The organism is Streptomyces sp. NPDC002044 (genome assembly GCF_040296725.1).
Lineage (GTDB): Bacteria > Actinomycetota > Actinomycetes > Streptomycetales > Streptomycetaceae > Streptomyces > Streptomyces antarcticus.
In genome coordinates this window covers 56,179-113,849 of the sequence record NZ_JBEOXU010000002.1, presented here as the reverse complement: position 1 = coordinate 113,849, position 57,671 = coordinate 56,179, and the positions used below count along the sequence as shown (strand labels likewise).

The following is a 57,671-nucleotide window of genomic DNA, read 5'->3' as shown; positions in this document are numbered from 1 at the left end:
CGAAGGGCCCCTCCCCGGCAGCAGGATGCGGGAAGGGGCCGAACGGTGGCACGGATACGGGAGGGTATCGGTTCAGGCGTGCTGCCCGACCTGGCCGACCTGCCCGACGCTGTCGAAGACCCGGCAGTCGAAGAAGTCCTGGCCCTCGGACAGCAGATAGGCCTGGGCCTCACCCACGTGGAAGTACATCCCGTGCAGCTCCAGCGTGCCTTCGGCGAGCCTGCGGGCCACCGATTCGTGGGCCTTCAGGTGCTCCAGCTGCTGCACCACGTTGGTCAGGCACAGCTGCTCCACGGCATCCGCCGGGAGCCGGCCCGAGATCCGCGCCCAGGCGTGGTGGCGGCTGGCCATCCGCTCCAGACTGGGCAGGCCGTGCCGCAGCCAGCGGCGCAGCGGGGTCATCGGCGTCGAGGGCGAGGAGCTGAGCAGCGCTTGCATCGCCCCGCACCCCGAGTGCCCGCACACCGTGATGCTGTCCACCTGGAGCACGTCCACGGCGTACTCGATGGCCGCCGCGACCGAGTCGTCCCCGGATTCGGCGCCCGGCAGCGGGACGAGGTTGCCGACGTTGCGGACGGTGAACAGGTCGCCCGGACCGCTGGCCGTGATCATGCTCGTCACCAGGCGGGAGTCGGCGCAGGTGAGGAAGAGCTGGGAGGGGCTCTGTCCCTCGCGGGCCAGCCGGGCCAGCTCGTCCCGTACGTGCGGCGCCGTGTCGCGCTGGAAGGCGCCGATGCCGCTGGCCAGCTGGCCGGCCCCGCGGCGGCGGGGCGCGGCGGCGGGGGCGCCCGACGGCTCTGCCGCCTCCGCCGCCGCCGCTGCCGCCTCCGCGGCGGTCGCGGCCGTACGGCTTTCCGTGGCCCGGTGGTCGCAGTGGTTCTGCCAGGGGGTCCAGGGCCGGCAGCACTGGTGCCCCCCGCGCTGAGGCGAGCGCCGGGAGCGGTCGGCCCGGTGGACGCGGTCGGCGAGCCCCGCCCGGTCCGAGCGGTCGGTACGGCCGCCGGGTGCACCGGCGCGCTCGGGTCCACGGGTGCCTTCGGGTCCGCCGGCGCCGTCGGGGCCCTCGGTGTCGACGCCGGTGCCGGCGAGGAGGCCGGCCCGGTCGGCCCGGTCCTCCTCGGAGGCGTGCGCCGAGGCTCCGGAGCGTCCGCTGACCTCCAGCGTGCCCCCGTGGGCGAGGTGGGTGTCCTGCCAGTCCTGGAGGGTCTCGTAGGCCGCGTGGTCCATGAACGAGCCGTCCAGCTCGAGGACCGCGTGCCGGTCGTGCGGGATCTGGTTGAGCACCCGGCTCAGCCGGGGCACGGCGAGGAAGGTCAACTGGCCGCGCGCGCAGACCCGGTGGGTCCCGCCGTCCAGCTGTTCCACCGTGATCCGGGTCCGGGCCAGGCGGTGCAGGGCCAGGGCCACGGCCACCGCGATGCCGATGGCCACGCCTTCCAGCACCCCGCCGAGGACCACGGCCGCGATGGTCGTCCCGTAGACCAGGACCTCCCGGTGCCGGGTGACACTGCGCAGGTGCGTGATGCTGACCATCTGTACGCCGACGGCCATGACCAGGGCGGCCAGCGCGGCGAGCGGGATCAGGTCGAGGACGGGGACCAGCAGCCCGGCCGCCAGGAGCACCCAGAAGCCGTGCATCATGGAGGACTTCCGGCTGGCCGCGCCGGACTTGACGTTGGCCACGCTGCGGACGGCCACGCCCGTGATGGGCAGCCCTCCCAGGGCGCCGGAGACGATGTTCGCGGCGCCCTGGCCGCGTAGTTCCCGGTTGAGGTCGACGCGCGGCGGGCGGTTGGCGGTACCCCGCTCGGAGGCGATCAGCTTGTCGGTGGCGACCGCCGACAGGAGGGACTCCACACTGCCGACCAGGGTGATGGTCAGGACGGCGGCGATGAGGCCGAGGACCGGACCCTCGGGAAGTTCGGGCAGGGCGTGGCTGCGCCAGGACGGCAGGTCCACCCGGGGGAGGGTGAGCCCGGCCAGGGCGGCGAAGGCGGTGGCCGTGGCGACGGCGGCGAGTGCGGCCGGCACCTTGCGCAGGGCGCGGCCGGCCCGCCCGGGCAGCCGCGGCCAGCCGAGCAGGACCAGCAGGGTCAGCGCGCTGATGCCGAGCGCGGCCGGGTGCAGGTCGGCCAACTGGCCCGGCAGCCCCTGGACGTTGGCCACGGCGGAACTCTGCGGGGTGCCGCCGAGCACGATGTGCAGCTGGGCGAGCGCGATGGTCACGCCGATGCCCGCGAGCATGCCGTGCACGATGGCCGGGCTGACCATGAGGGCGGACCGGGCGGTGCGCAGCGCGGCGAGCCCGAGCTGGCAGCAGCCCGCGAGCACGGTGATCGCGCAGGTGGTGCGCCACCCGTAGTGCTGGATCAACTCGGCGGTGACGACGGTGAGTCCGGCCGCGGGCCCGCTCACCTGGAGCGGAGCGCCGCCGAGCCGGCCGGCGACGATGCCACCGACCGCCGCGGCGACCAGTCCGGCCTGGAGCGGTGCGCCGGTGGCCAGGGCGATGCCGAGGGAGAGCGGCAGGGCGATCAGGAAGACGGCGATGGAGGCGGAGAGGTCCGCGGAGAGTTCCTTTCGGCTCTCTTCGCGGGTCCTTTTACGCAGGGGGGCGGGGGAGATGGCTGTCATAAGGTCCCGTCTCCTCGGGGGAGGGGTGAAGCGGCGGGAGTCTCAACACTCAGTAAATGGATGGTAATGGAGAGTAAAGAGGCGTGGTGAATAATTGGGGCAAATAGTCTACGAATTAGCACTCAAGGGTGATTAAGCATTTTGTCCGGCTTGTCACACCTTCCTCGTGGTGGACCCCATGGGACGTTGCGGCGCGGAAGTCCTGCGATGGAACTGCGAGGGAGAGGTGGGGCGGATGATCGCCGCCACGAAGAAGATCGCCGGCGGCCTGGTCGCCACGGCGCTTGTGCTGGGGGTGGCCGGCTGCAGCTCCTCGGAGCCCGCCAAGCCCCCGGCCCCCGGGGCCCAGAACGCCAAGAAGGGCGTCGCCGCCCCCGAAGCCCCGGGCAGCGTCAACCGGCTGATCGGGGACGGCTCGACCGCGTACACCGGATCGCAGCCGAACGTACAGAAGCCGCAGAAGCTGAAGCCGGGCGAGAAGCCGCCGCAGTTCGTGGTGTTCTCGTGGGACGGGGCGGGCGAGGACAGCCAGAAGCTCTTCTCGCACTTCCGCGAGGTCGGTAAGCAGTACAACGCCCGGATGACGTACTTCCTCAGCGGCGTGTACATGCTCCTTGAGGAGAAACGATCCCTCTACACCGCCCCGCAGCACTCGGCGGGCCGCTCGGACATCGGCTTCGGTGACCTCCAGGGCATCAAGGACACCGCCACCCAGGTGCGCGGGGCCTGGCTGGAGGGCAACGAGATCGGCACCCACTTCAACGGGCACTTCTGCGGTCCCGAGGGCGGCGTGGGCACCTGGTCCGTGGAGGAGTGGAAGAGCGAGATCAACCAGGCCAAGTCCTTCGTCAAGAACTGGAAGACGAACGCCGGCCTGAAGGCGATGGAAGCGCTCCCCTTCGACTACGACAAGGAACTCATCGGGGCCCGTACTCCCTGCCTGGAAGGCCAGAAGAACTTCATGCTGGCGGCGAAGGACATGGGCTTCCGCTACGACTCCAGCGGTATCAGCAAGCAGATCTGGCCCAAGAAGACCGACGGCCTCTGGGACCTTCCGCTGCAGCTGGTCCCCATGCCGGGCCGGGCCTTCGACACCCTGAGCATGGACTACAACTACATGGTCAACCAGTCCGGGACGACCTCGCAGGGCGACCCCTCGCAGCACCGGTACTGGGGCGACCAGATGCGCGACGGCCTGCGGCAGGCCTTCGACCGGGTCTACCAGGGCAACCGCGCGCCGCTGATCATCGGCAACCACTTCGAGTCCTGGAACGGCGGCACCTACATGCGCGCCATCGAGGAGTCGATCAAGGGCATGTGCACCAAGCCCGAGGTCCGCTGCGTGCCGTTCCGCGAGCTGGCGGACTGGCTCGACGCGCAGGACCCCAAAGCGCTGGAGTGGATGCGCACCCTCGACGTCGGTGAGACGCCGAAGCAGGGCTGGGGCACGTTCCTGACCGCGGGGCCGCCGGCGAAGCCGGCCGCCCCCGCCGACGTCAAGCCGGCTGCGGAGCAGGCTGAAGCGGCTGCGGACGAGGGCTGACCAGGGCCTCCGCGTCCGCGCCGCGCTCCACCCCCTCGTGGAGCACGAAGTCGGGGTCGACCTGGTCCGCCAGGTCGACCCCGGTCTTGGCGTTGCCCCAGCTCTCGGCGTTCTTCAGGTGGAACCGGACCATCTGCTCGGTGTACCGGTCCCAGTCGCGCAGCGCGTACGAGTCGTCGGCCGCGTCCTGGAGCGCCTGGAGGGCGAGCCGGTTGGTCGCCTCCAGCAGTTCGAAGGCGGCCGGGCGGCCCTTCTCCATGGCCCGTACCCAGTCGGAGTGTCCGACGGTGACCAGCAGGTCCTCGCCCACCTCGTCCTGGAGGAACTCGATGTCCTCCGGGCCCTGCACCTTGTTCCCCACGACCGCGAGCGTCACCCCGAAGTCCCGCGCGTACTCCTTGTACTGGCGGTAGACCGAGACGCCCTTGCGCGTCGGCTCGGCCACGAGGAACGTCACGTCGAAGCGGGTGAACATGCCCGAAGCGAAGGAGTCGGACCCGGCCGTCATGTCGACGACCACGTACTCGTCGGGGCCGTCGACGAGGTGGTTGAGGCAGAGCTCGACCGCGCCGACCTTCGAGTGGTAGCAGGCCACCCCCAGGTCGGCCTCGGTGAACGGCCCGGTGGCCATGAGCCGTACGGGGTCGCCGTCGAGCAGCAGCGTGCGCGCGCACGCCTCGTACACCGGGTTCTCGCCCGTGACGCGCAGGAGGCGCGAGCCCCGGCCCGGCGGGGTTGTCTTGATCATGGATTCGGCGGACGCGATCCGCGGGTTCGACCCCCGCAGGTACTCCTTGATCAGGGGCAGGTGCGCCCCCAGCGCGGGCAGTTCGGCGGCCTCGGCGTCGCCGAGGCCGAGCGCGGCGCCCAGGTGTTGGTTGATGTCGGCGTCCACCGCGACGACGGGGGCTTCATTGGCGGCGAGGTGGCGGATGAAGAGGGAGGACAGCGTCGTCTTGCCGCTGCCGCCCTTTCCCACGAAAGCGATCTTCATGTTCACCAAGCGTAGTGGACTGGTAGCGGCGTGTGGTCGAGGTGAGTGAAGAAGACCACTCCAAGGAGGGGTCGGTGCTACGGGTGCGCAGTGCGTAGGCTCCCTACTTATGAGTAGCGCTGCTGACCCGCTGGCCCCGCTGGCCGGTCTTCCGGGTGTCGCCGGTTCCGTCGATTCCGTACGCAAGGCCGTGGACCGGGTCTACGGGCACCGGGTGATGCGCCGGCGCAGCGCGGAGATCACCTCGGAAGCCGCTCTGCGCGGTGCCCGCGGGAGCGCGGCGCTGTCCGGCGCGGACTGGGCGCTGGAGGAGGTGCGCCGCCGCACCGACTTCGGGACGGAGCCGGAGGCCCTGACGGTCGGCGCTGCGCTGCGGCTGACGGCGGAGGCAGGCCAGCTCCTGAGCATCTGGCGGCAGTCGCCGCTCCGGGTCCTGGCGCGCCTGCACCTGGTGGCGTCGGGGTCGACGGCCGACGGGGACGTGGTGGGGCGGCCCAGGCTCGCGGGCGAACCGGTCCGTGAACCCCTGGTGGACCTCCCGCTGCCGAGTGCGGAGGAGGTCGCGGGGCGCCTCGACGGGCTGTCCCGGCTGATCATCGCCGGCGGCCCCGCCCCCGCGCTGATCACGGCGGCCGTGGTGCACGGCGAACTGCTGGCGCTTCGGCCCTTCGCCTCGTACAACGGCCTGGTCGCGCGGGCGGCCGAGCGCATCGTCCTGATCAACAGCGGGCTGGATCCGAAGGCGATCTGCCCGGCGGAGGCCGGACACGCGGAGCAGGGGAGCGGGGCGTACCTGGCCGCCTTCGAGGGTTACGTCTCGGGGACCGGTGAGGGGATGGCGGCCTGGATCGCGCATTGCGGCCGTGCGGTCGAGCTCGGCGTGCGCGAGTCGACGGCGGTCTGTGAGGCCCTCCAGCGGGGCGCGGCCTGAGTTCCGCCCCCGGACACGGGTCGCGGCGACACCGTCGTGCTGTGGTGTCGCCGCTCGCATGCGCGTCCAGTTACCAAGCGTCCTCGAATGTATGCCCATCAGGTCGGGACTTTGCCCGTCACCTGGTGCGGCTGGCCCGTAATCGACGGGTCGACGTCGCGTGGGTACTCGGCGCTCATGCTTCGGTCCGTGGGCCTTACTGCGTTGTAAAGATGATCCTCTCGGATGTTCTTTGGTCTCGCGGGCCGTTGATTCCTTTGTACTCCGCTTCGGAGATAACCGGAACCCCTGGTCGCACTTCTTTACTTTCCGGGGCGATAGCGGACGAATGGGATGACTCGCGTTCGGGAGGGACGCGAGATTCCGGGCGGCGGGGTGCCGGGGAGCGGGCTGCCGAGGGGCGGGCTGCCGAGGGGCGGGCTGCCGAGGGGCGGGTGCCGGGCCGCCGGGGTCAGCCGGCGGCGGCCGCGGCCCGGCGACGGCTCGCGTACCAGACGAGCCCCGCCGCGGCCGCTGCTCCCACGGCCGCCGCGGCGACGAGTGCGGGCCGCGGGGGCATCGACAGCCCAGGCAGCCGCTGCTTCAGCCGTACGGGGCGGTTGAAGACCAGGACGGGCCATTCCCGGGCCACGGCCTCCCGGCGCAGTGCCCGGTCGGGGTTGACCGCGTGCGGGTGCCCGACCGCCTCCAGCATCGGGATGTCGGTGGCCGAGTCGCTGTAGGCGTAGCACCGGGAGAGGTCGTAGCCCTCGGACTCCGCGAGTTCGCGGACGGCCTCCGCCTTCGTGGGTCCGTAGGCGTAGTACTCGATCTCGCCGGTGAAGCAGCCGTCGTCGCCCACGACCATGCGGGTGGCGACGACCCGGTCGGCGCCGAGCATCTCCCCGATGGGCTCGACGACTTCCGCCCCGGAGGTCGAGACGATCACCACGTCGCGGCCGGCCGTGTGGTGGGCCTCGATGAGGGACGCGGCCTCGTCGTAGATGATCGGGTCGATGAGGTCGTGCAGGGCTTCCGCGACGATCTCCCGCACCTGCTGCACGTTCCACCCCTTGCAGAGGGCGGACAGGTACTCCCGCATCCGTTCCATCTGATCGTGGTCGGCGCCGCCGGCCAAGAAGATGAACTGCGTGTACGCGGTGCGCAGCACGGCTCGCCGGTTGATCAGGCCGCCCTGGTAGAAGGACTTGCTGAACGTCAGGGTGCTCGACTTCGCGATGACCGTCTTGTCCAGGTCGAAGAAGGCTGCGGTACGAGGCGAGGAGTGCGGCAAGGGCTGATTTTCCACGCCCCGAGCATATGCGCCCACCATTCGGCGTAAGGTGTGGCGCGTGGGTTTGCCTGAGAAGGCTCTCGGGTACACCATGGAAGTCACGGATCGTTCGCGACCGTGCTAACCCGGTCTGGCTCCTCCCCCCCCGAGTCGGACCGTGGGGACGACCCCCGCTCTCCCCCCCGGCGGGGGTCGTCGCATGTCCGGACGCGGTTCGCGTCCCTGCCTTCGGCCCCAAGTGACCATGTCCCAGACCTCTCCCTCGTGGATGGGCCTGCGTGGCGAAGGCTCTCACCCTCTCAGACTCGTGACGCTGCGTAGTGGCTCCGCGGCGCTCTGAACTCACCTGTGCGGGTGACCGGGATATTCACAATCGGACCGTTGTCCACAGTTTTCGAGCAAGATCCACTTCTTTTTCCCGATGGCTGCACCGTGATGAGGGCCGCGAAGTCCGCGGCGCTCGGATTTGCAGTGGGAAGGGGGCGGAGATCGTGGCTCGATCGAAGTCGTGTGAAGTTCCGGAAATCGCGGTTGCGGGGAAGCGGCCCGGTTCGGGAGCCGGCCCGAAAGCCCGTCCGGCGGGCCGTGTGGACCGCGGTCCGGTGGCGGGGCCCGCGGGCGGGCGGCCGCTGATCATCACTGAGGACCCCCTGCTGCTCGACGATCTGCTGCGGCTGTGCGCCGCGGCGGGAGCCGAGCCGCACGTGCACCACGCGGTGCCGGAGCGGACCGGTGCGCGGGAAGCCTGGGAGGCGGATGGGGCCGGGGTCGCCGAAGGCGGCGCGAGCGTCGGCTGGGAGTCCGCACCGCTGGTCCTGGTCGGGGACGACGCGGCCCGGCGGGTCAGCGGAGCCCCGCGCCGGGACGGGGTGTTCCTCGTCGGCCGGGACCTGGACGATCCCCTGGTGTGGCAGCGGGCGTTGGAGATCGGCGCCGAGGAGGTGCTCCGGCTCCCCGACGCCGAGAGCCGCCTCGTCGACCGCATCGCCGACGTGGTGGAGGGGGCGGGGCGGCCGGCCCTCGCCGTCGGGGTCATCGGCGGCAGCGGCGGCGCGGGGGCCTCCACCCTGGCCTGCGCGCTGGCCGTCCGGGCGGCCCGCGCCGGGGAGCGCACCATCCTCATCGACGGTGACCCGCTCGGTGGGGGCATCGACGTCCTGCTCGGCGGCGAATCCGTACAGGGGCTGCGCTGGCCGGACTTCGCGGGCTCGCGGGGACGCGTCGGCGCCGGAGCACTGGAGGAGTCCCTGCCCGAACTGCACGCCCTTCGGGTGCTCAGCTGGGATCGCGGGGACCGGGTGGCGGTGCCGCCCGCCGCGACGCGGTCGGTGGTCGCAGCCGCCCGCCGCCGGGGCGGGGTCGTCGTGGTCGACCTGCCCCGGCGCGTGGACGAGGCGGTGGCCGAGGTGCTGGCCCAGCTGGACCTGGTGCTGATGGTCGTACCGGGGGAACTGCGCGCGGTGGCCGCCGCGGGACGGGTGGCGGCCGGGGTGCGGATGGCGGCCCGGGACGTGCGCGTGGTCGTACGGGGCCGCTGTCCGGCGGGACTCGATCCGGAGGACGTGGCCGGGCTCTTGGGGGTGCCGCTGGCCGGCGAGGTACCGGTCGAGGTGGGGCTCCCCGGGCGGGTGGCGGAGGGCGAACCGCCGGGGGCCCAGGGGCGCGGTGCGCTGGCCCGCTTCTGCGACGGCTTCTGGCAGCGGGCACTGGCCCCCGCCCAGGGGGTGCCGGCATGAGCGCCGTACTGCTGGACGCGGTGCGCCGGCGGCTCGCCGAGAGCGGGGCGGAGCCGACCCCGGCCAGGGTCGCGGCGGCCCTGCGGGCCCAGGGCCGGCTGCTGGGCGACGCGGAAGTACTGGGCGTGGCCGCGGAGTTACGGTCCGAGCTGGTCGGCGCGGGCCCGCTGGAGGCGCTGCTCACCGACCCGGAGGTCACCGACGTGCTGGTGGCGGCTCCCGACCGGGTGTGGGTGGACCGGGGTGGTGGCCTGGAGCTGACCGGGGTGACCTTCACCGGCACCGATGCCGTGCGCCGGCTCGCCCAGCGGCTGGCCGCCGTGGCGGGGCGCCGGCTGGACGACGCGCGGCCCTGGGTGGACGCCCGGATGCCGGACGGCACCCGGCTGCACGCCGTGCTGCCTCCGGTGGCCGTCGGGTCCGCCTGCCTGTCCCTGCGGGTGGTCCGGCCGAGGGCCTTCACCCTGGAGGAACTCGTCGAGGCCGGGACACTGCCGCCCGGCGGACACCGACTGCTCCGGGAGATGGTCGAGGCCCGGCTGTCGTTCCTGGTCTCCGGAGGTACGGGCACCGGTAAGACCACCCTGCTCAGTGCCCTGTTGGGACTGGTCGGGCCCGGTGAGCGGATCGTCCTCGCCGAGGACTCGGCGGAGCTGCGGCCCGACCATCCGCACGTCGTGCGGCTGGAGACCCGGCCCGCCAACCAGGAGGGGGCGGGTCTGGTCACCCTGGCGGACCTCGTCCGGCAGGCACTGCGAATGAGGCCCGACCGGCTGGTGGTCGGCGAGGTCCGGGGCGCCGAGGTGGCGGACCTGCTCGCCGCCCTGAACACCGGACACGAAGGGGGCTGCGGAACGGTGCACGCGAATGCCGCCACCCACGTTCCGGCCCGCCTGGAGGCCCTCGGTACGGCCGCCGGGCTCGACCGGGCCGCCCTGCACAGCCAGTTGGCGGCCGCGCTGACGCTGGTGGTCCATCTGGTCCGGGACCGCGAAGGACGCCGCCGGGTGGCCGAGGTGCACGTGCTGGAGCGGGACGCCGCCGGACTGGTGGTCACCGTACCGGCGCTGCGCTGGGGTGCGCGCGGCTTCGTACGGGAGCGGGGCTGGGAGCGGCTGCGCCCACTGCTGCGGGGTGCCCGGTGAACGCGGGGGCGGCGCTGTCGGTGCCGGTGTTCTCGGGGGTGCTGTGCGCCGGGGCTGCCGCCTGGCTGCTCGCCGGGGAAGAGCGGGTGTCCCGGCGGACCCGGGTGGTGCTCGCCGGGACCGGCCCGGCGGAGGTGCGCGGACCCTCCCTCCGCGACCGGGTGGCAGCCGCCGTACGGGTGCGTGCCGCGGCCCGCTGGCCGGAGTGGGCCTGCTCCGGGGCCGGGCTGCTGGTCGCGGTGGTCGGCGGGTCGGTGATCCCGCTGGCCGTGGGGGCGGCCGCGGTGCCGCTGGTGCGCCGCTGGCTGCGGATCCGGGCGCGGGAGCGTGCCCGGGCGGCGCGGGCCGCCGAGGTGGTGGCGCTGTGCGGTGCGGCGGTGGGCGAGTTGCGGGCGGGGGCCCAGCCGGGGCAGGCGCTCACGGCGGCGATGCGGCGTTCGGTGGCCGGCCCGGGCCGGCCGGGCCCGGCGGAGGCTGGGGTGCTGGCCGCCGCGGCCTTCGGCGGGGACGTACCGGGCGCGCTGCGCCACGCGTCGCACGAGCCGGGGGCGGAGGGGCTGGCCGGGATGGCGGCCTGCTGGCGGGTGTCGGTCGACGGCGGAGCCGGGCTGGCGGCCGGGCTGGACCGGCTGGAAGGGGCGCTGAGGGCCGACCGGGACCGGCAGGAATCGCTGCGGGCCCAGTTGGCGGGAGCCAGGTCGACGACGGTGGTGCTCGCGCTGCTGCCCTTGGTGGGCCTGCTGATCGGCACGGGGCTGGGAGCGGATCCGCTGCGGGTCCTGCTGCACACCCCGATGGGCTGGGGCTGCCTGCTGGCGGGCGGCTTGCTGGAGGGGCTGGGGATCCTGTGGTGCCGGCGGATCGTGCGGACGGGGGAGCGGTGACGGCCGCCGCCGCGGTCCCCGGGCTGGGGACCGCGCTGTGCCTCGCGCCGGTGGCGGTGTGCCTGGTGTCGGCGCTGACGGCGCGGGTCCGCTCCCGGGCGGTGCGCCGCAGGATGACGGCCCTGCTGGGAGCGGAACCGGCCCGCAGGACGCCGGTGGCGCGCTCACGGCTGAGGGGCCTGTGGACGGCCTGGGCCGCTCCGGCCGGGGCGCTCCTGGCGGTCTGGGTGCTGATCGGCGGGATCTGGGGTCCGGCCGCGGGAGTTCTCGTGGCGGTCGCCGTACGGCGCCGGCGGGCCGGAGCGCGGGCGGTGGTGGGGCTCGACCCGCAGGAGGCGGAGCGTCAGTTGCCCATGGCCGCGGATCTGCTGGCCGCCTGCCTGGCGGCCGGGGCGGGACCGGTGGAGGCGGCCGAGGTGGTGGGGGAGTCGCTCGGCGGACCGGTGGGCGAGGCCCTGGCGCGGTCCGGGGCCGAGCTGCGCCTCGGCGGCGAACCCGGCGCGGCGTGGGGGAGGTTGGCGGGGATACCGGGTGCCCGGGCGCTCGCGGAATGCCTGGAGCGGGCGGCCCGGACGGGGGCTCCCGCGGCCGAACCGGTGTCCCGGATCGCCTCGGGACTCCGCGAGGACCGGGCGAGGTGTGCGGGCGCCCGGGCGCAGCGGGCGGCGGTTCTCGTCACCGCGCCGGTGGGGCTGTGCTTCCTCCCCGCATTTCTCGCGATCGGGGTGGCTCCGGTGGTGATCGGAATGGCTTCCGGACTTCTCTCCGACACCTGAGAAGAAATTGATCACGGACATCGACAACGAAAATCAAAGGGAGTTTCCATGAGGATCATCTGGTGTCGCGTGCGGACGGCGTGGAGTGGTCGCGGAGCCGACCGCGGGATGTCCACTTCGGAATACGCCATGGGCACGATCGCGGCCTGTGCGTTCGCCGCCGTGTTGTACAAGGTGGTGACGAGTGAAGTGGTCTCCACAGCACTTCAGTCGACCATCGGCAAGGCGCTCGATGCGCCGTTCTGAGGAGAACTCCGCAGCGCGCCGGAAAAGGGCGGACCGGGGATATGTGACGGCCGAGGCCGCGCTGGTCATCCCGGCGCTGGTGCTGTTCGCGGCGCTGCTGGTGTGGGCCCTGATGGCGGCGGCCGCGCAGATCCGGTGCGTGGACGCGGCCCGGGCCGGCGCCCGGGCGGCGGCGCGGTCGGAGCCGGTGGACGTGGCGGTGGCGGCGGCGCGCGCGGCCGCCCCACCGGGAGCGGAGGTGGAGGTGGAACGGACGGGTGACCTGTGGCGGGTCCGGGTGGCGGCGCCGGCGCCGGGCCCGGGCGGCCTGCCGGTCCGGCTCGGCGCCAGGGCGGTGGCCCTGGCGGAGGACAGCGTGGGGCCGCCGCTGTGAGCCGGGACCGGGGGTCGGCCACGGTGTGGGCGGTGGTGGTGACGACCGTGCTCTGCGCCGTGTTCGGGGGCGTGCTGCTGCTGGGGCAGGCCGTCGTGGCCCGCCACCGGGCTGCCGCGGCCGCCGACCTGGCGGCCCTCGCCGCGGCCGCGACCTGGGCCCACGGACCGGAGGCCGCCTGCGCCGCGGCCCTGCGGGTGGCCCGGGCGCAGGACGCGGCGCTCAGCTCCTGCCGGGTCCTGGGCGAGGTGGCCGAGGTGACGGCCCACCCGGCCACCGGCACCTTCAGCCCGAGGATCCGGTCCCGGGCGGGCCCGCCCGCCGAGCGAAGACCCCGACCCCCGGCTGCGACGGCCGAGTCCGCCGAGCGGGGTATCCCGCAGGCACCGGTCGGGTTCGTCGAGTGGCGACCCGCGGCCGTGCCCGTCGGGCCCGTCGGGTGGCGTGCCGGGGCCGGGTCGGGGGGCGGTGGTGCCGGGTGAGCTCACCCGGATGGCCCCCGGGTCCAGGTCCGGGTCCAGATCCGGGTCCGGGGCCGGGGCTACGGGCGTGAGGGTTCGGGGGCGGCTTCGGGCCGGGGGGCCGTCGGGGGGGCCGGGGACCCGGCGAGGAGGCGGGTGAGGAGCCGGACGGCGCCGCGCTTGTGGAGGGGGTCGTTGCCGTTGCCGCACTTGGGGGACTGGATGCAGGAAGGGCAGCCGGCCTCGCACTCGCAGGCGGCGATGGCGTCGCGGGTCGCGGTCAGCCAGGCGCGGGCCGTGTGGAAGGCCCGCTCGGCGAATCCGGCGCCGCCGGGGTGGCCGTCGTAGACGAAGACCGTGGGGAGGAGGGTGTCGGGGTGCAGCGGCACGGAGACGCCGCCGATGTCCCAGCGGTCGCAGGTGGCGAACAGCGGGAGCAGGCCGATGGAGGCGTGCTCGGCGGCGTGCAGGGCGCCGCCGAGGATCTCCGGGGTGATCCGGGCCTCGTCGAGCTGGTCCTCGGTGACCGTCCACCACACGGCCCGGGTGCGCAGGGTGCGGGGCGGCAGGTCGAGCTTGGCCTCGCCCAGGACCTCGCCGGTGATCAGCTTGCGGCGCAGGTAGGAGACGACCTGGTTGGTGACCTCGACGGAGCCGAAGCAGAGCCGGGCCGAGCCCCACGGGATCTCGGTCTCGGTCTCCAGGACGGAGATGGAGGTGGTGTCGCGGGCGGTGGTCGAGAAGGGCGGGTTCGCCTCCTCGACGAGGGCGGCCGAATCCTCCAGGTCCAGGTGCCTGACCAGGTAGGTGCGGCCCTGGTGGAGGTGGACGGCGCCCTCGTGGACGGCCGTGTGGGCGGCTTCCTCGTCGACCGTGCCCAGCAGCCGGCCGGTCGAGCCCTCGACGATCTGCACCGGGCGGCCGCCGCCGCCCCGGATGTCGGTCAGGTCGCAGGCCCGCTCCCGGCGGGTCCAGTGCCAGGCCGTCGCCCGGCGCCGCAGCAGCTTCGCCGCTTCGAGCTGGGGGAGGAGGTCGTGGGTGGCCGGCCCGAAGAGTTCCAGGTCGGCATCGGTCAGCGGTAGCTCGGCCGCCGCCGCGCACAGGTGGGGGGCCAGGACGTACGGGTTGTCGGGGTCCAGGACGGTGGCTTCCACCGGCTGCCGGAACAGCGCCTCCGGGTGGTGGACCAGGTAGGTGTCCAGCGGGTCGTCCCGGGCGATCAGGACGGCCAGGGCGCCCTGGCCCGAGCGGCCCGCCCGGCCGGCCTGCTGCCACAGGGAGGCCCGCGTACCGGGGTACCCGGTGATCAGGACGGCGTCCAGGCCGGAGACGTCCACACCGAGCTCCAGGGCGGTCGTGGCGGCCAGTCCCAGCAGCTCGCCGGAGTGCAGGGCCCGCTCCAGGGCACGGCGCTCCTCGGGCAGGTAGCCGCCGCGGTAGGCGGCCACCCGCCGGACCAGCGACCGGTCCACCCCCGCGAGGCGCTCCTGGGTGATCACGGCGATCAGCTCCGCGGCGCGCCGGGAGCGGACGAAGGCGACCGTACGGACGCCCTGGACGACCAGGTCGGTCAGCAGGTCGGCGGTCTCGGCCGTGGCCGTGCGGCGCACCGGCGCGCCCTTCTCGCCCCGCAGATCGGTCAGCGGGGGCTCCCACAGGGCGAAGACGAGCTCGCCGCGCGGGGAGGCGTCATCGGTGATCTCGATCACTCGGGTTCCGGTCAGCCGGGAGGCGGCCGTGGCCGGATCGCTGGAGGTGGCGGAGGCCAGCAGGAAGACGGGATCGGAGCCGTAGCGGGCGCACAGCCGCCGCAGCCGGCGCAGGACCTGGGCCACGTGGGAGCCGAACACCCCGCGGTAGGTGTGGCACTCGTCGATCACGACGTAGCGCAGAGCACGCAGGAAGGAGGACCACCGGGGGTGGGCGGGAAGGATCCCCCGGTGCAGCATGTCGGGGTTGGTGAGGACGTAGTTGGCGTACTGCCGCACCCACTCGCGCTCCTCGACGGGGGTGTCCCCGTCGTAGACGGCGGGGCGTACGGCGTTGCCCAGCGGGGCGGCCAGTTCGCGCACGGCGCGCCGCTGGTCGGCCGCCAGGGCCTTGGTGGGGGCCAGGTACAGGGCGGTGGCCCCCCTGCCGTTGGGGGCCTCGGCGCCGTCCGCGAGGGCGGAGAGGACGGGAGCGAGGTAGGCCAGCGACTTGCCCGAGGCGGTGCCCGTGGCGACGACGACGGACTCGCCGTCCAGGGCGTGCTCGGCGGCCGCGGCCTGATGCTCCCACGGGTGTTCGATTCCGGCGGCCTGGATGGCGGCTACGACATCCGTTCGGATGCGATCGGGCCAGACCGCATGACGACCCTCCCGAGGGGGCAAGTGCTCCGTATGGGTGATGCGCGCAGCTCGGGAAGGCCCCCTCGACAGGCGGTCCAGGACCGTGTCGGGAGTGGGTCGAGGGTCCGCGGGTGCCGTGGGCCGTCCGGGGCGGTGAGTATGGGCCATTGGAACCGAGTGTGTCACCGACGTGCGGGACAATGGTCCCAAGGCGTCGTGCGCGCCTGCCGGTAAGTGATTGAATGCCATCGCGGCAGCCAATCCCTCGCCCACCTTCGGGTGGGGAGGCCCCTGGGGGGCGCCGCTCGATAGCAAGGTGCTGGAGGATCCGTGGACCTGTCCCTGTCGACTCGCACTGTCGGCGACCGAACGGTCGTAGAGGTCGGTGGCGAGATTGATGTGTATACCGCGCCCAAGCTGCGCGAGCAGTTGGTGGAGTTGGTGAACGACGGCAGCTACCACCTGGTTGTCGACATGGAGCGAGTGGACTTCCTCGACTCCACCGGACTCGGTGTGCTCGTGGGAGGTCTCAAGCGCGTCCGTGCGCACGAGGGTTCGCTGCGCCTCGTGTGCAACCAGGAGCGCATCCTGAAGATCTTCCGTATTACCGGTCTGACCAAGGTGTTTCCCATCCACACCTCGGTGGAAGACGCCGTCAGCGCCACCGACTGACCGCTCCCGGCGGCGTGTGGCCGCCTGGGAGAACGGGGGTACCGGGCCATGGTCGGCCCGGGCCCCTGTCAAGGCACGCCCGTAGTCCGAGGGGGACGCGCATGGCCACCGTTGAACTGCGCTTCAGCGCCCAGCCCGAACACGTCCGGACGGCCCGCCTGGTCGCGGCCGCCGTGGCGCGCAGGGCCGGTGTGGAGGAAGCCGTCCTCGACGAGGTCCGCCTCGCCGTGGGCGAGGCCTGTTCGCGTGCCGTCGGACTGCACCGCGGGAACGGACTGACCGCGCCCGTACGGGTCATCCTGACCGAGGAGGAGAAGGTGTTCTCCATCGAGGTCGGCGACGAGGTTCCCGGGCCGCCCGGCGGGTCCGTCGACGGCGTGGCGGGCATCGACGTCGTCCTGGACCCGGACATCGAGGGCGAGGACGAGATGGGCCTCGCCGTCATCAGCGGGCTCGTCGACGACGTCGAGGTGACCAGTGGGGAATCGGGCGGGACCATTCGGATGAGCTGGCCCGTTTCGGGGACGTCCGAGCTGCCCTAGATCCACGGAAACGGCATTCCGTCGTATCGTCTGATCTTTAATCAAGGCCCTGCTGAGCAGGGCCTTTTTCCTTTCCCTTGATCGCTGATCAGTCGTCAATGCTTTTGCCCCATTACCACTTTCGAGGGTAATGGAGTGACGTGATCCATTGCTGAGGGGCAAGTGCAGGCCAATTGTGTTTCCTGCGCACTGTTTTGATCAGGGCGCGCTCCCTACAATCCGTCCACATCTTGAGCTCATCACGTCAAGGAGGACGAATGACGGGGCTCTTCACCCCTCTCGCGCCGGATCGCGCCACGGATCTGGCAGCCGCAGTACTCACCGATGACAACCGGCTCATCGTGATCGTCATCGCGGCCGTGGCCGTGGCCGCGCTCGTCGTCGCGCAGATCCTGGTCCGCCAGGTCCTCGCCGCCGACGAGGGAACCGACCGCATGAAGGAGATCGCCGCCGCCGTACAGGAAGGCGCCAACGCCTACCTCGGACGGCAGCTGCGCACCCTCGCCGTCTTCGCCGTCGTGGTCTTCTTCCTGCTCTTCCTGCTCCCCGCCGACGACTGGTCGCAGCGGGCGGGCCGGTCCGCGTTCTTCCTCGTCGGCGCCCTCTTCTCGGCGGGCACCGGCTACATCGGCATGCGCCTCGCGGTCCGCGCCAACGTGCGCGTCGCCGCGGCCGCGCGCGAGGCCACCCCGGCCGAGGGGGAGCCCGCCAAGGACCTCACCGAGGTCTCCCACAAGGCGATGAAGATCGCCTTCCGGACGGGCGGCGTCGTCGGCATGTTCACCGTCGGCCTCGGCCTCCTCGGTGCCTCGTCCGTCGTCCTGGTCTATGCCGCCGACGCCCCCAAGGTGCTGGAGGGCTTCGGCCTCGGAGCCGCCCTGATCGCGATGTTCATGCGCGTGGGCGGCGGAATCTTCACCAAGGCCGCCGACGTCGGCGCCGACCTGGTCGGCAAGGTCGAGAAGGGCATTCCGGAGGACGACCCGCGCAATGCCGCGACCATCGCCGACAACGTGGGCGACAACGTCGGAGACTGCGCGGGAATGGCCGCGGACCTCTTCGAGTCGTACGCCGTCACCCTCGTGGCCGCGCTCATCCTCGGCAAGGTCGCCTTCGGCGACCTGGGCCTCGCCTTCCCGCTGATCGTCCCCGCCATCGGCGTCGTCACCGCGATGATCGGGATCTTCGCCGTGTCCCCGCGCCGCTCCGACCGCAACGGCATGACCGCGATCAACCGGGGCTTCTTCATCTCCGCGGTGATCTCGCTCGTGCTGGTAGCGATCGCCGTCTACGCCTACCTGCCCGCCACCTACAAGGAGCTGGTCGGCGTCGAGGACGCCGCGATCGCCGCCCACGCGGGCGACCCGCGCGTGCTGGCCGTCGTCGCCGTCGCCATCGGCATCGTGCTCGCGGCCCTGATCCAGCAGCTCACGGGCTATTTCACCGAGACCAGCCGGCGGCCGGTCCGGGACATCGGCAAGTCCTCCCTCACCGGCGCGGCCACCGTCGTCCTCGCCGGAATCTCCGTCGGCCTGGAGTCCGCCGTCTACACGGCGCTGCTCATCGGCCTCGGCGTCTACGGCGCGTTCCTGCTCGGCGGCACGTCGATCATGCTCGCGCTGTTCGCGGTGGCCCTGGCCGGCACGGGCCTGCTCACCACCGTCGGCGTCATCGTCGCCATGGACACCTTCGGGCCGGTCTCCGACAACGCCCAGGGCATCGCCGAGATGTCCGGCGACGTCCAGGGTGCCGGCGCGCAGGTCCTCACCGACCTGGACGCCGTCGGCAACACCACCAAGGCCATCACCAAGGGGATCGCCATCGCCACGGCCGTGCTCGCCGCGGCCGCGCTCTTCGGCTCGTACAACGACGCGATCGCGACCGCGGTCAAGGAGGTGGGCGCCAAGGCCGGGGAGATGAACCTCAGCATGGACATCGGCCAGCCCAACAACCTGGTCGGGCTGATCCTGGGCGCCGCGGTCGTGTTCCTGTTCTCGGGCCTGGCCATCAACGCGGTCGCCCGCTCGGCGGGCGCCGTGGTCTACGAGGTGCGCCGGCAGTTCCGCGAGCACCCCGGGATCATGGACTACACCGAGAAGCCCGAGTACGGGCGCGTCGTCGACATCTGCACCAAGGACGCGCTGCGCGAGCTCGCCACGCCCGGCCTGCTCGCCGTGCTCACTCCGATCGCCGTGGGCTTCTCCCTCGGTGTCGGGGCCCTCGGCTCCTTCCTCGCCGGCGCCATCGGCACGGGCACGCTCATGGCGGTCTTCCTCGCCAACTCCGGCGGGGCCTGGGACAACGCGAAGAAGCTGGTCGAAGACGGCCACCACGGCGGCAAGGGCAGCGAGGCGCACGCCGCGGTCGTCATCGGCGACACGGTCGGCGACCCGTTCAAGGACACCGCCGGTCCCGCGATCAACCCGCTGCTCAAGGTCATGAACCTGGTGGCGCTGCTGATCGCGCCCGCCGTCGTGCAGTTCAGCTACGGCGACGACGCCAGCCCGGCCGTGCGGGCGGTCGTCGCGATCCTCGCGATCGGCGTCATCATCGGCGCGGTGTACGTCTCCAAGCGCCGCGGCATCGCCGTCGGGGACGAGACCGGGGACGAGACCGGGGACGGTGCCGCCGCGCGGGTGGCCCAGTCGCCCGGAACGGCATCGGTCTCCTGATCCGAACCGGGGCAGTGGAACGGGCGGGGCCGGGCGGGGCAGGCCGTACGCCCGAACGGCGGACGGGCGGCGCGTACCGACGCGTCGCCCGTCCGCCTTTGTGCATCCCCTGATGGCGGGCGTGTATCTTCCGGGCCGAGAGCCTTCGAAGGGACCAATCCGGTGAACAAGAAGCTTGCGGCCGCCTTGTCGGGCGGTGCGGTGCTGATGCTCGTCCTGTCCGGCTGCGGCGGGGACGACGACGGCGACAAGAAGGCCGACGCCTGGGCCAAGAAGGTCTGCGACCAGTGGCAGCCCCAACTCAAGAAGATCGAGACGGCCAACGCCGAGATCAAGCGCGTGGCGACGGAGAGCAGCAAGCCAGACGAAGTGCAGAAGACCGACTCGGCTGCCTTCGCGACCATGTCCGAGTCGTACAAGACGATGGGAACCGCCCTGCAGGAGGCGGGAATCCCGCCGGTCAAGGACGGCCAGTCGACCCAGACCGCGGCGGTCAAGGGCTTCGAGGAGACCTCGAAGGGCTACTCCGATCTGAAGACCCAGATGGACGCGCTGGACGTCAATGACCAGACGAAGTTCGCCGAGGGTCTCAAGACGCTCGCGGGCGGCCTGGAGAACGCGACCAAGGGGGGCAGGGACGCCGTCACCCAGCTCAACGCGGGCGGTCTGGACAAGGCCATGAACAGCCAGAAGGGCTGCCAGGTCACGGCGCCGTCGGCCTCGCCCAAGTAGCCGGACGGGCCGACGCCTTCCGCCGCGCCGCGGCGGGACGCCGTACGGCGCCTCCCGCGCGCCGCGCCGACAGGGCGGCCGGGCCCCCCGGGGGGGCCGGGGCCGCCCTGTCGCCCGCCCGGACGGTGCTCCGCACCCGGCCACCGCGGGCCCGCGGCCGCCCGGACGCTGCTCCTGGCCCGGCCACCACGGGCCCGCGGCGCCGCGCGGACCGCGCCGACGTCCGCGCGGCGCACGGATCGGCGCCGCCAGCGGACACAATGGGCGGGTGAGTACCACCAGCCTCCCCTCGTCCGAGCACGCCGCCGAGCTGCGCACCGCCCTGCTCGCCGCCGGCTTCACCGCCGACGGCCTGCTGGACCTGCTCGGCGCCCCCGCCTACGCCGCGCTGGCGCGCAGCGAGACGGTTCCCGCCCTGCGCGCCACCCGGCGCGGCGGCGACGGTCCGCTCGCGAGCCTGGTCCGGCTCTTCCTGCTCCAGCAGCCCGTGCCGTACGCGCACGCCGCGGCCGCGCTGCCCGTCGGGGCGGCCCTGGCCGACGGCTGGCTGCGGCGGGAGGGCGACGAGGTGCGCGCGGCCGTCGACGTACGCCCGTACGGCGGCCCGGACGGCGAGGACTGGTTCATCGTCTCCGACCTCGGCTGCGCCGTCGGCGGGGCCGGCGGGATCGGCAGCAGGGAGGAGGGCGTGGTCCTCGGCGTCGGGGGCGCGTCCACGACGCTGGCCGGGATCACCGTCCGGATCCCGGTGGGCTCCGCGCTGGACGTCGGCACCGGTTCGGGCATCCAGGCCCTGCACGCCGCCCAGCACGCGACCCGGGTCACGGCGACCGACGTCAACCCCAGGGCCCTGGAGTTCACCCGTCTGACACTCGCGCTGTCCGGGGCCCCGGCCGCCGAGCTGCTCGCCGGGTCGCTCTTCGAGCCGGTCGGCGACGCCACGTACGACCTGATCGTGTCGAACCCGCCCTTCGTGATCTCGCCGGGCGCGCGCCTCACGTACCGGGACGGCGGCATGGGCGGCGACGACCTGTGCCGGACCCTGGTCCAGGAGGCCGGGGCGCGGCTCAATCCGGGCGGCTACGCGCAGTTCCTCGGCAACTGGCAGCACGTGGAGGGCGAGGACTGGCACGACCGGCTGCGCTCGTGGGTGCCCCGCGGCTGCGACGCGTGGATCGTGCAGCGTGACGTACAGGACGTGACGCAGTACGCGGAGCTGTGGCTGCGCGACGCGGGCGATCACCGGGACGACCCCGAGGCGTACGCGCGGCGGTACGAGGCATGGCTGGACGAGTTCGAGGCACGCAAGACCAGGGCCGTCGGCTTCGGCTGGATCACCCTGCGCCGGTCGGACGCGGCCGAGCCCTCGATCGTGGTCGAGGAGTGGCCCCACTCGGTCGAGCAGCCCCTCGGGGAGGCCGTCCTGGCTCATTTCGCCCGCCAGGACTACCTGCGGGACCACGACGACGCGGCGCTGCTGGAGGGCTACTTCCTGCTGGCCGCGGAGGTGGTCCAGGAGCAGGTCGGAGCGCCCGGCGCGGAGGATCCCGAACACGTGGTGCTCCGGCAGAACCTCGGCATGCGGCGCGCGACCAAGGTCGACACGGTCGGGGCCGGGTTCGCGGGAGTGTGTGACGGCTCACTCAGCGCGGGGCGGATCCTGGACGCCATCGCGCAGCTGGTCCAGGAGGATCCGATCGTCCTGCGGGACCGCACGCCGGAGGCCATCAGGATGCTGGTCGAGCAGGGCTTCCTGGAGCCGGTGAGGGACCCCTCGGCCTAGCCGGAGCGGTTGCCGACCGCGTCCCGGATCGCGTGCCGGACCGTAGCCGACCCGGGATGTAACCCGGGGTTCGCCCGCCGTATCCCCGCGCCTGCCAGGCTCCTGCGCAGCGGGGTCCGGGGGGATCCCGGGAGCGGCCCGGGGGTAGGGGGAACGGCATGGAAAACGGTCCGGCGGTCTTCGCGGCGGTCGTGTTCCTGCTGTTCGGGGCCGCTCTGCTGATCTGGACGGGGGCGCGCGCACTGCACCGTGCGCCGGTGGCCGAGGGCGTGCGCCCCGTCGTCGCCGTACCGGTGACCCTGCTCACCGGCGGCGTGTTCCTGGCGCTCGGGCTGTGGTGCCTCGCCCGGCTCTGACGGGAGCGCCCGGAGCGGCGTATCCGCCGGGAGAACGGCGATGCCGGGAGGGGGGCGGGGGCGGGGCCAGACGGCCCCCGGGCCACCCGGCCCGGTGACCGGGGACGGTCCGGCGCGGCATCCGGGCGGCAGAAACGGCACTTGTCGGGTTACCGTTCGAGTGGCCGTTGCGGGCTTGTGCCGTTTGACACGGGGGCGGGTTGTACCGTCACACTCCGCAGCGTCGCCGTACTGCGACCGAGTGCCGACCGGAGAGAAGAGCCAAGTTGTCCCCGACTAGCGAGACCGCAAAGGGCGGCCGCCGACTCGTCATCGTCGAGTCCCCTGCCAAGGCGAAGACGATCAAGGGCTATCTCGGCCCCGGGTACGTCGTCGAGGCGAGCGTCGGGCACATCCGCGACCTCCCCAGTGGCGCGGCCGAGGTTCCCGACAAGTACACCGGCGAGGTCCGCCGGCTCGGCGTGGACGTCGAGCACGACTTCGCGCCGATCTACGTCGTCAACGCCGACAAGAAGGCCCAGGTCAGGAAGCTCAAGGAGCTCCTGGCCGAGTCCGACGAACTCTTCCTCGCCACCGATGAGGACCGCGAGGGCGAAGCCATCGCGTGGCACCTGCAGGAAGTCCTCAAGCCCAAGGTCCCCGTCCACCGGATGGTCTTCCACGAGATCACCAAGGACGCGATCCGCGACGCCGTCGCCAACCCGCGCGAGCTCAACCAGCGCATGGTCGACGCCCAGGAGACCCGCCGCATCCTCGACCGCCTCTACGGCTACGAGGTCTCGCCGGTCCTGTGGAAGAAGGTCATGCCGAAGCTGTCGGCGGGCCGCGTCCAGTCGGTGGCCACACGCATGGTCGTCGAGAAGGAACGCGAGCGCATCGCCTTCCGCACCGCCGAGTACTGGGACCTGACCGGTACCTTCTCCACCGGCCGGGCCGGCGACGCGTCCGACCCCTCGACGCTGGTCGCCCGCCTGAACACGGTGGACGGCAAGCGCGTCGCCCAGGGCCGTGACTTCGGCTCGACCGGGACGCTCAAGAGCGAGGTGCTGCACCTCGACGAGGCGGGCGCCCGGGCGCTGGCCGCCGCGCTGGAGGGCGCCTCGTTCGCCGTCCGGTCGGTCGAGTCCAAGCCGTACCGCCGCTCCCCGTACGCCCCGTTCCGTACGACGACGCTCCAGCAGGAAGCCTCGCGCAAGCTGGGCTTCGGTGCGAAGGCGACCATGCAGGTGGCCCAGAAGCTGTACGAGAACGGCTTCATCACCTATATGCGTACGGACTCCACGACGCTCTCCGAGACGGCCGTCACGGCGGCCCGCGCCCAGGTCACGCAGCTCTACGGGGCCGACTACCTGCCGGAGAAGCCGCGCGTCTACGCGGGCAAGGTCAAGAACGCGCAGGAGGCGCACGAGGCGATCCGTCCTTCGGGCGATCGTTTCCGCACTCCGGCCGAGACGGGCCTGACCGGCGACCAGTTCCGCCTGTACGAGCTGATCTGGAAGCGGACCGTCGCCTCCCAGATGAAGGACGCGGTCGGCAACTCGGTCACCGTGAAGATCGGCGGCCGCGCCGCGGACGGGCGCGACGCCGAATTCTCGGCCTCCGGCAAGACGATCACCTTCCACGGCTTCATGAAGGCGTACGTCGAGGGCGCGGACGACCCGAACGCCGAGCTCGACGACCGCGAGAAGCGGCTGCCGCAGGTGGCCGAGGGCGACGCGCTCGCCGCCGAGGAGATCACGGCGGACGGCCACTCGACCAAGCCGCCGGCCCGCTACACCGAGGCTTCGCTGGTCAAGGAGCTCGAAGAGCGCGAGATCGGCCGCCCGTCGACCTACGCGTCGATCATCGGGACCATCCTCGACCGCGGCTACGTCTTCAAGAAGGGCACGGCGCTCGTGCCGTCCTTCCTGTCGTTCGCCGTGGTGAACCTCCTGGAGACGCACTTCGGGCGCCTGGTCGACTACGACTTCACCGCGAAGATGGAGGACGACCTCGACCGCATCGCGCGCGGCGAGGCCCAGTCCGTGCCGTGGCTGAAGCGGTTCTACTTCGGCGCGGAGGACGCCTCCGAGGTCGTACCGGCCCAGGGCGACCACCTCGGCGGCCTGAAGGAACTGGTCACGGACCTGGGCGCGATCGACGCCCGGGAGATCTCCTCCTTCCCCGTCGGCGACGGGGTCGTGCTGCGGGTCGGCCGCTACGGGCCGTACGTGGAGCGCGGCGAGAAGGACGCGGAGGGCCACCAGCGGGCCGACGTACCGGAGGACATGGCGCCGGACGAGCTGACGGTCGCGTACGCGGAGGAGCTGTTCGCGAAGCCGAGCGGCGAGTTCGAGCTCGGCAAGGACCCGGTCAGCGGGAACGAGATCGTCGCCAAGGACGGCCGCTACGGCCCGTACGTGACGGAGATCCTGCCCGAGGGCACGCCGAAGACGGGCAAGAACGCGGTCAAGCCGCGGACGGCCTCGCTCTTCCAGTCGATGTCCCTGGACACGGTCACGCTCGACGACGCGCTCAAGCTGATGTCGCTGCCGCGGGTCGTCGGAGTGGACGCGGAGGGCGTGGAGATCACGGCCCAGAACGGCCGCTACGGCCCGTACCTGAAGAAGGGCACGGACTCGCGGTCGCTGGAGACCGAGGACCAGCTGTTCTCGATCACGCTGGACGAGGCCCTGGCCATCTACGCGCAGCCGAAGCAGCGGGGCCGCGCGGCGGCCAAGCCGCCGCTGAAGGAACTGGGCACCGACCCGGTGAGCGAGAAGCCGGTGGTGGTCAAGGACGGCCGCTTCGGGCCGTATGTGACGGACGGCGAGACGAACGCGACGCTGCGGCGGGACGACGACGTCGAGACGATCACGCCGGAGCGGGGCTACGAGCTGCTCGCGGAGAAGCGGGCGAAGGGCCCGGCCAAGAAGGTCGCGAAGAAGGCCCCCGCGAAGAAGGCGCCGGCCGCGAAGAAGGCTCCGGCCAAGAAGGCGACGGCGAAGAAGGCGGTGGCGGCGACCAAGACCACCGCCGCGAAGAAGGCCACGGCGAAGAAGACGGTGGCGAAGAAGACGGCGACGGCGGACGAGTAGCCGCTCCGCCCGGCCGCCCGGCCGGCGTACGTACGAGGGGCCCCGCGCGCAAGCGTGCGGGGCCCCTCGCCGTTTCCGCGCGGGGGCGGGAGTGCCTCGGGGGCTTCCGGGCCTTCGTACGGGGGCGTCGAGGGGGCGCTGCGGGGTCGCTGCGGGGTCGCCGAGGGGGTTGTCCACAGCCCTTCCGCAGCCCGCAGGCGCAGCGGATAGGCTGGGCGGATGACGCGAGCCGAGCAGCCAACGGTCGTGACCGCCCCGGCGAAGCCGACCTACGACGAAGCCCTAGCAGCGGACTCCCGCGAGCGGGCGGTGCGCGCACTCCTGCGCACCCCCAGGCTGCGCCGACTGTGGAGCGCGCAACTGGTGAGCGGCATCGGCGACGCCCTCGCCCTCCTGGTGCTGGTGCTGCTGGCCCTGCAGGCGGCCGTCGCCGAAGAGGTCTTCGGCGGCGGCTACCGCGGAGCGGCGCTCGCCGTCGCCGCCGTCTTCGGCGTCCGGATCCTCGCGACCCTCCTCTTCGGCGCGGTCCTCCTCGGTCCGTTGGCCGGTCTCGTGGCTTCCGGGGGCAGGCTCGACCGCCGCTGGACGATGATCGGCGCCGACGGGGTGCGCCTCGGCCTCTTCGTCGTCGCCCCGCTGTGGCTCGACTGGATCCCGGCCCACGCGCTCACCGCCCTGCTGGCCACCGTCTTCGTGTCCGGCGCCGCGGAGCGGCTGTGGACGCTGGCCAAGGAGAGCGCCGCGCCCGCGCTGCTGCCCGCGCCGCCGCCCGAGGGGGCGACCGTACGGCCGCTCCCGGACCACCTGGACGCCCTGCGCCGGCTCACCCTGCGCACGGCCTTCGCGGCACTTCCCGTCGCCGCCGCCGTGCTGCTCGCCGCGACCCTGGTCGGCAAGGCCCTCGGCCTCGGCATCGACTGGTTCGCCGGGAACCAGGCCGCCCTCGGCTCCTACGTGGCCTCCGGCCTCTTCGCGGCGTCGGTCTCCCTGCTGCTCCCGCTGGTGCTGCCCGACGGCAAGACCCCGCGCCCCCGTTCGCCGCTGGAGGGCCTGCGGGCCCCCAAGACGGGCGACCGGCCCGACAAGGGCCGTACGGGCGCGGTCCCAATCCTGGTGCTGGCCTGCGCCGCGGTCGCCGGCGCGGTGTCCTGCGCCGTCGCCGTGGCCGTCCTGCACGCCGGCGACCTCGGCGGCGGCCCCGCCGCCTTCGCGCTCCTCGTCCTCGCACTGCTCGGCGGCACCGCCACCGGGATCCGCGCCAACCAGGCCGGCAAGGTGCTCCCCGCCCTCTCCCGCCGCCGTCTGCTCGCGCTGGCCATAGCGGTGGCGGGGGTCGCGCTGCTGCTGTCCGGGCTGGTTCCGGACACGGCGACCGTCCTGTTCCTGTCGCTGCTGGCCGGCACCGCCGCGGGCGTCGCGGCCAACGCCGGGCACACCCTGCTCGACCAGGAGACCGAGGAGTTCCGCCGGGCCCGGGTCACCGAGCACCTCCAGGCGGTCGTCCGCGTGGCCGTGGCCGTCGGGGCGGTGGCGGCCCCCGTGCTGGCCGCCCTCATCGGATCCCACCAGCTGACCGGCGACCAGGCCGCGGCCCACGGCGGCGCCGCTTTCACGCTGATGCTGGTCGGGGCCCTGCTGCTGCCGGTCGCCGCAGTCGTGCTGGCCAAGGCCGACGACCGGGCCGGCGTACCGCTGCGGCGCGACCTGCGCGAGGCACTGCGCGGCGGTGAGCCGGTCGAGGCGGCTTCCGACGCCGGGTTCTTCATCGCCATGGAAGGCGGCGACGGCGCCGGCAAGTCCACCCAGGTGGAGGCGCTGGCCGACTGGATACGGGGCAAGGGCCACGAGGTCGTCGTGACCCGCGAGCCGGGTGCCACCCCGGTCGGCAAGCGGCTGCGCTCGATCCTGCTGGACGTGTCGTCGGCCGGCCTGTCGAACCGTGCCGAGGCCCTGCTGTACGCGGCCGACCGGGCGGAACACGTGGACACCGTGGTGCGCCCGGCGCTGGAGCGCGGGGCCGTCGTCATCTCGGACCGCTACATCGACTCCTCGGTCGCCTACCAGGGCGCCGGCCGCGACCTGTCGCCGACCGAGATCGCCCGGATCTCGCGCTGGGCGACCGACGGGCTCGTACCGAACCTGACCGTGCTCCTCGACGTGTCGCCGGAGGCGGCGCGCGAGCGCTTCACGGAGGCCCCGGACCGGCTGGAGTCGGAGCCGGCGGAGTTCCACCGGCGGGTGCGGTCCGGTTTCCTGACGCTGGCCGCGTCCGACCCCGGGCGCTACCTGGTGGTCGACGCGGGCCAGGACCCGGAATCGGTGACCACCGTCGTACGCCACCGGCTGGACCGGATGCTGCCGCTCTCCGAGGCCGAGGTCGCCGCCCAGGCGGAGGCCAGGCGCCTCGCCGAGGAGGAGACACGGCGCAGGGCGGAGGAAGAGGCCGCTCGCAAGGCGCAGGAGGCACGGCTGAAGGCCGAGGAGGAAGCCCGCCTGGCCCGTGAGGCCGAGGAGGCCCGGGTCAGGGCCGAGGCGGAGGCCGCCCGCAAGGCGGCCGAGGAGCGGCAGCGCGCCGAGGAGGAGGCCCGGGCCCGGGCCGAGGCCGAGCGGCTGCGCGCGGAGGCTGAGGAGAAGGCCCGCGCCGCCGAGGCGGAGCGGATGCGCCGGCAGCACGAGGAGGAGGCCCGGCTGCGGGCCGAGGCCGAGGAACGGCGGCTGGAGAAGCAGCGCCGGGCGGAGGAGTCCCTGCTGAAGGCGGAGGAGGCGCGCCGCCTGGCGGCCGCCGCGGCGGCCGAGGCGGCGGCGAGTGCGGCTGCCGCGGTGGCGGCGTCGGAGGCGGCGGCGGCGCGGGCCGCGGCTTCGGCCGCTCCGGCTCCGTCGGCCGCTCCGGCTCCGTCGGCTGCCCCGGCTCCGACGCCGCCCTCCGCGCCGTCGGCTGCCCCGGCTCCTTCGGTTTCTTCCGGCCAGGAGACGGCGGCCCGGCATTCGGACGACGCCGTGACCGTGGAGACACCCCTGATCAAGCGGGTCGTCCGGCCGGACGACGTCACCCAGACGGTCCCGGTGCCGAAGGTGGACCCGGCCGCCGCGCCCCCCGCCGACGCGGCGGAGACGGCGGTGCTGCCTCCCGTACGGGCGACCGACGAGACGGCCGTGCTGCCCCCCGTACGCCCGGACGGCGGTCCGGAGGGCCGGGCGCAGCCGGACCGCGGCTCCCGGGCGGACGGTCCGCGGGCGGCGCAGGGACCGGCTCGGTCCGCGTCGCGCCCGACGGCCCAGCGCCCGCCGGAGAACCCGGCCGACCGCGTGCCGTCGGACATCTTCCGGGACTCGGACAACGACCGGACGCGCGAGCTGCCGGTCGTCGAGGAGGACGGGAGCCCGCGCCGGCGGCGCTCGGACTGGGCCGAGGAGACCCCGCTGGACGACCTGCCGACGCTGGCGGACGAACTGCTGGGACGCCACCGCGAGCCCGGTGAGGACGAGGACGGCGGCAGGGGGCCGCGCCGCCGCCGCTGACCGGCAGCGGGACGGGATTGTCGGTGGCGCGCGCCACAATGGGCGCACGGAGAGCGAAAGGTGGTGGGCGGGATGCCCGTATGGGACGACCTGGTGGGACAGGAGCGTGTCCAGACGCAGCTGGCCGCCGCCGCCCGTGACGCCGACGCCCTGGTCACGGCGATCACGGACGGGACCGAGCCGCCCGCCGCGAACAAGATGACGCACGCCTGGCTGTTCACCGGCCCGCCCGGTTCCGGGCGGTCCACCGCCGCCCGCGCCTTCGCGGCCGCCCTGCAGTGCACCAGCCCCGACCGCGCACTCGGCGGCGAACCGGGCTGCGGGTTCTGCGACGGCTGCCACACCACCGTGGTCGGCACCCACTCCGACGTGCAGATCATCCGTACCGACCTGCTGTCCATCGGGGTGAAGGAGACCCGCGACCTGGTCCGCAAGGCGCAGCTCTCCCCGGCCGTCGGCCGCTGGCAGGTCATCGTCATGGAGGACGCCGACCGGCTCACGGAAGGCGCGGGCAACGTGCTGCTCAAGGCCGTGGAGGAGCCCGCGCCGCGCACGGTGTGGCTGCTGTGCGCCCCCTCGCTGGAGGACGTGCTGCCCACGATCCGCTCCCGCTGCCGGCACCTGACCCTGCGGACCCCCTCCGTCGAGGCGGTCGCCGAGGTCCTGGTCCGGCGCGACGGCATCGAGCCCGCCGCCGCCGCGGCCGCCGCCCGTGTGACGCAGGGGCACATCGGCCGGGCCCGCCGGCTCGCCACCGACGCGGCCGCGCGGTCCCGCCGGGCCGCCGTACTGAAGCTCCCGCTGCGCGTCGAGGACGTGGGCGGCTGCCTCAAGGCCGCTCAGGAACTGGTCGACGCCGCCGCCGAGGACGCCAAGCAGGTCGCGGAGGAGGTCGACGGCAAGGAGACCGAGGACCTGCGCGCCGCGCTCGGCGCCGGAGCGGGCGCCGGAAGCCGGATGCCGCGGGGCACCGCGGGCGTGATGAAGGAACTGGAGGACCGGCAGAAGCGCCGGCGCACGCGCACCCAGCGCGACAGCCTAGACCTGGCGCTGACCGAACTGACCGGCTTCTACCGGGACGTGCTGGCCCTGCAGCTCGGGTCGTCCGTGGCCATCGCCAACGAGGAGATACGCCCCGACCTCGACCGGATCGCCCGCGCCTCGGGCCCGGAGCGGACGCTGCGCCGGATCGAGTCGATCATCGCCTGCCGGGACGCCCTCGACCGGAACGTGGCCCCGCTGCTGGCGGTCGAGGCGATGACGATGTCGCTGCGCGCGGGCTGACCGCCCGCCGGGCCGTCGTCGCGGTTCCGGGTGCCCGGTTGACGGGTTCACCCGTACGGGCGGTCCGCCGCCGGGACGGGGACGGGCCCGTCCCGTGGCCGGTCCGGCGCGGGCCACGGAAGGCGCGCGACCGTCCGGGGCAGGAGCGCCCCTGGAGCCCGGCCGGCAGGACGTAGGCTCCGGGAATGGACACCAGCCACCTGCTGCGTACGACCGGGACCCTGATCGCAGCCGCCGGGCTGCTGCTCTCCGGGTGCACCTCCGGCGGGTCGGGGCAGCCCCGGGCCTCCGCGACTCCCGGGTCGTCCTCGCCGGCCGGGTCCGCCGCCGCGTCGGCCGGTTCCACCGCTCCGTCGGCGCGGCCGTCCCCCGACCCGGTGGCGCTGCGCCCGTACTACGAGCAGAAGCTGACCTGGCGCGACTGCGGTGTCCCCGGGTTCCAGTGCTCCACGATGAAGGCCCCGCTGGACTACGCGTCCCCCCGCTCCGGGCAGGACGTCGACATCGCGGTGGCCCGCCGCAAGGCCACCGGGCCTGGCAAGCGGCTCGGCTCGCTGGTGGTCAACCCGGGGGGCCCCGGCGGCTCCGGCATCGGGTACCTCCAGGCGTACGCGGGCATCGGCTACCCGGCGCCGGTCCGCGCCCAGTACGACATGGTGTCCTTCGACCCGCGGGGGGTGGACCGCAGCACTCCCGTCGAGTGCCTGAGCGGCCCGGCCATGGACACGTTCACGCAGGTGGACCAGACGCCGGACGACGCGGCCGAGCGGGCCCGGCTGGTGGCCGCGTTCAAGGAGTTCGCGGCGGCCTGCGAGAAGCGCTCGCAGCGCATCCTGCCGCACGTGTCGACCGTGGACGCCGCCCGGGACATGGACCTGCTGCGCGCGGTGCTCGGCGACGAGAAGCTGACGTACGTCGGAGCCTCGTACGGGACGTTCCTGGGGGCGACGTACGCGGACCTCTTCCCGGGCCGCGTCGGCCGTCTCGTCCTGGACGGGGCGATGGATCCCTCGCGCCCGGCGCTCGACCTGAACCGTGACCAGACGGCGGGCTTCGAGACCGCCTTCAACGCCTTCGCCGAGGACTGCGCGCAGCAGTCCGACTGTCCGCTGGGCACGGGAGACCCGAAGGCGGTGGCGGCGCGCCTGAAGGAGTTCTTCGCGAAGCTCGACGCCCGGCCGGTGCCGACCGGCGACGCGCGCCGCCCGCTCGGGGAGTCCCTCGCGACGACCGGGGTGATCGCCGCGCTGTACGACGAGAGCGCCTGGCCGCAGCTGCGCGAGGCGCTCGGCTCGGCCATGAGCGGTGACGGGGCGCCCCTGCTGGCCCTCGCCGACAGCTACTACGAGCGCGGAGCGGACGGCACCTACGCGAACCTGATGTTCGCCAACGCCGCCGTCAACTGCACCGACCAGCCGCCGGCGTTCAGCGGCCCGGAAGCGGTGGACGCGGCGCTCCCGTCGTTCGAGAAGGCGTCTCCGGTCTTCGGCGAGGGGCTGGCATGGGCCTCGCTGAACTGCGCGTACTGGCCGGTGAAGGCGACGGGCACGGCGAAGAAGCTGACGGCGAAGGGGGCCCCGCCGATCGTGGTGGTGGGTACGACGCGGGACCCCGCGACCCCGTACAAGTGGGCCCAGGCCCTGGCCGGGCAGCTCGAGTCGGGCACCCTGCTGACGTACGAGGGCGACGGGCACACGGCGTACGGGCGCGGCAGCGACTGCATCGACACCTCGATCAACCGGTACCTGCTGGAGGGCAAGGCCCCCGAGGACGGCAAGAGGTGCGAGCCGTCCGACGCGACCCGGTGAGACGGGTGCCGCGGGTGCGGCGGGTGCGGCGGGTGCCGCGGGGCTAGTGGCCGGACCCGGTGGTCTTGAAGGAGCCGGGCACCATCCACACCACGAGCACCAGTACCGCGGCCGCGATGCCGATGGAGACGTACGAGGTGGTGGTCAGGGCGCTGTCGAAGGCGTCCCGGGCCCGTTCCAGGAGCCCGGCGCGCTCGGCGGCGGGCAGGGTCTCGGCGTACTCTCCGGCGCCGCCGATGGACTCGGCGGCCACGGCGGGGGTGCCCGCCATGTGCCGGGCGTAGGCGGCTCCGTGGAGGGACCCGAGGAGCGCGACGCCGAGGCCGACCCCGAGCTCGTACGAGGTCTCGGACACCGCGCCGGCCTGCCCCGCCCGCTCCGCGGGGACCGCGGAGACCAGCACGGAGGCGGCGGTGGTGATGGCGAGGCCGTCGCTGAAGCCGAGGGTCGCGAGGAAGACGGCGACGTACGCGTACGAGGTCGGCTGCGGGGCCAGGGCCAGCAGGGTGAACCCGGCGACCAGCCCGGCCAGGCCGAGCGCCATGCAGGCCCGTACGCCGATCCGGTGCATCAGTGTCGGCGCGAGCAGGGAGCTGACCAGCATGGCGAGGGCGGTCGGGAGGGTGCGCAGGCCGGCTTCGAAGGGGGAGTAGCCGTGGACGTACTGGAGCCACAGCGACACCAGGAACAGCGCGGCGCCCGCGGCCAGCATCGCCATCAGGGTGACCAGGGCCGCGGCGGTGAAGGGGCGGTTCCGGAAGAGCCGTACGTCGAGCAGGGGGTCCTCCAGCCGCAGCTGGCGGCGGGCGAACCAGGTGAGCAGCACGATGCCCGCCAGCAGGACCGCCAGGTCCGCGGCCCCGGGACGGCCGGTGGCCACGTGCTTGATCCCCCAGGCGAGGAAGATGATGCCGGCGACGGAGAGGACGGCGCTGAGGCGGTCGAGGGCGTGCTGGCCGGCGTCCTTGAACTCGGGCAGCAGCCACAGCCCGGCGGCGACGGTCACGACCACGACGGGGACGTTGACCCAGAAGGCGGCGGCCCAGCCGTACCGTTCGACGAGCAGCCCGCCGACGACCGGCCCGATGGCGGCCCCGGCGCCGGCCACGGCGGCCCAGACGCCGATGGCGAGATTGCGTTCGCGGGGGTCGGCGAAGATGTTCCGGATCAGCGAGAGCGTGGACGGCATGACCATCGCTCCGCCGATGCCGAGGAGCACGCGGCCGGCGATGAGCTGGGCCGAACTCCCGGCGGTGGCGGCGAGTACGGAGGCCACGCCGAAGAGGACGAAACCGGTCAGGAAGAGCTTCTTGCGCCCGAGCCGGTCGCCGAGCGCGCCGGTGGTGACGAGCAGCCCGCCGAGCACCAGGCCGTAGATGTCGATGATCCACAGCTGCTGGATCGCACTGGGCCGGAGGTCGTCGATGAGGGAGGGGAGCGCGACGTTCAGGATGGTGGCGTCCATGGCCACCAGCAGCAGGCTGGCGCAGAGCACGGCGAGCATCGCCCACCGCCCGGCCCCGTACGCGGAACGGTCTCCCGCGCCGGGGCCAGCGGGCTGCACGGCTCGGGACACGCGGCCTCTCATCCCTCCGGGGGTCGGTCACGGCGGAACGACGCGCCGAATCCGCCGTATCTGCCCCAGTATGTGACCTACGTCCTCCTCCCGCACAACCCGGTTCTGGGCACCCGTCGACACCCTGTAGACTTGGCGCCGCTGCTGATGAGAGCACCTCTTCGAGGGAATACTTGTCTGACCAGCGGTGCCGCCTTAGCTCAGCTGGCCAGAGCAACGCACTCGTAATGCGTAGGTCTCGGGTTCGAATCCCGAAGGCGGCTCGGATTAGCCCCAGGACTCACTCGCCGTGACCTGGGGCTTTTTCATGCCTCCCGCCCGAGCGCGCATGCGGCGGCCGAGGTCCGGAACCCCGTGCGTGAGCGGAGGGCTCACGGGGCCCTTACTTCTTGGACCTCTTGCAGCTGGCTGGCCACGACTGGCGGACAAGCTGCGAGTTGGCCGTCGGGTCGGTGCCTCAGCCGAGCAGCCTGTGGAGACCGGCCGGATCGCCGCAGCCGGGACCGGCCGACTCAACCGACGCATCGCCCAACAAGCCATGCGTGAGGTACCCGTCTGATCATCGTTTCCAACGACGCGGCGTGCACGAAACTGGTGCCGCCTTGGGTCAGCCTTCAGGAGCCTGGCCCCTTGGGGGGACTGTCCTTGCCCGAACGCCGACATCAGGTGAGTCCGGCGGACAGAATGATCAACATGGTCGCGATCATCAGGTGCACAGAGGCCGAGACGGCACATCTCAAGTGGCAAGAGGGCTTGTTCCCAGCCTCTGGGCGTCGTGAGTGGACATGGACGACCACACGGCCCAGGGAGTTCTGGACCAAGGGTAGCCACGTCACCCTGATGGCGACTCTGGACAGATACGGCATCTTGCAGGTCACCAGACTCGGTTACACGAAGCGACTGCGCCAGGTTGCCGACTTGCAGCAGAAGCTGGAGATCTCCCATGTCACCCCGCTTCCAAAGCCGGTGGCGTTGAGTGAACTCCTTGCGCTGTTGGCCTCACGGCATCGCGTGCACCTAGTCGAGGAGGGTCAGCAGACAGAGGCGACGGGCAAGGCTCTGCTCGCCGCATTGGTCGGGCTGCGGCCTGACGCGGACGGTGTGATCGGACAGCTCAGTGCTGCGTTCGACGGCTACACAGTGCGCTCGAAAGCGGGGCAGGCCCTGGCAACCCAGCGCGATGCGGTCTTGGGAATCGGGCGTATGGCAGGGATGAGCATCCCTCAGCTCGCCCGGTGGGATCCGCCAGCCGAGGAGCTGTACGACGACAGGCCGCCGCCGGCGTATCTCGACCTCTTGAGTCGGCCGGATACGGCTTCAGCGGGCGGGGGCCAAGCAGCTCCGGGGCACGACATTGCGATCGAAGATCACCACATCGGCCGGGATGCCGAGATATTCCTGGGCTGGATTGGTGAGCTAACCGGGCATATCGCCTGGCGGCACTTCCGGCAGGATGACCAGTCACTGTTGATCGCCAATGTGAATCGTACCGCTGCCGAAGGAAACTCTGGCGCTGACCTCCTCTACTACCACGAGAGCCGCGGAAGCCTCATCCTCGTTCAATACAAGAAGCTGGACAGGGTGGGCGGCTACTACTACCCGGACAGTGACCGTAAATTGGCCGACGAACTCAAGCGCATGCAAGAAGTTGATGCCTACGCTGCCCGTCTCCAGCGACCTACTGATGACCACAGGTTGAGTCCCGATCCGAGCTGGATCAAGTTGTGCCCGCCCGAAGGGCTGATCCCGCAGGCAAACGTCATGGTGCCGGGAATGTACTTCTCCCGTCAGCACTTCCAGCGTCTGCGCGACGACCCAAGAGTGAGGGACGGTCGGGGCGGAGCGCTGCGCTTTGGCTACTCCAACGTTCCCAGCTACTTGGACAACACCATCTTCACCCGGTTGGTGGAGACGGGGATGATCGGTACTGCCGGAGCGGGTACGGAGCTGGTACGGCAGCAGATCATGCAGAGTGTTCGTGAAGGTCGGCTGCTCACGGCCGGCTTACTCGCTGGCAAGGAACAGCCTCAGTCTGCTCGCAACAGCGCCCGTCGCCGACGCCGCTAAACGATTCCGTATGTGAGCCGAAGAACATGGCCGATGCTCTGCATGGGCTATGCAGGCCGACGGGGTAGTCGGGATCCTGGGAGGTACGAAGGGGCGTCCGCCCCCTATTTCTTGGGCTTCTTCCGCTTGGGGCTAGGGCCCTTCGGTTTTCCTCCACCCTGGGCCTTCTGGGCGCGCTTGGACTTCTTCTGGGCCTTCTCTGCCTTGCGCGCGGCCTCTTCCTCCTCAGCCTTGCGCCGGAGGGGGACCAGTCTGGCGGTGGCCCCGGCGGCGCTCTTGCCGACGTGGGGGAGCACGCTCTGGTAGATGCGCGCGTGATCCGGGTGTCGCTGTGTCCGAGCGTGTCCGACACGATCTTGATGCCGATGTCGGCCGCCAGCATGAGCGTGGCAGCGCCGTGGCGTAGGCCATGCAGCCGGATCGGCGGGAGTCTGGATGCGGCGACGAGCCGCTCGAAGAGATCGGTCCCCTTGCCCGGGTGCAGCCAGGATCCGTCCTCCTGGGTGAAGACGAGCCCGGTGTTCACCCAAGCCAACCCCCACTCCGTGCGATCGGCTTCCTGATGCTTGCTGTGCCGCTCCAGGACGCCGACAGTGTCGTCATCGAGCGCGACCACGCGGAACCCGCTGTCCGTCTTCGGCTCGGACGCCTCGGCCTCCCAGCCGTCCTGGATGAGCTGACCGGTCACGGTGAGGGAGTGGCGGTCGAGGTTGGTCTCCGACCAGGGCGGCCCACACGCCTCGCCTTGCCGCAGGCCGCGGAAGGCGATCAGGTGCCACATCGCGTACAGCCGGTCGCCGGCGACGAAGTCTCAAGGACTCTGCCAGTTTCCGCGTGCACCGCTTCCACGAGACCGGCTCGTTCGGCCACGGCACCGGCATCCGGAACCACTGCGACGTCGACCCGCTAGTCAGCATGACCGGTAGCAAGCCCACTTCTGACACCGCTCTGCGATGGGTGAAGGAAGCCCTGAAGGCCAGCTTCCCGATGACCATCGTCGAGATCCGCCGGCCTACCGTCGTCGTCAGGTTCGCTTGGCGGAGCAGAGCAGTGGGAGATCCTCCCCGGGTTCCGTACCTCACCTCAAGGCGAGACGCCGGTCTACGACATCCCCGGACCGGCAAGCGGGTGGATGAGCTCGGCCCCGACGGCGCACCTGGACTACGTCAATGGGGTCAACCAGCAGGCTGGCATCCTCGGGGGCGCGAAGAAGTTGGCCCGGCTCGCTAAGGCGTGGAAGTACTACAACCAGGTGCCGATCTCCTCCTTCTGCCTGGAGATGCGCGCCGCCCAGTACATGGCGGCTCAGGCGTCCTTCAGTGCCGCCCTGCACCTCGGCGGCTATCTGGAGTGGCTCGACCAGATCGCGCTGGCGGACATGAACAACCCCACGGGGAAGGCAAGTCGGTTCTTTGCGTGCTCCAGCACGACAATAAAGACAACTGCGTTGTCCAACCTCCACACCGCAGCGACTCGTGCGAGGAAGGCCGTCACCGCCGAGCAGGCTTGGAACATACGGCAGGCCCTCGACTACCTGGACCTCCTGTTCGGCCACCAGTTTCCTAAGCCCTGACGGCAGCGCCTTCGCGGGCTTCGTCGGGCCCAACCTTGCCGGCCGGGAACGGCGCAGGAAGGCTTCCCCCCTTGCTGACCTGCTGTCGCCCGTTCGCCGACATCATCGCCGACACCTGGGCGTGGATGCGGGCGGATGGCAGGCAGGTAGAACAACCACGATGCTCTGAGCGCAGAGTAGACCCGGACAAGGAGGTCGGGATCCTCGCTGCCCTCGGCCAGCCGCGGTAAGGGCATGGCTAGGGTCAGGGTTCGATGGCGAGGAGGAGCCCGCTTCCATTTCCCGACTGCCTCGATTGTTGGCAGGTACCCGAACTTCTCAATCTCCTCGCCAAGCGGGCAGCAACCCACGTCCCGCGCCCGGTGGTCATCGTTGGCGCTGGAGAGCCGTGTCCAGGTGCTCCTGGACCGGGTCGAAGAGGCCGTAAGGGACGTACTGAGGGATCTCGGCGGGGGTAACCCATGCGAGCCCAGCCAGCTCGTCGGTGTCCGCGACGTACGCGCGGCCACCGATCACCTCGCAGGCCGTGTAGGATATCAGTCGGCCCGTGGCTGGATGGACCCGCTCGCCGAGCAGCTTTACGGCCTCCACGTCCAGGCTCGTCTCCTCCTGGGTCTCACGGACAGCGGCGTCCTCGCGGGCTTCGCCCGGCTCGACCTCGTCGGCTGGGAACTGTCAGGAGAGCTGGCCCTCGCTGACCCGGCGCCGGACCATGAGCACGCGACCCTCGTGCACCACGATGGCCGCGGCGATGCCAGGTCGCTCCTCAGCGTTCTGCTGCGTCACGTCTGCTCCTCCAGGACTGCCAGGATGGGTGGGAAGATCGTATCGACGGGGATGAACCGGGTCAGCGAGTTTTTCGGAACCCACATGTCGTCCACGTTCTCGACGGCATCGGTGTTGGCGGCCTCGCCGGCCAGGTACTCGCACAGGAAGTAGTCGCACAGTCCGGTCACCGGGTGGAGGCGGCTTCCCAGGTTCTGGCGGACTGCGCAGTGGACACCGGTCTCGTCCAGGGTTTCCCGCACCGTGGTGGTCTCAGCCTTACCTTCAGGCTTGATCACACCAGCCGGGAACTGCCAGGTGATGCCGGAGGCGCCGTCGTCCCGTCGGCAAACCAGCAAGACCTGGTGGTCCCGGATCACCGCAGCGATGGCAAAATGGAGAGTCTGGGCCCCTGCTGGCGAGGAGGCCGTCGGGGCCCGTTCGCCCGAGACCAGGAGGGCGAACCGCTGCCGTGCCGTCAGTGCAGCTTCCTCGTGGGCGGAGTCGAGGAGCTGCTGCATCTCCTTGCGCGGCACGGCGGCTGCGTCGGAGTGCCAGGTAGCGACGGTCCTGACGGCGATGCCGAGCTGGGCGGCGAACTGCTCGTTGGTAAGGCGTAGTGCGGCCTGCAGCAGGCAAGCGTACCGCCCGCTCCAGCGCTCGATCACGTCCACGGGCCGCCCCTTCGTCGTCGCTGCTGTCGGTGCAGGAAGCTGCGCGCCGAAGATGCACTCCCACTGCACTGGCGCTTCATGGTCTCGCCGGTCAGGCCGCGGAAGAATCGGGGTCACCAGTCAGGGATCCTGCGGTGATCCTCTTAGCACCAAGGCCATTTGAGAGGCGCACTCGCGCCGGACGAACACGAGGAGATTATAGATGCGTACCCACTGCGGGTAACAGGGACGAGGAGGTTGGCTCGATACGGACCCTCAGCCGGCACGCTGCAACACCGTTTGCGCGTTTTTCAGCTGGGTGCCGCTCTCACTCGTCCTGGCCACTCCGCCACCGCCGGTAATCTCGGCGTGTGGGGGCTGATTGTCCGTCATCTCCGTTTGCCAGCACGGCGAAAGGGGGCCAATGCCCGAGGATCAGGTGCACACCGTCGAGCGCACGCTCGTCCTGCTCAAGCCCGATGCGCTGGCGCGTGGCCTGGCAGGGAGGATCATCACGCGGTTCGAGGATGCCGCACTGAAGATCATCGGAACCCCTCCTCACCGTAGACGAATGCCAGCACATCGCACTACTGGCCGACGAACTCCGCGGCTATGCCTTCCACGACATCGGAGCACTGTTGGAACACACTATTCCTCGCCTCGTACGCCGCATCTCTGCTGGCGTCGAGGCCCGTGCTAACGGTGTGACTGCATACCTGGAGCACGGGCTGGCACCGTGAGCAGTGCGCTGAACCAGAGGTGATAGTGCTGGTTCGCTCGGCAAGGACTGTCCCGACACGCACCACCTGCCCGACAATGGTCAACGGGACCAGACGTCCCCTCGCTGTCCCATACGCCTTGATGCTCTTGGAGCTCTCGCTGTGACGCTCTCCGTCCCTCCTTCGCCTACCGCGCTCGAGACCGTGTTCAAGCGGGTCATCGAGCGCAAGGCTGTCCGCGCTGAAGCGACACTGCAGGCGGACATCCGCCAGTTCTTGCTGGATGCGGACCTGAATCTCGGTGAGCAGGATCTCCTGACTCCCGTGCTGGAAGCACAGGTGGGCGGTGGCACGGGTCACCGGATCGACATCGAGATGGGCGCGACCGTCATCGAGGTCAAGAAGGACATCAGCCGCCCAAAGATCCGCAAGGACGCGGTCGAGCAACTGGCGAAGTACGTGCGTGCCCGGACAGAGAAGCGCGAGCGGCGTCACGTCGGCATCCTCACCGACGGAGCTGAATGGCGCGCCTACGCGCTGGTCAACAATGAGCTGAACGAGGTGAACCGTCTCGATGCGCGGGAGCGCAACGGCAACGCTCTGGACCTGGTCCGTTGGCTCGAAGGCGTCCTAGCGACGTCCGAGGGCGCGGCACCCACGCCAGATGCCATTGCGACCCGCCTTGGAGCCGACAGTGTCGCCCACTCCATCGACAAGGCAGTCCTCGCCGCGTTGTACGAGGAGAACAAGAGTCGGCCGACCGTCCGGTTGAAGCGCGATCTTTGGGCACGTCTGCTACGTGACGCCCTGGGTGCCCAATTCGAGGACAGCGATGATCTGTTCATCGAGCACACGCTCCTGGTGAACACGGCCTCCATCATCGCCCACGCGGTGATGGGGATCGACGTGAAGGACACCTCACCCGCCTCGTTGGTCTACGGTCAGCTGTTCGCGCAGGCGAGGATCTCAGGTGTGGTCGAGTCGGACTTCTTTGGCTGGCCGTTGGAGACAGAGGGCGGCGCGGGCTTCGTCCAAGATCTGTCTCGCCGCCTCGCTGGCTTCGACTGGTCAAGGGTCGAGCACGACGTCTTGAAGGTTCTGTACGAGTCGGTGATCACCGCGGAGACCCGTAAGAAGCAGGGGGAGTACTACACGCCGGACTGGCTGGCGGAAGCGACAGTGGCCGAGGCTGTCCCCGATCCGCTGAACCAGCGGATCATGGACCCGTCGTGTGGTTCTGGCACGTTCCTCTTCCACGGCGTCCGACGTTACCTGGCCGCCGCGCAGGACGCTGGGTTGCCCCTGCGCGAAGCATTGGACGGCCTGCACGACCATGTCGCTGGCATCGATCTCCACCCTGTCGCAGTGGCCCTCGCCCGCGTCACGTACCTCCTCGCCATCGGCCGTGAGACGCTCACCTCCGAGGAGCGCGGCTCAATAAGCGTCCCCGTCTACCTGGGTGACAGCGTCCAGTGGGGGCAGCGCACTGACCTCATCGACCACGGCCACCTCGTCATCCAGACCGGCACAGGTAGCCAGCTCTTCACCAATGAACTGCGCTTCTCCGAAGCCTTGCTGCAGGACGCCAGTCGCTTCGACATGATCGTCAACGAGCTCGCCGACAAGGCAGCCGACCCGCACCGGACCCAAGGCAAGTTGCCCTCTCTCCAGGCCGTTTTCAACCGGCATGGAGTCACAGACGCGGACGACCGGGACGAACTAACCGAGAACTTCCGCGTTCTGTGCGACCTCGTCGACGAGGGCCGCAACCACATCTGGTCCTACTACGTCCGCAACTTGGCCCGTCCCATGTGGCTGTCGCGCGCTGAAAATCGAGTAGACGTTCTCATCGGCAATCCGCCCTGGCTCTCCTATCGGCACATGTCGGCCGACATGCAGAAGACCTTCAAGGAGATGATGCAGGCCCGTGGCCTGTGGAGCGGCTTCGAGGTTGCCACCCATCAGGACCTTTCCGGCCTGTTCATCGCCCGTGCCGTCCAGCAGTATCTGCGCGAGGAAGGCACGTTCGCCTTCGTCGTCCCCAACCCGGTCCTGGACCGTCCCTACTGGGCCGGCTTTCGGGGCGGAGATTGGGCGGACCCCGACCACCCTGTCAAGGTCAACTTCACTGGCTCCTGGGACCTGCGCCGACTGCGCCCGCACTTCTTTCCCCGTGCTGCAGCCGTCGTCTTCGGCCGACGGCGACCCCTTGCCATCGGACAGCAAGGCAATAGCGCCGTCGCGCTATCCAAGCAGACCGAGATCTGGACCGGGAAGATCTCCAAGAGCACCGCTCGCTGGGAACACGCAAAGGGCTGGATCACCCGGAAGGCGGGTGAGCTGCGCTACCCCAAGGAAGGGCTGATCAGCTCGCCCTACCGGAACCGGTTTGGGCAAGGGGCTACCGTCGTCCCAAAGGTCCTTTTCTTCGTCAAGGAACAGGCTGCCAATTCGCTCGGCCTCGGAGGCGGCCGAGTCTCAGTCCGCTCCGAGCGGAGCAATCTGGAGAAGAAGCCCTGGAAGGAGCTCCCCGACCGGGAAGGATCGGTCGAGAAGCAGTTCGTCCGGCCCGTTCTGCTCGGCGAGCACGTCGTTCCCTATCGGATCATGGGCGCTGATAAGGCCGTTTTGCCCATCGAGGGGGCGAATACCCTCATGGACGGTGAGCATGACCACCTCGACCGATACCCAGACCTGGCGAAATGGTGGCGTGACGCAGAACGGCTCTGGGATGACAACCGCTCCAGCGAACGGCTCTCCCTGACCGAACAGCTCAACTTCCGGAAGAAGCTGACCGAGCAGCTCCCCGGCGCGCCTCTGAGAGTGGTGTACGGCGCATCCGGAATGCACGTGTCTGCCGCGCTGGTGGAGGACCCGAACGCGGTTATCGAGCACGTCCTCTACTGGGCTGCGGTTGCCACCCGGCAGGAGGGCATGTACCTACTTGCACTACTCAATGCCTCACGTCTCACCGAAGCCGTGCGCCCTCTGATGTCCTATGGCAAGGACGAGCGGCACATCGACAAGGCTGTGTGGGAACTGCCCATCCCTGACTTTGACCCGTTTGACCCCAAGCATGTGCGGATTGCCGAGCTGGGGGAGGCGGAAGCGCTGCGGATCGCGGAGCTGAAGTTCGACGTGGACAGCAGCTACATCAAGATCCGACGCGCCTTGCGCGACTTCCTCCTATCCTCTCCCGACGCCGAGGAACTTGATCAACTGATCACGGAACTACTCGGCTGAGTTGGTCCCGCATGTTCGCCTTCCTTCAATGCCTATAGAGGGCAGTAGGGGGTGCAAGGGTTTGAAGCTGGCTCAGTTTGCGTGAGCGGACGGGGTGGCACAGGGTGGTTTGGGTGGCATGCGGGGGTCGGGCCGTACCTTGCTGACCTGCGGAAACGGGATTTGATGGCACGGCCCGGCATCAGGCGGGATGATCTTGTGGGGGCTCGTAATGCGTAGGTCTCGGGTTCGAATCCCGAGGGCGGCTCGGATTAGCCCCAGGACTCACTCGCCGTGACCTGGGGCTTTTTCATGCCCTCCCGCCCGTCCGACGCCCCGTGCGTGGGTACGCGACGGCCCCCGGCTCCCCTGGCCCCCCGGGGCTGCGGGGCCGGGGCGTGCGCGTCGGAGCGGGGCGCCGGGACCGTGGCGAAGCGGGCCTTCTACGTGGGGAATTCGCCGAGCCAGTCGCGGCCCAGGAGGACGGCGGGGAGGTAGTCGGACTCGACCTCGACGGGGAAGCCCGCGTCGTGGGCGATGCAGGCGATGGCGAGCGGGGCGAGGGCGACGAGGCCCGTGGCTTCGAGGGCACGGCTCTCCTCGCTCCAGTGCTCCTTGTGCCACCGCAGGGCGTTGGCCAGGGCCTTGTTGAAGCCGGGCCGGTCGTCGCGGATGATCCGGTGGAACATCTCCATCGGCGGGTACGACAGCCTGCCCGCCGTCCCGGGGTCGCGGGCGGCCTCAGGGTCGGTGCCGTCGACCGCCGCCACCAGCCTCCGGCCGAGGTTCGGGCCGCCGGTCCAGTAGGTCCGCAGGGTGTCGATCCAGGCGTGGACGTGTTCGCCGGCGCTTCCGTTGCCCCGCAGCAGGGGCAGGGGCACCCGGCACAGTGCCGTGATCCTGTCCCGCTCCCGGCAGACCAGGGCCAGGTAGAAGGCGGTGAGCCAGGTGTCCGCCGTCACGTACCACTGGGGGCCGGTGGCCGTGAGCGTACGCTCCTTGTGCGCGATGCGGCACCGGACCGTTTCCCCGGCGGAGCCGGCGGTGGCGAAGACGGCCGAGCTCACCTGCATGGCGGTGACCCAGGCGTCCCACGTGGGGAAGACCGCGGCTCTCGGGTCCAGCAGGCAGTGCCCCTTGGCGAGGGTGAGCGTGGTGTGCACGGCGTCGCCCAGTCTGGTGGGGCGTTCCTCCAGCCCCTCGATCAGCTCCTCCGCGTCCTCCTGGAGCACCGCGATGCCCTCTTCCGCGTGCCCGGTGGGAAAGGAATGACGGGCAATGACCGAAACCAACGCGCTGCTCCTTGAACTTTCGTGACGTCCGGAAATCGCGTCGAACCCGGCGCCCGACGCTCGCAGGAACTCCACCGGAACCTGCGCCAGCTGGTTCAGCCGGTCGTTCTCGCGGCAGATGATCGCGAGGTAGAAGTCGTCGAGCCAGGTGTCCGCCCGGAGGTGGTTCTGCGGTCCGGTGGTGGCGAGGCGGCGCTCGTCCTGGCGGATCTTGCACGTGACGGTTTCCAGGCCGGGAGCGGGGGCGGCGAAGACGGCCGAGTGCACCTGCATGGCCGGCAGCCAGGACTTCAGGTCTCCAGCATGACGGCGCCGGGGTCCCCGACCGAGCGGACGAGGGTGGTGTTCAGCGACGTCATGACCGCATCCGACCTGGAGTCGTACGAGGTCTCGATCTTCTCCAGCGAAGAGGACAGCGATCTTTCCATGACGGGAACCACCGCCGCCATCGAGTCCTTGCGGTAGTCCTGGCGCTCTATGATCACGGTCATCTGTTCTCCACGGGGCGATCCTGCCGCACCACTTGTCGTGCGCACGGCGCCTCCAATTTTGGTGGAGGCGCCGGGCCTTCGTGTTCTCGGGGTCGACCTCCGGGCCGTTCAGTGGTTACCGGGAGCCGGCGGCCACGATCGTTCCGATGAGGCCGGCCGCCGCGATCTCGTCGAGCCGGACCGTTCCGGCGGCGATGGCCTCTTCCGGGGAGCCTGGGATCCGGTCCGTCGGTTCCCAGCGCAGGTCCCGGGTGAACAGTTCGTCGAACTGCTCGCCCCGCAGCTCGCGGCGCCTCAGGAGCGGCCCCTGGCCATCGGCCGAGGTGTAGTACGAGATGCGCCCTTCGCCGTCCACGGCATCCAGCACGGTCTGGTTCAGTGCCCGTACGGGCCCAGTGCCGAGGTTGCCCCGTGCGGTGCCGAGGCGGAACGACACCCCTGTGAGGTCGAGGCCGCCCGCGTTGTCCACCACGAACTCTCCGCCCCTTTCGTAGAAGAGGACCAGCGGCTCGTAGAGGTCGGGGAGGTCGCGATGCGCGGCCGGGTTCCGCGCCCGGAGTTCTGCCAGGCGCACGGCACCCGCGCAGGTGCGCCGGAGGGCGCTGCCGGGCACGGTGCGCAGGAGTTCACCGAGTTCCGCGGAGAGTTCCGGAGAAAGCCGGACTCCGGGGTCCATGTGCTCCGTGACGTCGAAGAAGGGCCATGCGCTCTCGGCGGAACACGCCCGGGCCCACACGGCCGCCCGCCGGAGGTACTCACGCATCAGCAGGCGCCGCGACATGACGTGCCCGAACGCGTGGTCCCAGTCACCGGTCCATTCCACCGCGCGAAGGCGGTGCAGCATGGCGGACGCCGGGTGGTCGGTCACTTCCGCGCCTTCCCGCGTCAACGCCGGTCATCTCTGTCGTGGTGGGGAGTCAGCCGCACCCCTCGCGAGCGCCTGCCCCGTGCGGGGGTCCCGGGCATCACGTGTCGAACTCCCCCACCCAGGAACGGTCCAGGAGGCGGACAGGGAGGTAGTCGGACTCGACCTCGATGGGGAAACCCGCGTCGTGCGCGAGGCAAGCCATCGCGAGCGGGGCGAGGGCCAGGAAGCCGGCGATGTCCCCCGAGCGCTCCGGTGTGCTCCAGTACGCCTTGTGCAGTTCCAGGGCCTGCGCGAGCGCCTGGTTGAACCCGTCGTGGTCCCTGCGCAGGAACTGGTGGAAGAGGTTGACCGGCGGATACAGCACGCACTGGAGCAGTTCGCGCGGCGCGATCGTGGCGAGGTCCGGGTGGGACCGCTCGATGGCCGACGTGAGCTTCTCCGGCAGGCCCGGCTGCTCACGCCAGTACGTCTGGAGGGCGTCCACCCAGGGGTAGACGTACGCGTCGCTCTCGGCGCCGGACGAGCGCAGGAGATCCAGCGGAAGCCCGCACATCGCGTCCATGCGGGGCTGGTCCCGGCAGATGATGACGAACCAGAGCACGGTCAGCCAGTTGCCGGCGTTCGCGTAGCACTGGGGTCCCGTGGCGTTGACGGTCCGTACGTCGTGCGCGATGCGCGCTTCGATCGTGCCTTCGGTGACGGAGGCGGCCGCGAAGGCCGCCGTACCCACCTGCATGGCGCAGACGGTGGCGTCCCAGGTGGCGAAACGGTTGGCGCGCGGGTTGAGGGCCTGGTGCGCCTGGACCAGCAGCAGCGCCTCGTTCAGTGCCATGCCGACGATCGCGGGCGAGGCATTCAGATTCTGGAGGCTCGTCTCGAACTCGTCCGCCAGGCGTTCGGTGACCTGCTCGTCGACCGTGGGAATGGCGTGCCGCTCGACGATCACCGTCACGGATTGCTCCTGTGGGCCGCTCGTCATGGGAGTGGAGTCACTGACCTTGCGGTCGTTGAGGAGACAGGACCTGAACGCGTGCACCCCGGCTGTTCAGCCAGACTTCGAGAGCGACTCCGGTGATCTCCCGCAACGCGTCTCCGTCGACGACCGAGGCCGGACCGAATACCGTCCCGGTGAGTCCCAGCACTACCGTCTGTTCATCCATGACGACTTGAAATGAGGTGTGCTGAACACTTGCGTTCGACAGGTCCGCGCCCTGAAGTTTCACGTCGAGCATTCCGGCCCCATCGAGTTTCGCGTGCCGGAAGGATGCTCCTCGAGCATCGACCGCCCACATTTCCGAACTTCCCAGGTCGGCTCGGTCCAAATTCGCGCAGCCCAGCGAGGACCCATCCATGACAGCCTTGACGAGCGTGGCTCCGGAAAGGTTCGCCCCATCGAGCTCGGCCCCCTCCAGGTGAGACCGGTACAGATCGGACCCGGACAGATTCACGTCGCGGAGGACGGACTCCGTGAACAGTCCGTTGGCGAGATCGGCACCCGAGATATCGGCTCCCCTCAGATCGAGCCCGGCCACATCCAGCAGGGATTCGCTGTCTGCGGCCCACTCGTTCAGTACAGCGGTGGCTTGCGCATCAGCTGGGAGCGTCTTCACACTGCGCTCATCGTTACGGGTACCAGACAATGCGATCACTCCAACCGTTCTGCTTCACTATGGCTTCGAGGTCGTTGATCGCGGCTTGATTGGCATTGCGCGTGTCGAGAATGACGATGCGACCCTTGACTTCGATTTGGTCCCTCAGCTTCCGGGTCCATCCCTGATTGTCTGCCGGATTGTACGCTCCCTTGAACGGGAGTGACTTGTCGCGGACGTTGTTGAGCGGTGGCCAGTCGGAGTGCACGCCCTTGATGTCGTAAAACTCACCTGAGCCGGGCGAATACAGATCGCCCTGGTTCGCCCCGGGCGGTCGCTGGATGTCGGCCGGAAGGGTTCCCCGCTCACGCATGTCGAGGGCAAGACGAGCCTCGTCCATCTCGGACGGCTTCACCTTTCCCTTGTGGTCGGGATCCTGCTTCATCTGATCGAAGTCGTCTGTATGCCGCTGCTCGACGCCTTCCAGGTGCTGGGCGTGCGCGGCCTGATCATCCGGAGTCAGTGCCGGAGCAGGTCCGAGCGGCGACTCGGAGGTGCCGTCAGGGCGGTCGGCCGGAGGGTGGCTGTCGTGTCCGACGCCGTCCGGGCCGTCACCCGCACCGGAGTGGCTTCCGCCGTGGCCGCCAGGGGTGGTGTCCGGGTGGGGGCCCGGGGTGTGGTCCGTGCCGGATGGCGCGCTCTCGCCGTGGCCGGAGCCGGTGGAGGGGCCGTCCGTGTGGCCCGTGCCTCCCGAACCGTCCGTGTTCCGCCCACCGTTCGTGGTGGTGTCACCGCCGCCACCGGTCGGGGAGTCGTGGCTCGCGGAGGGACCCTTGCCCACGTCGTTCGCGCTGCCGCCAGGGGAGGTTTCCGGGCGGGTGCCCGGGAGGTCGTCGGCCGCGCGGACCGGGGCGGAGGTGTCGGAGCCGAGGCGGACGACGTCGTCGCCGCCGCGGGCGCCGACGCCGACCAGTTCGCGTTCCGGGACCCTGGCGCTGACCGGGGGATCCGTCTTCGGGGAGTCGGCGCGGGGGGTGTTGGCGTCCGCGTCCGGCGGGGTCTCCTGCTTGGCGGCCTTGCCGCTCTGCTCCAGGGAGCCGTCGGCCTTGTAGAGGTTGCCGTCGAGGTCCATGAACCGCGGCCCGTCGGGCGTCGGGAGTTTGACCGTGCCGGGCGGGAGGGCCGTCGTGCCCTCGGGCAGCTTGACGGTGCCGTCGGGGAGCTTCGTCGCGCCTTCGGGGACCGTCGCGCCGGAGGGGAGGTGGATCGCACCGTCCGGCAGCAGCACCGCGCCGTCGGGGAGGGCGACCGCGCCGTCCACCTTGATGCTGGGGACCTCGAATGTGCCGGCTCCCTTGAGACCGGCCATCACGTCGCCGATCTTGGAGAATCCGGCTCCGGCGCCCTTGAACATGTACGTCATCGGGTCGATCGCCCGGCCGGCCTTGCCCGCGAACGACAGGGTCTTGGCGACCGCGCCCGCCTTGCCGGCGCCCGAGACCGCGCCGCCCGCGCCGCCGGTGAACACCGTGGTCAGGACGTTGAACGTGACCGCGCCCGCGGCGCGGGACGGGTTGGAGCCCCACTGGTCCCAGGCGAGGAGGGCCTTGCCGGTCTCCTTCATGGCGGTGCGGGAGTCGCGGAGCCAGGAAGGGAGCTTGTCGTCGGGCGCGGCGAGGAAGAGGGGTCCGGCGCCGGGGATCGACATGATGGCGAGGCCGGTACCCAGCTTGGCCAGGCCGGTCCAGGACTGCTTGAACACGTCCCAGCCCTGGAGCCCCACGAGACCGCCGAGGCCCTTGAGGGTGCCCCAGACGCCGTCGACGACGATGCCCTTGCCGAACTCCCAGGCGTGTTCCCACACCTGCCAGGCGGGGATGGACTCCTCGACGGCGTCGCCCCAGGGCAGGGACTTGGACTGCTTCATCGCCTCGGCGTCGTAGCCGTACATGTCCTTGCCGTTGGAGCCGTCGTTGACCTTCAGCGGCGTGCCGCCGACCAGGGCGACGATCTTTCCGTAGGCGGCCCGTTCCACTTCCTGGAACTCGGCCCAGACTTCGGCGATCTTGTTGCGGCGTTCGAGGTTCTCGTCGATCAGATCGCCGTCCTCACGCCACTTCTCGTCCTTGTCCGTCTCCGTGCGGAACGCCTGTGCCTCCGCCTTCAGGTTCTCCAGCTTCTTGACGATCGGCGCGGCGTCGCGCGAGTACGTGCCCAGCGCGCCGGCGATCGCGCACATGTCGGAGCTGAGTGTGAGCCCGAGGTCGGAGACGGGCTTCGTCGTCGCGAACAGCTGGTCGGCTTCCGGGGCCTGGTAGAAAGCCTGGAGGCCGCCGAAGCCGGTGTGGACGTCGGAGGTCTTCGTCGCGACCGCGGCCCCGCCCGACGAGATGGCCTTGACCTTCTCGTCCAGGAGGGCCAGGTTCCCCGTGAAGACCGGCACCTCGGCCGGATCGACCGGCGCGTTCCCGCTCACTTCCCGCCCCCCGGCTTCTCGCGCAGGACGTCGAGGTTGACGGCCCTGGCCGCGTCCTGGGCGGCCTTGGCCTGCTCCAGGTCGCCTTCCAGGTACTCGTTCGTCGCTTTCACCGCACCGAGGACGCACGCCTCGATCCGCTCCGCCATCGACGTGAACTCCGGCTTGCGGGACGTCAGGTACTCACCGAGCGCGGCCGCGACCGGGCCCATCGCCTTCTGGCTCAGATGTGGCCGGCCGACCGGCACCGGCCCTGCCAGCTTGGTCTGCGCCTGCGAACCGGGCACGGCCGTCCCCGCGGCCTGCGCCGCCTCCGACATGGCCGTGAGCAGGGCGTTGAGCGCCTTCTCCAGCTCACCGGCATGTGTGCCGACGGTCTTCAACTGCCCTTGTACGCCTTGCGGCTTGATGTCCCACGACGTCATCCGTGAACCCCCGTACTACCCCGGCCAACCGTCCCGCGTTCCCCGCCCGTTCAGCCGATGTTGTCGACCGCGGCCTTCGCCCGCTGCAACGTCTGGTGCGCCGTCGCGTCGTTCTTCTCCAGCGTCGTGTTCAGCAGCCGGATGATGTTCTTGACCTCCTGCGAGGCGTTCTTCCACCGCAGCTCCTTGGCGTGGTAGTCGTCCGCCACCCCGTCCGCCGCGAAGTCCGACATCGCCGACGCGACCTGCGCCTCACGTGCCGCGATGACCTGCTCCAGCTGGCCGATCACCGCCTTGATACCGCCCTGCGCCTCCGTAGAGGCACCCACGTCGTACGCACGACGGTCCGTCCCACCTGCCACCACAACCACACTCCCCGTGAAGAAGAACCATCAGAAGAAGGCCCGGCGGCCTCAGCGGCCGCGGAAGCGGGCCGCGTCGAAGTTCGCCGAACCCTGCGTGTTCCGCGCGTTCTCGCCCTGCTCCTGGTCACCCGACCCGAACGCCTGCTCCATCCCCGACTGACCGCCCAGGATCGCCGCCAGCGAAGCGTTCAGCTCCTTCGCGATGCCGTCCGCGCGCAGCTTGAACGAGTCGAAGGCGACCTTGCCCTGGCCCTGGAACTTGCCCTCCAGCGGCTGGGCCGCGGTCACCAGCTGCTTGATCAGCGAGCCCAGGTCCGTATTGGAGTCACGCGACCCGGACATCAGGTTCGTCAGAACCTGCGTCCCCATGTCGAACTTCATTCCATCCCCCGTACATCCGAACGATCGTAAGTATGTCTATTTCTATCAAGCTGTGTCGCTCCTGCAACCGGCAAAGAGCGTGTTGTGACTCATCCATGACAATCCACCCGAGGTCTTCACGAGCCCTTCAGATGGCTCATCAGCCGCTCGAAGTCGGCCCACCCCGCGAGATCCGAAGGGTCCCCCGTCATCGGGTAGTAGTAGGCGGGACGGGCCTTCGGGCCCAGTCGCAGCGGTTGCCCGGCCAGCGGAGTGCGCCGGGCGCGGTCGTCGGGCACGGCCCGGACCTCCTCCGCGCCCAGCACGAAGGACAGCGGCACGCCCGGCCCCTCGAAGCGCGGCGGGACCAGCAGGTCCCGGCGCGCTTTGCGGAGCTGTACGAGCATCGACTGCAGGCGGTGCCGCGTGACGAGCGCCTCCGCGGCGCGCGGCAGGGCGTCCAGCGGCGGTTCCTCGCCGGCGCCGTAGCCGAGCGCCAGGGTCACGGTCTCCTCGACGCCCGCCTTCGTACGGCTGACCCGCACCGTGGCGAGGCCGGGCCGCCCGGGGCTGCCCACCACCACGAACCAGGTCGGCTCCGGTGCCCGGGCGAAGGCCACGTCGGTCAGCCGGCCGGGGGACCAGGGCAGGTTGGCCGGTTCGGCCGTGCCCCAGCCCGCCGGGGGACCGCCGGTCAGCTCGCGCCACACCGCCTCCAGGGCGCCGCCGAGGACCAGCCGGCCGTCCGCGGGGTGCACGGTGCGGAAGGTGACGGCCAGCTGCCGTTCGGCGGTCTCCGTGACCTCCTGGTAGGAGGCGGCCACCGGGGTCCGCGGGTCGTCCTCGGTGGCGTGCTCGGACACCACGGTGGCGAACATGCCCTCCTGCCAGCGCAGTACCGCGCCGGAGAGCCCGTCGTAGTAGCCGTCCCGCTCGTCCCGCACGACCCACCGCGACGGCCAGTCCGGCATGTTGGCCAGTACCGCCGGCGACAGCCGTGTCCCGGGCGGAGTGACGACCTGAAGCCCCCGCTCGGCCGCCGCCGCGGCCCGGAAGGCGTCGGAGAGCCAGGCCGTCATGGCGACGACCGGGCGGTCCATGATGACCACCGCGACGTTGGGGGTCAGCACGTCGACGGCGGGCTGCGCCGCCGCGGGCACCGGCGCGACGCTGACCCCGTCCGTCCGCACCACGGCCAGTGAGCCCGTGGCCTCCGGCGGCCAGGCGCTCCCGCCCGCCAGGTCGGCGAGACGGGCGGCGAAGGTCCCCGCGAGGCGCTCGGCGTCGGGGACGCCGGTGGTGGCGCGCGCCTCCGTCCACCAGAACGGAACGCGCGGCGGGGTGGCCCCGAGGAGCCGCTCGGCCTCCCCCTCGACCTGGACCAGCAGCGGTGCCTCGACCGAGACCAGCGGCCGCCCCTGCTCGTCGCAGAGCTGTATGACCGCGCCCTCGCCCGCCGTGTTCACCCGTTTGTCCGGGCCCCCGGAGAGGAGGCCGGCGAGCACCACCCACGGATCGGGCATCCGCGGCGTGAGGGCTATGACGTCCTTGGTCATGGGGTCGTACGGTCCTTCGCAGTCCGGTATCGGGCAGGTAGGCGGCAGGCGGCCGGTGGCAGGTGGCCGGTGGCCGTGGGGCGGCCGGGGGATACCCGGGGGCTACCCGGGTGACGTGTACACGGTCTGGATCAGGCGGCTGGGCCGGCCCCTGCGGACGAGCACCCCGCGGCCGGCGGGCTGCTGGGACGCGTACACCCCGGGGAACAGCTGGCCCTCGCCCCGGTCTCCCGTCATGACGACCGCCGAGGCCCCCGATTCGCGCAGGGCCTGCACCAGTGGTTCGTACATTCCGCGCGAGGCGCCGGCGACGCGGCGCGTCAGGACGAAGTGCAGGCCGATGTCCATCGCCGACGGGATGTACGGGACGAACGGGGCGAGCGGGGACTGTCCCGCGGTGGTGAGCACGTCGTAGTCGTCGACGAGCACGACGATCCGCGGTCCGCCGCCCCAGCTGCCGGGTTCCAGGTCCTCCAGAGGGGCGCTGTCGTCGGGCAGCCGCCGCTCCAGTTCGCCAGCGATGCCCGCGGCCAGCCCGGCGCACATCTTGCCGTTGTAGGCATAGCCGCCGTTGAACTCCTCCGGGACCACACCGCGCAGGCTCCGCCGCGGGTCCATGATGGCGAAGACCAGCTCCTCCTCGCCGTAGCGGTCGATGAGGCCGGCGGCGATCGTCTTGAGCAGGTTCGTCTTGCCGCACTCGCTGTCGCCCATGACCAGCAGGTGCTGGTCGTGCCGGAACAGGTCGAGGAGCACGGGCGCCAGCCCGTTCTGGTCGAGACCGATCGGCACCCGCCCCGGCTCGGCGGCCGGGCCCGGCAGCAGGTGGGGCTCCAGCAGGTGCGGCAGGACGCGGACCGGCTGGGCGGCCTCGCCGCTCCAGGTGGCGCGGATCGTACCGGCCGTGCGCTCCAGCACCGCGCCGAGGTCCGAGGTGTCGCGGAGCCCGTCGGTGCGGGGCAGTGCCACCTGCGCGAAGAGCTTGCCGTCGGTGAGGACGCGGCCGGGTTCGCCGGGCGACAGGGTCTCGGCGAGCTTGCGCTCGACGCTGGACTCGCTCGGGTCGTTGAGGCGCAGTTCGACGCGGGTGCCGAAGTTCGACTGGGTGGCGATGCGGACGTCGTTCCAGCGGAGCATGCCCGCGACGACGTGGATGCCGTAGCCGCCACCGCGCTTGAGGATGTCCACGACGGCGTCGTCGAGTTCCTCGAAGTCGTCGCGCAGCGCACCGAAGCCGTCGATGACGAGGACGATCTCGGCGGAGGCCAGCTGCGGCAGCCGGCCGGCCGCGTGCAGGGTGCGCAACTGCTCGACGGAGTCGATGCCGTGGTCGCGGAAGAGGTCCTCGCGGGCCGCGAGCATGTTCCGTACCTCTTCGAGGGTGCGGGCCGCGCGTTCGCGGTCGGCGCGCCCCGCGATCCCGCCGACGTGCGGCAGGCCCGACAGGGCCTGGAGGCCGCCGCCGACCAGGTCGAGGCCGTAGACGCCGACCTCCTGCGGGGTGTGGGTGAGCGCGAGGGACAGGACGAGGGTGCGCAGCAGGGTGGTCTTGCCGGACTGCGGGCCGCCGATGACGGCGGCGTGGCCGCCGGCGACGGTGAGGTCGAGGTACCACTCGCCCTGCCGCTGCCGGGTCGGGTCGTCGATCAGGCCCAGCGGCACCGCGAGCCGGCCGCGCCGCTTGGAGAGCTGCATGCCGCGTGCGCCGACGTCGAGGGGACCGGCGACCGCGTCCAGGGGGATCGCGTCGGGCAGCGGGGGCAGCCAGATGCGGCGCACCGGGGCGGCGGCGTTCCTCAGCTGCTCGACGATGACGCCCATCTCGGTCGGCCCGGTCTCGCGGCGCCGGGCCGTGGGCTCCCGGCTTCCCGTGGCGTCCGGCTCGGACAGGGTGTTGAAGGCCGTGTACTCCAGGGCGAGGGGTCCGCTGGCCTCCTCATCGGCGCGCTGTACGGGGCCCCGGTAGGCGCCCGAGACGTAGCTCGCCTTGAACCGCTCGTAGTGGCTGGTGTCGACCTTGAGGTAGCCGAAGCCGGGCAGCGGCGGGAGGTGGAAGGCGTCCGTGGTGTCCAGGACCGTACGGGACTCGTCGGCGGAGAAGGTGCGCAGGCCCAGCCGGTACGAGAGATAGGTGTCCAGGCCCTTGAGCTTGCCGCCCTCGATGCGCTGGCTGGACAGCAGCAGGTGCACGCCGATGGAGCGGCCGATGCGGCCGATGGACAGGAACAGGTCGATGAAGTCCGGCTTGGCCGTGAGCAGTTCGCCGAACTCGTCGATGACGACGAACAGGTGCGGCAGCGGTTCCAGGTCGGGCCGGCGTTCGGCGCGCAGCGCGGCGTAGTCACCGATGTCGGCGACGTTGCCGGCCTCTTTGAGGACCCGCTGGCGGCGCTTGACCTCGCCGGCGAGCGAGGCGTGGACGCGCTCGACGAGACCGGCCTGGTTCTCCAGGTTGGTGATGACGCCCGCGACGTGCGGCAGGTCCGCGAACGGCGCGAAGGTGGCGCCGCCCTTGTAGTCAACGAGGACCAGGGCGAGGTCCTCCGGCGGGTGCGTGGCGACCAGGGAGAGGACCAGGGTGCGCAGGAGCTCGGACTTTCCGGAGCCGGTGGCGCCGACGCACAGGCCGTGGGGGCCCATGCCCAGTTCGGAGGACTCCTTGAGGTCCAGCAGTACGGGCCCGTGGGAGTCGCTGATGCCGATGGGCACGCGCAGGAAGGCCCGTTCGCCGCGCGGGGCCCACAGGCTCGCCAGGTCGAGGCGGGCCACGTCGTCGATGCCGAGCAGGCCGGCGAAGTCGACGGGTCCGGACAGCGGGGCGTCGACGAGGGACTCGGCGGACAGCCGCAGGGGGGCGAGCATCCGGGCCAGGCCCTCGGCGAAGGGAAGGCCGACCTCGTCCACGGTGCCGTGGGCGCTGATCGGCTCCTCCTGGCGCAGGTCCTCGATGAGGACCCGGTCTCCCTCGACGGTGATCCGTACGCCGACGTGTCCGGGCTCCCGGATCCGCTGGTCGAGCAGGTGCAGGACGGTGACGCCCATCTCGCGCAGGCCGACCGCTTCGTCGGGGCGGGGCAGTTCGGCGGCGTCCTCGCCGTGCCCGTCGGTCACGACGAGCAGGCGGGACGTCATGGCCAGGGCGTCCTTGCCGGACAGTCCGCGGCGCACCTCGGCGGCGTAGGAGGCGCGGCGGCGCAGTTCGGGGCCGATCTGCCGGGCGAGCTGGTCCACGGAGGGGGCGATGCGGCGGGCGGCGACGGGGCCGTCGAGCTGATCGGTGTCGAGCAGGTGCGGCATCCACTTGGCCCATTCCCAGTCGCCGAGCCGGTCGCCGGGCACGGCCAGGGCGATGGCGACGTCGTCGGGGGCGTGGGCGGCGGCGGTCTGCACCATCAGGGCGCGGGCGACGCGCAGGCAGTCCTCGCGGGGACCGATGACGGTGACGTTGCCGACGCGGTCCAGGGGGATGGTGAGCGGGAGTTCGGTGCCGTTGCGGAACCGGCTGGTCAGGGCCGAAGCCTCGTTGAGCATGAACTGATCGGGCGGGGTGAGGACGCTGGAGCCCTGGTCCGCGATCCGCAGGTCGCGTACGGGCATCTCGCCGGTGCCGACGCGCACGCGCAGGAAGTCGCCGTCGACGCGACGGCGCTCCCACAGCCGGGCCGGGTCGCGGACGATGTCGTACAGGGCGTGGGGCGACGGGTTGAGGACGTCGGCCCGTTCGCCGCGCTCGCGTTCCTCGCCGGCCAGCTCCTCGCGCAGGTCCTCCAGGTAGGCGAGGTATGCCTCGCGCTGCGTACGGCGCGTCCGCTGGGCCTTGCCCCGCTGGGAGAAGACGAGCGCGAGGGATCCGACGATGGTGACGACGAGGATCAGCGCGCCGAGGGCGGCGAACTGGCTGTTGCGGACGACCGTCATCATCACGACCGACGACATGACTCCGGCCACGGGCAGCAGCGACATGGCGATGTTGCCCGCCTTGCCCTCGGGCAGGTTGGGCGGGGCCTCGATGATGCGGGCGGCGGGGGCGGCCGGGGGCCTGATGGTTCTGGCCGGGCGGTGGACCAGTCGGGTGCTCATCGTCGTCGTCCGTCATTCGCGGTCGGGCACGGTGCGGTCGGGCTGGGTGGGGTCGGGCTGGGTACGGGCGGCCACGGCACGGTCGGGTTCGGTGCGCTCGGGCTCGGCATCCCGGTCAGTGCCGCTTCTGGGAGAGCTGGAAGGCGTCCGCGGCGAGCCGGGTGGCGGTCTGCCTGGTCGCGTGGGCGAGCAGCTCGGGACGGATGGGCCCGCCGGCCGCCAGGTGCCGGTCGTACGGCAGGACGTGGACGCTCGTCCCGGTGGCCTGGAGGGTGCGGGCCGCCTCGGCGAGGTCGATCCCCGAGTGCGGTGTCTGCTCGGTGAGCACCACGGCCGTGCCGGCGATCATGTGCGGGGGCAGCCCCCGCATCCACTGGAGGACCGCGTACGTGCTGGCGACGCCGTCGAGGGTCGCGGGGGTGGCCAGGACGCGGGCCTGGGAGGCGGAGAGCGCGACGCGGGCGACCTCGGCGGGCAGGGTCTCGCAGTCGACGACGGTCACGCCGAAGTAGCGGCGGAGCGCGACCATGGCCCGCTCGTAGGACCGGGTGTCGAGCATCGCGCCGATCTGGCCCTGGCTGCCGGGGAGCAGCCAGGCGTTGTCACGGAGCTGGACGAGGTAGCCGGTGACGTCGAGGAGCGACATCTGGGGTTCGACGATGTCCGCGACGTCGCCGGTGGTCCAGCGCAGGGTCTCGGCGCCGAGACGGACGGGCAGGGAACCAAGGGCGGGGTCGGCCTCGACGAAGAGGACGGGGTCCTGCCGGTAGTGGGCGTACGTCGTGCCGAGCAGGGCGGCGACCGTGGACTTGCCGGCGCCGCCGCGGATCGAGGTGACGGCGATCTGGCGGCCGGTGGTGACGGGCTGCTGGAGCAGTTCGGCGGCGCGGGTGGCTTCGGCGACCTCACGCGCGACGGATGAGGAAACGATTCGCCGTACGGCGCGGGCGGCACGGGTGGCGAAGGGCTCGCCGTGCCGGGGCTTGCGCACCGCTCCGGCCAGGTCCTTGTCGACCGCGGGCCGGGAGTCGGGGGTACGGGCCGACGGGGCCGCCGGCCGAAGCCGCGGGCCGTGGCTCCGGGGAGCCGCCTGGGGGTGTCCCCGGTCCGGGACGGGCTGCGGGTGCGGGGCGCCGCCGGGGGGCTGGGCGGACTGCCGGCCGCCGGGAACGGGTGCGGGAGCCGGACCGGGCGCGGGACCGGGAGCCGGACCGGGAGCCGGACCGGGCGCGGGACCGGGCGCCGGGGCGGCGGGTGCCGGGTCCGGGCCGCCGTGGACCGCGCCGCCGGCCCCCCGGGCCGGGAAGCCGGGGCCGTGCGGCGGCTGCGCGGCGGCCGGGCTCTGCGACGGTGGCCGGGCGCCGGGCGCCGCGGCGCCGGACCTCAGGTCGCGCAGGACGTCGCCCTGCCAGTTGTCTCCGCTCGGCATCCCTGCCCCGCCCCTCTTCATTCCGGTCTGCCGCCCCACGCGGAGCGCCCGTACGTTGCCTCAGAACTTGTCGAGCAGTTGCCCGTACACGCCGAACACCCCGATGGCGATCGGGAAGAGCCCCACCATGCCGACCGACTCGACGAGGTCGGCGGTACGCCGCAATCGCACCCGTACGTGATCCGGCGGCTGCACCGCGAGCACGAGCAGCGGCAACAGCGCCGCCACCGCGAGGACGGCGAGCGGCCCGCCGCCGCCGCCGTGCCCGGCCCACAGCATCACGAGGCGTACGACGAGCAGCGCCGCGGCGGCGAACAGCGCCACGACCTCGGCGACCAGCGGGAAGGCGCGCGCTCTGGACAGGAGCACCACCACGGCGAGCGTCGGCAGGACC

At 71.5% G+C, this 57,671-nt stretch carries 41 protein-coding genes, 1 tRNA gene and 3 pseudogenes (1 of these 45 running past the window's edge); 24 read left to right on the top strand and 21 right to left on the bottom strand.

What is annotated here, in order from left to right:
* Positions 1-72: 72 nt before the first annotated feature.
* Positions 73-2,634, bottom strand: coding sequence for a bifunctional SulP family inorganic anion transporter/carbonic anhydrase (locus ABT106_RS01235; protein WP_351270496.1), 2,562 nt, complete (start codon positions 2,632-2,634; stop codon positions 73-75).
* A 235-nt stretch (positions 2,635-2,869) separates the two neighbouring features.
* Between ABT106_RS01235 and ABT106_RS01230 the strand changes: the two genes are divergently transcribed.
* Positions 2,870-4,177, top strand: coding sequence for a polysaccharide deacetylase family protein (locus ABT106_RS01230; protein ID WP_351270493.1), 1,308 nt, complete (start codon positions 2,870-2,872; stop codon positions 4,175-4,177).
* On the opposite strand, the gene ABT106_RS01225 is transcribed toward ABT106_RS01230, so the two are convergent.
* Positions 4,131-5,171 carry an ATP-binding protein gene (locus tag ABT106_RS01225; protein WP_351270491.1) on the bottom strand — a complete coding sequence of 347 codons (1,041 nt, stop codon included), beginning with the start codon at positions 5,169-5,171 and terminating at the stop codon, positions 4,131-4,133. The genes ABT106_RS01230 and ABT106_RS01225 overlap by 47 nt on opposite strands.
* 109 nt (positions 5,172-5,280) lie before the next feature.
* Between ABT106_RS01225 and ABT106_RS01220 the strand changes: the two genes are divergently transcribed.
* Complete coding sequence (locus tag ABT106_RS01220; RefSeq protein WP_351270488.1) at positions 5,281-6,102, top strand: Fic family protein; 822 nt, start codon at positions 5,281-5,283, stop codon at positions 6,100-6,102.
* A 451-nt stretch (positions 6,103-6,553) separates the two neighbouring features.
* Here the strand turns inward: ABT106_RS01220 and ABT106_RS01215 are convergent, their stop codons facing one another.
* Positions 6,554-7,414 carry an HAD family hydrolase gene (locus ABT106_RS01215; protein WP_351270486.1) on the bottom strand — a complete coding sequence of 287 codons (861 nt, stop codon included), beginning with the start codon at positions 7,412-7,414 and terminating at the stop codon, positions 6,554-6,556.
* 563 nt (positions 7,415-7,977) lie between these two features.
* On the opposite strand from ABT106_RS01215, the gene ssd reads away from it, so the two are divergent.
* From ssd to ABT106_RS01180, 7 genes are read left to right on the top strand one after another with little or no spacing between them, the layout of a single operon-like run.
* Positions 7,978-9,111 (top strand): septum site-determining protein Ssd, encoded by a 1,134-nt coding sequence (gene ssd, locus ABT106_RS01210; RefSeq protein ID WP_351270484.1) that lies wholly within the window; start codon positions 7,978-7,980, stop codon positions 9,109-9,111.
* Positions 9,108-10,256: a TadA family conjugal transfer-associated ATPase gene (locus ABT106_RS01205; RefSeq protein WP_351270481.1), complete on the top strand. Its 1,149-nt coding sequence runs from the start codon at positions 9,108-9,110 to the stop codon at positions 10,254-10,256. The genes ssd and ABT106_RS01205 overlap by 4 nt, the downstream gene beginning before the upstream one ends.
* Positions 10,253-11,140, top strand: a complete 888-nt coding sequence (locus tag ABT106_RS01200; RefSeq protein WP_351270478.1) for a type II secretion system F family protein — start codon at positions 10,253-10,255, stop codon at positions 11,138-11,140. Before ABT106_RS01205 ends, ABT106_RS01200 begins: the two co-directional genes overlap by 4 nt.
* Positions 11,107-11,916 carry a type II secretion system F family protein gene (locus ABT106_RS01195; protein WP_351270475.1) on the top strand — a complete coding sequence of 270 codons (810 nt, stop codon included), beginning with the start codon at positions 11,107-11,109 and terminating at the stop codon, positions 11,914-11,916. Before ABT106_RS01200 ends, ABT106_RS01195 begins: the two co-directional genes overlap by 34 nt.
* A 48-nt stretch (positions 11,917-11,964) precedes the next feature.
* The gene (locus ABT106_RS01190; RefSeq protein WP_351270473.1) at positions 11,965-12,162 is read left to right on the top strand and encodes a DUF4244 domain-containing protein; all 198 of its coding nucleotides are present in this window, start codon (positions 11,965-11,967) and stop codon (positions 12,160-12,162) included.
* Positions 12,149-12,535, top strand: a complete 387-nt coding sequence (locus tag ABT106_RS01185) for a TadE family type IV pilus minor pilin (protein ID WP_351270470.1) — start codon at positions 12,149-12,151, stop codon at positions 12,533-12,535. Before ABT106_RS01190 ends, ABT106_RS01185 begins: the two co-directional genes overlap by 14 nt.
* A gap of 32 nt (positions 12,536-12,567) precedes the next feature.
* The gene (locus ABT106_RS01180; RefSeq protein ID WP_502979143.1) at positions 12,568-13,017 is read left to right on the top strand and encodes an Rv3654c family TadE-like protein; all 450 of its coding nucleotides are present in this window, start codon (positions 12,568-12,570) and stop codon (positions 13,015-13,017) included.
* A 59-nt stretch (positions 13,018-13,076) separates the two neighbouring features.
* Here ABT106_RS01180 and ABT106_RS01175 read toward each other — a convergent pair whose 3' ends face one another.
* Positions 13,077-15,575, bottom strand: coding sequence for a DEAD/DEAH box helicase (locus ABT106_RS01175; protein WP_351270465.1), 2,499 nt, complete (start codon positions 15,573-15,575; stop codon positions 13,077-13,079).
* 81 nt (positions 15,576-15,656) lie between these two features.
* Here ABT106_RS01175 and bldG point away from each other — a divergent pair, with 81 nt between their 5' ends.
* From bldG to ABT106_RS01125, 10 genes are all read left to right on the top strand, one after another.
* Positions 15,657-15,998 (top strand): anti-sigma factor antagonist BldG, encoded by a 342-nt coding sequence (bldG, locus tag ABT106_RS01170; protein ID WP_267751850.1) that lies wholly within the window; start codon positions 15,657-15,659, stop codon positions 15,996-15,998.
* A gap of 101 nt (positions 15,999-16,099) precedes the next feature.
* Positions 16,100-16,540, top strand: a complete 441-nt coding sequence (locus tag ABT106_RS01165; protein ID WP_351270462.1) for an ATP-binding protein — start codon at positions 16,100-16,102, stop codon at positions 16,538-16,540.
* Positions 16,541-16,797: 257 nt separating this feature from the next.
* Entirely contained in the window at positions 16,798-19,212 is a 2,415-nt protein-coding gene (locus tag ABT106_RS01160; RefSeq protein ID WP_351270459.1) for a sodium-translocating pyrophosphatase, read from the top strand.
* A 162-nt stretch (positions 19,213-19,374) separates the two neighbouring features.
* Positions 19,375-19,944 (top strand): small secreted protein, encoded by a 570-nt coding sequence (locus ABT106_RS01155; RefSeq protein WP_267721217.1) that lies wholly within the window; start codon positions 19,375-19,377, stop codon positions 19,942-19,944.
* A gap of 268 nt (positions 19,945-20,212) precedes the next feature.
* Positions 20,213-21,727 (top strand): DUF7059 domain-containing protein, encoded by a 1,515-nt coding sequence (locus ABT106_RS01150; protein WP_351270457.1) that lies wholly within the window; start codon positions 20,213-20,215, stop codon positions 21,725-21,727.
* Positions 21,728-21,885: 158 nt separating this feature from the next.
* Complete coding sequence (locus ABT106_RS01145; protein ID WP_351270455.1) at positions 21,886-22,083, top strand: hypothetical protein; 198 nt, start codon at positions 21,886-21,888, stop codon at positions 22,081-22,083.
* 266 nt (positions 22,084-22,349) lie between these two features.
* The gene (gene topA / locus ABT106_RS01140; RefSeq protein ID WP_351270453.1) at positions 22,350-25,160 is read left to right on the top strand and encodes a type I DNA topoisomerase; all 2,811 of its coding nucleotides are present in this window, start codon (positions 22,350-22,352) and stop codon (positions 25,158-25,160) included.
* A gap of 219 nt (positions 25,161-25,379) precedes the next feature.
* Positions 25,380-28,679 (top strand): dTMP kinase, encoded by a 3,300-nt coding sequence (gene tmk / locus ABT106_RS01135; RefSeq protein WP_351270451.1) that lies wholly within the window; start codon positions 25,380-25,382, stop codon positions 28,677-28,679.
* Between the two features lie 72 nt (positions 28,680-28,751).
* Entirely contained in the window at positions 28,752-29,963 is a 1,212-nt protein-coding gene (locus ABT106_RS01130) for a DNA polymerase III subunit delta' (protein ID WP_351270448.1), read from the top strand.
* A gap of 185 nt (positions 29,964-30,148) precedes the next feature.
* On the top strand, positions 30,149-31,771 hold the full coding sequence (locus tag ABT106_RS01125) for an alpha/beta hydrolase (RefSeq protein WP_351270445.1): 1,623 nt from the start codon (positions 30,149-30,151) through the stop codon (positions 31,769-31,771).
* Between the two features lie 43 nt (positions 31,772-31,814).
* Here ABT106_RS01125 and ABT106_RS01120 read toward each other — a convergent pair whose 3' ends face one another.
* Positions 31,815-33,347, bottom strand: coding sequence for an MFS transporter (locus ABT106_RS01120; RefSeq protein WP_351270442.1), 1,533 nt, complete (start codon positions 33,345-33,347; stop codon positions 31,815-31,817).
* Between the two features lie 189 nt (positions 33,348-33,536).
* On the opposite strand from ABT106_RS01120, the gene ABT106_RS01115 reads away from it, so the two are divergent.
* Positions 33,537-33,610: transfer RNA gene (locus ABT106_RS01115), tRNA-Thr, on the top strand.
* A 430-nt stretch (positions 33,611-34,040) separates the two neighbouring features.
* Entirely contained in the window at positions 34,041-35,414 is a 1,374-nt protein-coding gene (locus tag ABT106_RS01110; protein ID WP_351270440.1) for a hypothetical protein, read from the top strand.
* Positions 35,415-35,518: 104 nt separating this feature from the next.
* On the opposite strand, the pseudogene ABT106_RS01105 reads toward ABT106_RS01110, so the two are convergent.
* Positions 35,519-36,225: pseudogene (locus ABT106_RS01105) on the bottom strand (site-specific integrase); the annotation flags it as partial.
* 321 nt (positions 36,226-36,546) lie between these two features.
* Between ABT106_RS01105 and ABT106_RS01100 the strand changes: the two are divergent.
* Positions 36,547-36,987, top strand: a complete 441-nt coding sequence (locus ABT106_RS01100; RefSeq protein WP_351270437.1) for a hypothetical protein — start codon at positions 36,547-36,549, stop codon at positions 36,985-36,987.
* A gap of 366 nt (positions 36,988-37,353) precedes the next feature.
* Here ABT106_RS01100 and ABT106_RS01095 read toward each other — a convergent pair.
* Together ABT106_RS01095 and ABT106_RS01090 are read right to left on the bottom strand one after the other, a co-directional pair.
* Positions 37,354-37,773: pseudogene (locus tag ABT106_RS01095) on the bottom strand (NUDIX hydrolase).
* Complete coding sequence (locus tag ABT106_RS01090; RefSeq protein WP_351270434.1) at positions 37,770-38,426, bottom strand: NUDIX hydrolase; 657 nt, start codon at positions 38,424-38,426, stop codon at positions 37,770-37,772. Before ABT106_RS01090 ends, ABT106_RS01095 begins: the two are co-directional and overlap by 4 nt.
* A gap of 403 nt (positions 38,427-38,829) precedes the next feature.
* Here ABT106_RS01090 and ABT106_RS01085 point away from each other — a divergent pair.
* Positions 38,830-38,958: pseudogene (locus ABT106_RS01085) on the top strand (nucleoside-diphosphate kinase); the annotation flags it as partial.
* Between the two features lie 328 nt (positions 38,959-39,286).
* Positions 39,287-42,367, top strand: a complete 3,081-nt coding sequence (locus ABT106_RS01080) for an N-6 DNA methylase (RefSeq protein WP_351270432.1) — start codon at positions 39,287-39,289, stop codon at positions 42,365-42,367.
* A gap of 422 nt (positions 42,368-42,789) precedes the next feature.
* On the opposite strand, the gene ABT106_RS01075 is transcribed toward ABT106_RS01080, so the two are convergent.
* From ABT106_RS01075 to eccD, 13 genes are all read right to left on the bottom strand, one after another.
* Entirely contained in the window at positions 42,790-43,911 is a 1,122-nt protein-coding gene (locus ABT106_RS01075; protein WP_351270430.1) for an immunity 49 family protein, read from the bottom strand.
* Positions 43,912-43,928: 17 nt separating this feature from the next.
* Entirely contained in the window at positions 43,929-44,129 is a 201-nt protein-coding gene (locus ABT106_RS01070) for a hypothetical protein (protein WP_351270427.1), read from the bottom strand.
* A 115-nt stretch (positions 44,130-44,244) separates the two neighbouring features.
* Entirely contained in the window at positions 44,245-44,997 is a 753-nt protein-coding gene (locus ABT106_RS01065) for a hypothetical protein (protein WP_351270424.1), read from the bottom strand.
* 97 nt (positions 44,998-45,094) lie between these two features.
* A complete protein-coding gene (locus ABT106_RS01060; RefSeq protein ID WP_351270421.1) occupies positions 45,095-45,949 on the bottom strand; it encodes an immunity 49 family protein in 855 nt (284 codons plus the stop codon).
* A gap of 37 nt (positions 45,950-45,986) precedes the next feature.
* On the bottom strand, positions 45,987-46,607 hold the full coding sequence (locus tag ABT106_RS01055; RefSeq protein WP_351270418.1) for a pentapeptide repeat-containing protein: 621 nt from the start codon (positions 46,605-46,607) through the stop codon (positions 45,987-45,989).
* Between the two features lie 13 nt (positions 46,608-46,620).
* Entirely contained in the window at positions 46,621-49,062 is a 2,442-nt protein-coding gene (locus tag ABT106_RS01050) for a hypothetical protein (protein WP_351270415.1), read from the bottom strand.
* The gene (locus ABT106_RS01045; RefSeq protein ID WP_351270413.1) at positions 49,059-49,487 is read right to left on the bottom strand and encodes a DUF6507 family protein; all 429 of its coding nucleotides are present in this window, start codon (positions 49,485-49,487) and stop codon (positions 49,059-49,061) included. The genes ABT106_RS01050 and ABT106_RS01045 overlap by 4 nt, the downstream gene beginning before the upstream one ends.
* A gap of 50 nt (positions 49,488-49,537) precedes the next feature.
* Positions 49,538-49,849, bottom strand: a complete 312-nt coding sequence (locus ABT106_RS01040) for a pore-forming ESAT-6 family protein (protein ID WP_351270410.1) — start codon at positions 49,847-49,849, stop codon at positions 49,538-49,540.
* A gap of 51 nt (positions 49,850-49,900) precedes the next feature.
* Positions 49,901-50,233 (bottom strand): hypothetical protein, encoded by a 333-nt coding sequence (locus ABT106_RS01035; protein WP_351270407.1) that lies wholly within the window; start codon positions 50,231-50,233, stop codon positions 49,901-49,903.
* Positions 50,234-50,349: 116 nt separating this feature from the next.
* Entirely contained in the window at positions 50,350-51,768 is a 1,419-nt protein-coding gene (locus ABT106_RS01030; RefSeq protein ID WP_351270404.1) for a DUF6177 family protein, read from the bottom strand.
* Positions 51,769-51,870: 102 nt separating this feature from the next.
* Complete coding sequence (eccCa, locus tag ABT106_RS01025) at positions 51,871-55,848, bottom strand: type VII secretion protein EccCa (protein WP_351270401.1); 3,978 nt, start codon at positions 55,846-55,848, stop codon at positions 51,871-51,873.
* A gap of 115 nt (positions 55,849-55,963) precedes the next feature.
* Entirely contained in the window at positions 55,964-57,277 is a 1,314-nt protein-coding gene (locus ABT106_RS01020) for a MinD/ParA family ATP-binding protein (RefSeq protein WP_351270398.1), read from the bottom strand.
* A gap of 60 nt (positions 57,278-57,337) precedes the next feature.
* Positions 57,338-57,671, bottom strand: partial view of a type VII secretion integral membrane protein EccD gene (gene eccD / locus ABT106_RS01015; protein WP_351270396.1) — the 3' end only. Its footprint extends 1,022 nt past the window's final position; only the last 334 of its 1,356 coding nucleotides appear in the window; its start codon lies beyond the right edge, outside the window — the gene reads right to left on this strand; the stop codon is at positions 57,338-57,340.

What these genes read in the sequence shown, in the direction of transcription:
- ABT106_RS01190 (WP_351270473.1), top strand. Translation starts at nt 11,965, where the DNA reads ATGAGGATCATCTGGTGTCGCGTGCGGACGGCGTGGAGTGGTCGCGGA.
- ABT106_RS01100 (WP_351270437.1), top strand. Translation starts at nt 36,547, where the DNA reads ATGAGCTCGGCCCCGACGGCGCACCTGGACTACGTCAATGGGGTCAAC.
- tmk (WP_351270451.1), top strand. Translation starts at nt 25,380, where the DNA reads ATGACGCGAGCCGAGCAGCCAACGGTCGTGACCGCCCCGGCGAAGCCG.
- ABT106_RS01045 (WP_351270413.1), bottom strand. Translation starts at nt 49,487, where the DNA reads ATGACGTCGTGGGACATCAAGCCGCAAGGCGTACAAGGGCAGTTGAAG.
- ABT106_RS01185 (WP_351270470.1), top strand. Translation starts at nt 12,149, where the DNA reads ATGCGCCGTTCTGAGGAGAACTCCGCAGCGCGCCGGAAAAGGGCGGAC.
- ABT106_RS01165 (WP_351270462.1), top strand. Translation starts at nt 16,100, where the DNA reads ATGGCCACCGTTGAACTGCGCTTCAGCGCCCAGCCCGAACACGTCCGG.
- ABT106_RS01030 (WP_351270404.1), bottom strand. Translation starts at nt 51,768, where the DNA reads ATGACCAAGGACGTCATAGCCCTCACGCCGCGGATGCCCGATCCGTGG.
- ABT106_RS01235 (WP_351270496.1), bottom strand. Translation starts at nt 2,634, where the DNA reads ATGACAGCCATCTCCCCCGCCCCCCTGCGTAAAAGGACCCGCGAAGAG.
- ABT106_RS01075 (WP_351270430.1), bottom strand. Translation starts at nt 43,911, where the DNA reads ATGCAGGTGCACTCGGCCGTCTTCGCCGCCCCCGCTCCCGGCCTGGAA.
- eccCa (WP_351270401.1), bottom strand. Translation starts at nt 55,848, where the DNA reads ATGAGCACCCGACTGGTCCACCGCCCGGCCAGAACCATCAGGCCCCCG.
- ABT106_RS01230 (WP_351270493.1), top strand. Translation starts at nt 2,870, where the DNA reads ATGATCGCCGCCACGAAGAAGATCGCCGGCGGCCTGGTCGCCACGGCG.
- ABT106_RS01160 (WP_351270459.1), top strand. Translation starts at nt 16,798, where the DNA reads ATGACGGGGCTCTTCACCCCTCTCGCGCCGGATCGCGCCACGGATCTG.
- ABT106_RS01125 (WP_351270445.1), top strand. Translation starts at nt 30,149, where the DNA reads ATGGACACCAGCCACCTGCTGCGTACGACCGGGACCCTGATCGCAGCC.
- ABT106_RS01020 (WP_351270398.1), bottom strand. Translation starts at nt 57,277, where the DNA reads ATGCCGAGCGGAGACAACTGGCAGGGCGACGTCCTGCGCGACCTGAGG.
- ABT106_RS01035 (WP_351270407.1), bottom strand. Translation starts at nt 50,233, where the DNA reads ATGAAGTTCGACATGGGGACGCAGGTTCTGACGAACCTGATGTCCGGG.
- ABT106_RS01110 (WP_351270440.1), top strand. Translation starts at nt 34,041, where the DNA reads ATGGTCGCGATCATCAGGTGCACAGAGGCCGAGACGGCACATCTCAAG.
- ABT106_RS01225 (WP_351270491.1), bottom strand. Translation starts at nt 5,171, where the DNA reads ATGAAGATCGCTTTCGTGGGAAAGGGCGGCAGCGGCAAGACGACGCTG.
- ABT106_RS01070 (WP_351270427.1), bottom strand. Translation starts at nt 44,129, where the DNA reads ATGACCGTGATCATAGAGCGCCAGGACTACCGCAAGGACTCGATGGCG.
- ABT106_RS01205 (WP_351270481.1), top strand. Translation starts at nt 9,108, where the DNA reads ATGAGCGCCGTACTGCTGGACGCGGTGCGCCGGCGGCTCGCCGAGAGC.
- ABT106_RS01215 (WP_351270486.1), bottom strand. Translation starts at nt 7,414, where the DNA reads ATGGTGGGCGCATATGCTCGGGGCGTGGAAAATCAGCCCTTGCCGCAC.
- ABT106_RS01175 (WP_351270465.1), bottom strand. Translation starts at nt 15,575, where the DNA reads ATGGCATTCAATCACTTACCGGCAGGCGCGCACGACGCCTTGGGACCA.
- ABT106_RS01220 (WP_351270488.1), top strand. Translation starts at nt 5,281, where the DNA reads ATGAGTAGCGCTGCTGACCCGCTGGCCCCGCTGGCCGGTCTTCCGGGT.
- ABT106_RS01145 (WP_351270455.1), top strand. Translation starts at nt 21,886, where the DNA reads ATGGAAAACGGTCCGGCGGTCTTCGCGGCGGTCGTGTTCCTGCTGTTC.
- ABT106_RS01130 (WP_351270448.1), top strand. Translation starts at nt 28,752, where the DNA reads ATGCCCGTATGGGACGACCTGGTGGGACAGGAGCGTGTCCAGACGCAG.